Below are 56,094 nucleotides of genomic sequence, written 5' to 3' on the forward strand. Positions count from 1 at the left end.
GGCTGCGCGGTCCGTCAGGACCTGCCATGCCGGGACCGCCACAAGAGATTTGTTCGGCGCAGCGGTTGCCGCGTCCCGTTGGCGCCAGGTGTCATGGCCCTGACGCGCTGAAACAACCGGCGCATTGTCGTCAGACACCCCCATGCCCAGGGGTGTCCGTCGTGCACACCACGGCCCTTCGCCCTGGAAGCCCCGCGCTCAGGCTCCTGCCCGTGCCGTCAGCGCGGCACGCGCCCGGCCCACGAGCCACGCGGCGCCCCGGCCCGCGTCCTTCACGAGCGGTAGCCATGGGGCTGGGCGCCCGCGCAGGCGTCCAGGTCGGAGCCCCCCTGCGTCCGGCAACCGGGCAGGGGACAACGTTCCCACGGGATCCACGTCCAGGGCCCTGCTGGCGGCGGCTGCCTGCCTCCCCACCGCGAGCCTGGGCGAGCGAATCGCTTCCCCTGGACACCGCCCATGCGTATCACTGGCCTCCGTGCGTACCCCCACCGACCGATACCTCCCGCCTCGCGCCGACGCCTCCTCCTCCGTGGCGCCCCAGCGCGGGCGGGTCATCGTCATCGCGCCCACGCGCGCCGCTTGCGAGACCATCGAGCTGGCGCTCGGGCTGGAGCTGCGCACGTACCTGGCGGAGCACCACGGCGAGCGCCTCCGTGAGCTGGCCCGGAGCGGGCAGGGGTTCGGCATCGTCGCGGGCACCGGCACGGGCAAGACGCTCGCCATCCGCCCCATCGCGGAGGAACTGGTGGGCCGCAAGCCCCTGCGGGTGGCGGTGGTCAACCGCGAGCGGGAGGCCACCGCGGAGACGCCGCTCGCGGACGTGGTCATCGTCACCACCGGTATCGCGCGGCGCTGGTTCCAGGGCGGCGTCATCCGGCGCGAGGACACGCTCATCGTGGATGAAATCCACCAGACGTCCGCGGAGCTGGAGCTGTGCCTGGCGCTGGGCAAGCGCGTGGGCTGCCGCTTCATCTGGCTGTCCGCCACCGTGGATCCGGCCTTCTACTCGCGCTACCTCGACAGCGCGGACGTGCTCCAGGTGTCCTCCTTCGACCCGCGCAAGGCGGCCACGGTGGAGGTGGAGCGCCGCCAGCCCCTGTCGTTCCTCGACGACGACTTCCTGCGGGACGTGCAGCGGCGGGGGCGCGGCGTGGGCGTGTTCCTGGCCACGCGCGCAGGGGTGGAGGAGGTGGCGGCCCACGTGCGCGAGAACGAGCCGGACATCCACGCGGCGCACTACCACGGCGGCGAGCCGCTGCGCGCCATCCGCCCCTTCCTGGAGGGCACGGCGCCCCGGCCCTTCGTGCTCGCGATGACGGCGGCGGGGCAGAGCGCGCTCAACGTGCCGGGGCTGGACACGGTCGTCATCGACGACATGCGCTTCACGAACCTGGTGGAGGGTGGCCGCAACATCCTCACCCGCGTGCACCTGGGCAACAACGAGCTCCTGCAGATGGCGGGGCGCGTGCATGGGCGGGTGGAGGGCGGGCGCGTCTTCATCCTGAGCGACCGGTCGCTCCACTTCGCCTCGCTCAAGCCCACCGAGCCCGAGTTCCAGCTCGCGGGCGAGCCGGAGCGCGTGGCGCTCACCGCGGCGGCCCTGGGCGTGCGGGCGGACGAACTGGACCTGCCCGTGCCGCTGGACCGCGACGCCTATCGCCGGGCGCTCGCGAAGCTCCAGGCGCGCAACATCGTGGACGCGGACGGCCGGCTGTCCGACTACGGCCGCGCGGTGGAGGCCCTGCCCGTGGAGCGCCCCTGGGCGGAGCTCATCGTCAACGCGGAGGACGCGCTGCTGCCGTTCCTCGCGGTGTGCAGCTCGGTGGAGTCGCTGCACCGGATGACGCGCGAGGAGCGCAACCTGGAGGGCGTGCTCGTGCCCGGCAGCGACCACCTGACCGCGTACAACCTGTACGCGGAGGCCTTCCAGGAAGCGGGCACGGTGGGGGAGGTGCAGGGGCTGCCGCGCCACGTCTTCGACGCGGAGAAGCTCGCGGCCTGGACGGAGGGGCGCGGGGTGCTGGTGAAGGCCCTGGAGGACGCGGCGCTCGCGATGGCGAGCGTGTACCGGAGCGTGGGGCTGAAGCTGCCCGCGCACATGCCCCTCGCGAACACCCGCGTCTACCAGCGCTTCTGTGACCTGCTCGCGCGCTTCATGCCCTTCGACCTGGTCATCGACGAGCGCACGGCCCGGGGCGAGGTCGCGCGCGTGTCGAAGACGAGCGTGTGCGGCAACCTGGGCGCGGTGACGGGCCCGCTGCGCTACTTCGCCGACCGCAACGGCGACTCGCAGGCCGGCATCGAAGGCACCCAGCTGCCCCAGGCCCTGCTGCGCCGCTACGCCCGCCGTCACTCGGCGGCGCCCGTGTACGACGCGCGCTTCCGCTCGGTCGTGCTCGTGACGAGGGTGGACTTCTTCGGCTTCGCGCTGGAGCAGGAGGTGGAGGTGCTGCGCGCCTGGGGGCCGGAGCTCGCCAGGGCGGCCCGGCACGCGCTCGCTGAGGCGCTGGCGCGAGGCGACGCGCCCCATCCCGCGGTGGACCGTCACCGGGTCGCCATCGCGGAGGTGCGGGAGCTGTGGCGGCGCTCGGGCGGGACCACCGCGCCGCTGGAGTCGCCGGAGCTCACCGCGCTCTACGAGGCGCAGCTGGAGGGCGTGGACACGCTCGACGACTTCAAGGCGCGCCCCCTGCGGCTGGACCTGGACGCGCTCGTGCCGGCCGCGACGCGCCGGGCCCTCCTGGCGCTCCCGGACGCCGTGGAGGTGCGCGACCAGGCGGTCCCGCTCGAGTACGACGTGGAGATGCTGTCCGACGGGGCCCCCCGCGGCGTGGTGCGACTGCACCTGCCAGAGAAGCTCGCCCGGACGTTGGTGGAGGAGGAACTGCCGATGCTCGACCGCCCCCAGCGCTTCAGCGTGGCCCGGGGCCGGCGGGGCGTGCTCCAGGCCCGCTCGCTCCTCGAGCTCCAGGAGCTGCTCGACCGCCCCTGGATGCCGGACGAGATCGCCGAGGTCACACGCGAGCGCCAGCCCCAGGACCGGGAGCGCGGCGCCCCCAGCCGCGGGGGCAACCGCGGCCACCACGGCAAGGCACCCCGGAACGGAGGCCGGCGGGGCGGCGGCAGGCGGCGGCGCTGACGCGTCAGGGCAGGGCGCTCACCACGCGTGGCGGTCCATCCAGCTCCGGACCGCGCGCGCGATGTCCTCCGGCGCGTCTTCCGGCGCATGGTGCCCCGCGCGACCGAGCGGGAGAACCTCGAGGGTCCGCAGGTTGGCGCGCGCCCATTCGACGATGTGCGGCGCGTTGAGGCCGGTCTCTCCGAACGTCAGCAGGAGCGCGGGCTTCGCGGACGGCTGCGCGAGCCACGCGTCATAGCGCTCAATCACCGAGGCGACGTCCGCGGGCTCGCCATCAATGGGGATCTCCCGAGGCCACTGCAGCACCGGACGTCGCGACGCCGGGTCCGGGTACGGGGCTTGATACACGGCCCGGTCACTCTCCGAGAGGCCGTGCTGGACGCCGTTCGCGAAGGACCTCGCGAGGAACGCGTTCTCTTCGAGCACGAGCTTCTCACCGGCCCCAGGGGTCCGCAGGGCGCGGAACAGCTGCTCGCCCTGGGGTGGCCAGTCGCTCCAGTGCATGGGGCGCAGGAACGTCTCGAACACGACCACGCCCCGCACGCGCTCCGGATGCCGCCGCGCCCAATCCAAGGCCAGGACGCCGCCCCAGTCGTAGCCGACGAGCACGACGTCCCGCAGGTCGAGTTCCGCGAACCACGCATCGAGGTACTTCGCGTGGTCCGCGAACCGGTAGGCGATGTCCGGCTTGCCCGAGCTCCCCATCCCGATGAGGTCGGGCGCGAGGCACCGGCCGCGGTCGGCGAGCCCTGGAATGACGTTGCGCCACACGTGCGAGGACGTGGGGTTGCCATGCAGGAACACGATGGGCGCACCGGTCCCGGCCTGGCGGTAGGAGATGAACGAGTCCAGGACAGGAAGCCGTTGAGCCGTGGTCATGGGAGTGCTCCGGGGAGGAAGCGGCGTGGAGGTGTGGCATGCGACGAGCGCGCCCGCGACGAGACAACCGAGCAGTCTGTGCATGCACTCATGATGGGGAAGGGGGAGTCCTGGCTGGTAGTGATGGTTCGTGAGGTCTAGGCTCACCAACCGTGAGCATTTCGATCGCGGCCCTGGACCTCAACCTCCTCCTGGTGCTCCACACCGTCCTCACCGAGCGCAGCGTGGTGCGCGCGGCCGAGCGGCTCCACGTCACGCCGTCCGCCGTCAGCAACAGCCTCGCGCGTCTCCGCTCCGTGCTGGGGGACCCGCTGGTGACGCGCAAGGGCCGCGGCATTGTGCCCACGCCTCGGGCACTCGCGCTCGCCCCCGCCATCGCGCGTGGCCTGCGGGAGCTGGAGTCCGGGCTTCACGAGGCCCCGTTCGAGCCAGCCCGCTGCACGCGCACCTTCACCCTCGCCGTCGCCGATGCGGGTCAGGTCACCTGGGGACCGCGAATCGCGGCCCGGATGGCCGAGGCGCTGCCGAACGCGCGCCTCTCCGTGGTGGGCATCGCTTCGCTCGTCGCGCTCGGCGACCTGACCTCGTCCCAGGTCGACCTGCACATCGGCCTCGCCGGGCGGGGCGCGGGCCTGCACGTCGAGCCGCTGCTGGACGAGCGCACCGTCCTCGTGGCCCGCGAAGGCCACCCCGCGCTTCAGAAGCGCCTGTCACCGCGCGCGCTCGGCACGCTCCGGCACGTGGGCGTGGAGATGGTGCCGGGCAAGGGCTTCCGGGACCTCGTCGGCGCCGCCTACGCACGCGCGGACCTCCGCCGCGAGGTCGTCATCACGGTGCCTTCCTTCCTGACGGCCGCCGCCATCGTGGCCGCGACCGACCTCGTCGCGACGCTGCCGGAGTCACTCGTCGCCGCGCAGGGCGCGCGGCTGGGCGTGCGCGGCGTCAACGCGCCGTTCCCAGCGCACATCGTCAAGCTGGCTATGTGCTGGCATGACCGCACCCACGCCGACCCGGCCGCGCGCTACTTCCGCGAGCTGGTCCGGAGCGCGGTCCTGGCCGGGTGACAGGCATGGGATGCCGGCCCGGGTGTTGGCGTTGGTCAATGTGGAATGGCGGTCATTTCCCAGCGCAGCAGGGCCTGTTGCGGCACGGGCCAACGCTTCTCAGGCTTTAGCCAGAAGAGAAGGTCACAGAAACACGAAACCGAGGGGGGAACATGAGAACAACGTCGATTCGTGAACTGGGGCTGCGGTGTGGCGGATATGTGGTCGGGCTGTCGCTTGCCGTGGTGGGGTTGCCTGGAGTGGCCATCGCCCAGGCGCCTGACACGCTTCCCAATTCCTATGTCCAGCGGAACCTGGTCTCCAACGGGGCCACGGCCGCGGAGCATGCGGATCCCAACCTGGTCAACAGCTGGGGGCTTGCCTTCAACCCGTTTGGCGTCGCCTGGGTGGCCGACAACGGGACGGGGGTTTCAACGCTCTACGACGGGGATGGGAACGCGCAGTCGCTCGTGGTCACCATCCCGGTGCCCACGGGAGCCATGGCTCCCGCGAGCCCCACCGGCGTCGTGTTCAATGGCTCCGAGGGCTTCGTGGTCTCCCAGGGCAGCGCCAGTGGCCCTGCTCGCTTCATCTTCGTCACGGAGCAGGGCGCGGTGGCCGGCTGGTCTCCCAGCGCCGCCGCATCCAACGCCATCCTCACGGTGGACAACTCCGGCAAGGGCGCGATCTACAAAGGGGCCGCCCTGGCGAGCAACGGCACCGCCACCTACCTCTACGCGACCGACTTCCACAACGGGCGGGTGGATGTCTTCGACAACAAGTTCGCGCCCGCCACGCTCAGTGGGAACTTCACGGACCCGAACCTGCCTGCCGGCTTCGCGCCGTTCGGCATCCAGAACATCCACGGCGACCTCTACGTGAGCTATGCGCAGCAGGATGAGAACCGCGAGGACGACGTGCACGGCCCGGGCCTGGGCTACGTCAACGTCTTCGATGCGAACGGGCGGTTGATCCGTCGGCTGATTTCCGCGGGCAACCTGAACGCTCCGTGGGGGATGGCCGTGGCGCCCGCCAGCTTCGGGCGGTTCGCGGGGCGGCTGCTGGTGGGGAACTTCGGCGACGGCACCCTCAACGCCTATGATGTCGCGACGGGAGCCTTCGATGCCCAGCTTCAGGGCACCGACGGGAAGCCGGTCATGATTGACGGCCTGTGGGCGCTCGGCTTCGGCAATGGCGTTCAGAACCAGCCCAGCAACACGCTGTTCTTCACCGCGGGTCCGGCGGATGAGTCCCAGGGCCTCTACGGCCGCCTCGACGTGGCCACCACGGGCGCGACCCGCGTCCCGTTCCGTCCCATGCGCTGAGCCGCGAGCGGTTGGGACCGCGGAGGTCCTTGGAACGCGCCCGGGGAATCATGTCCCGGGCGCGCCTTCGGGGGCGCTCTGGCATTGCACCCGTGGCGGGCTCCATGTGATAGGCGCACCCCTCACCCTGGAGGAGTGATGCCGAAATGGATTGCCTGGCTGTCCTCGTGTCTTGCCTTGCTTGCCACGGGATGCATGCCATTGGAGGCGGAGGACGCGCGGGAGCCGGAGGCCCAGGCGCAGGCCCTGACGGGCACGGAGGCCATCGACTTCGCTTCCGCGAGCACGCTGACGAACACGGATGCGTCCGGCAAGAGCGGCGGGATGGCCGTGCTCAAGACAAACAGCTCGAACTGCACGGTGGGCGCGTACGCCGACTGCTATGCGCAGTACATCGAGTTCAGCCCCAGCTACACGGGCTTCCTGACCTTCAAGCTCTCCAGCCTGACCCAGGCCGCGCCCACCCCCGCGCAAGTCACCCAGCTCCAGGTGCTGACGAAGTACCAGGGGCCCGGGGTGGCCACGTCCTACTACCAGTGGCAGCTCTACCGGTTCACGACCTCCAGCTGGGTCACGCTCGCCAACTCCCAGGGGCGCGGTGACTGGGTGTGGACCCCGGCCCTGACGCTCAACCTGCCCGCCACGGAGGTGGCCGCGAACTTCGTCTCGAGCACCGGTGACATCCGCGCGCGCATCGTCAAGGGCGCGGGCACGGACGCAGCTCAGCTCGACAGCCTCCGGCTCCAGGTGTCCTGGGACATCGGCACGACGTGCACGGCTGAAACCGACGCGGCCTTCTGCTCGCGGCTGGGCGCGAACTGCGGGCAGGTGAGCGGCACCGACAACTGCGGCCAGGCGCGCACGGTCACCAGCTGCGGCACCTGCCAGAGCCCGGACACCTGCGGCGGTGGCGGCACCGCGAACGTCTGTGGCCAGGGTTCGGCCTGCACGGTGGCGGCTTTCCCCAGGGGCACCACCTGGATGTGGGACCTGGAGCACAACGCCATCCCCACGAACCTCAACGCGCAGGTCTACGTCGTGGATCTCTTCAACACCTCCAGCGCGAAGATCCAGGAGTACAAGACCGCCGGGAAGAAGGTCGTCTGCTACTTCAGCGCCGGCACCTACGAGGACTGGCGCGAGGACGCGAGCCAGTTCCCGCAGGACACGTACTGCACGCCCGGGGAGAACTGCGCCCAGTCCGTCCACATCCTGGGGGACTGGTGCACGAGCGGCGGCGGCTGTGAGTGGTGGTTGGATCACCGCAAGCAGGCGGTGCGGACGGTGATGACGTCACGCATGCAGTTGGCGCGGAGCAAGGGCTGCGACGCGGTGGAGCCGGACAACGTCGACGGCTACTCGCACGACGATGAGATCAGCTGCACCGACCAGGCCTGCTGGGGCCTCACGGCGTCCCACCAGCTCGACTACAACCGGTGGCTCGCCACCACCGCCCACTCGCTGTGCCTGGGCATCGCGCTCAAGAACGACGTGGATCAGGTCGCCTCGCTCGCGGACTCCTTCGACTTCGCCATCAACGAGGAGTGCCAGAAGTACAACGAGTGCGGTGCGTACAAGACCTGGTTCACGAACAAGAACAAGGCGGTCTTCAACGCCGAGTACCGCGTGGACTCGGGCGGGGACACCACCAACTGGACGAACTGCACGGGGACGGGGACGACCTGTGCCTGCGGTGAGAGCGGCTTCGTCCAGGGAGACCTGCGCACCCTGGTCTTCAGCACCGCGTCGGTGCGGTATGACAACGTCCAGTTCGCCTGCTGGTAGCGCGGGCGGGCCGGGGCGGTCTTCCCGTCCTGGCCTCCCTGAACGGGCGCGGCACGTCGGCGGCGTGCCGCGTCCCCGAGGCGCTACTTCGACGGCGACGGGTCCACATCCCCGGCGGAGACATCAATCGTCCCGTTGGCGGACCGGGTCTCCCTTCTTACCGGGCCGTCCGAGGTGCTGAAGCTGTAGTCGAAGCAATCCCCCAGCGACACGTTGGGCGGGACGTAGAACACGTAGAAGCAGACGGTATCGCCCCTCTCATCCACCGTCACGGTCTTGGAGGCGAGCCGGAGGGGAGGCTGCAGCGTCAGGTCCGGTGGCGTGAAGCCCTTGGGGAGGAACACCAGGGCGGTGAGCCCGCCGTTCAGCGGGGCCGAGCATTCCGGCACGTTGATGGGTTTCGTGCTGCTGCCGGCGGCGAAGTCGACGACGATGTCCAGCTTGAATGACATGCGGTTCTCCCAATTTGCCCCGGACGCGTCGCGGGGCGCCCGTCCCTCCCATTCAACCGTGATGCCGGGCTGAGCGCCGAGGAGGCCTGTATGACCGCGGCCGCCGCGGTCCCCTCCGGCGACATGTCGGCGGCATGCCGACCCGCTCCTCGCCGGGAGCGCTCTTCGCGTCCGTTCAGGGCTCGCGTCATACTCAGGGCCCTCTTCACGAGGTCCCCCCGCCGATGACCCGCGATGATGAGAAGGAAATCTGGCTCGCCATCGACGAGGGCCTCCTGCCGCGAGAACACGCGGAGGCCCTGCTGGAGGAGGCCCGGCGGCGCCAACGCCGCCCGCTGGAGCTGCTGCGCGAGCGGGGCGTGGTGTCCGAGGAGACGCTCCAGTCACTGCTGAAGGACGGCGCCACCCCGGCAGGGCCCCAGCCCATGGGGGGCTCCCCTGAAGACGAGACCGCCAGCCTCGACGGGCCCCCGGGCCTCCGGGCCCTGGCGCCGCGACAGGCCAGCGCCCCGGCCTTCCCCGTCCCGGGGTGGGAGCGCTACCAGTCCGTGCGGTTCCTGGGACAGGGCGGCATGGGGCGCGTGTTCCTGGCGGTGGATCCCCGGCTGCGCCGCCACGTGGCCCTCAAGTTCGTCCGGGACGACGACGAGGCCCTGACCCGCCGCTTCCTCTCCGAGGCGCGTGCCCAGGCCAAGGTGCGTCACGAACGCGTGTGCCAGGTGTACGAGGTCGGTCACGTCGACGGGAAGGTCTTCATCGCCATGCAGTACATCGACGGTCAGCCGCTGAGCGCCCTGGTGGGCTCGCTCACCGTCGAGCAGAAGGCCCTGGTGATGCGCGAGGCCGCCCTGGGGGTGCACGAGGCCCACCGCGTGGGGCTCATCCACCGGGACATCAAGCCCTCCAACATCATGGTCGAGCGCGCCGAGGACGGCCCGCCCCGGCCCTACGTGATGGACTTCGGCCTGGCGCGAGACTGGAACGAGTCCGTGACGGCCACCGGCGCGGTGCTGGGCACGCCCCACTACATGGCCCCGGAGCAGGCGCGCGGAGAGGTGAGCCGGCTCGACCGCCGCGCGGACGTCTACAGCCTGGGCGCCAGCCTCTACTTCCTCCTCACCGGGCAGGTCCCCATCCCGGGGGCCAACGGCCTGGAGGTGCTCAACAACATCCCCACCACGGAGCCGCGACCGCCGCGGCTGCTGGAGCCGGGCCTGCCGCCGGATCTGGAGGCCGTCACCCTCAAGTGCCTGGAGAAGGACCGCTCCGCCCGGTACGACTCGGCGCGCGCGCTCGCGGAGGACCTGGAGCGCTTCCTCTCCGGCGAGCCCGTGCTGGCGCGCACCGGCTACGGGTATGCCCTGCGCAAGCGGTTGCGCAAGCACCGGCTCCTGGCCTCCGTGAGCGCCGCCGCGCTGGTCGCCGTGTCGGTGGCCCTGGGCTGGGGCGCGCTGGAGCGCCGCGAGGCCGCCGAGCGCGAGCGGATTGCCCAGCGCTTCACCGAGCTGGTCGAGCACCTTGAGGCCATGGTGCGCTACTCCGCGCTCTCCCGTCTGCACGACACCCGCGAGGACCGCAAGGCCCTCCAGGCGCGCATGGCGGAGCTGGAGGCGGAGATTGCCCGCGCCGGGCCACGCGCCCTGGGCCCCGGGCACTACGCGCTGGGGCGCGGCCACCTGGCGCTAGGGGACGAACCGCGGGCCCGCGAGTTGCTCGAGTCCGCTTGGCGTCACGGCTTCCACGAGCCCCGGGCCGCGTACGCGCTCGCCCTCGTGACGGGGCGGCAGTACCAGCAGCAGCTGCTGGAGGCGCAGCGGATCCGCGATCCCCGGCTCCGCGAGGCCTCCACGCGCGACGCGGAGCGCCTGTACCGGGACCCGGCGCTCGCCTGGCTCAAGCAGAGCGAGGGCGCCCAGGTGCCGTCGGTGGAGTACGTGGCCGCGCTGGTTGCCTTCTACGAAGGCCGCTTCGACGAGGCCCTGGCCCTGCTGGAGGGGGCCCGGCTCCGGCTGCCGTGGTTCCATGAGCTGCCCATGCTGCGTGGGGACCTCCTGGAGGCCCGGGCCTTCAAGCGCTGGAACGGAGGGGACCCCGAGGGCGCGCGCACGGACTTCGAGGCCGGCCGGAAGGCCTACGCCGCTGCCGCCGCGGCGGCGGAGAGCGAGCCCGCCGTGTACCGGTCCCTGGCCCGGCTCGAGTCCGATGCGATGGTGATGGAGCTGTATGGGAAGGGGGACGTGATGCCCCCCTACCAGCGGGCCCTGGATGCGCTCTCGCGCTGTCTCACCGTGGTCCCGGAGGACGCCGCGTGCCTGGTGCGGATGACCCGCGTCCATCACCGGCTGGCCGAGCACCTGCTCACCCGGGGAGAGGACGGGACGGAGCCGCTCGCGAAGGCGATGGATACCGCGCAGCGCGCGAGGACGGTGGAGCCCACGCGTTCGGAGGCCACGCTCTACCTGGCGCGGAGCGTCTGGCTCCAGGCGCGCTACCGCATCGAGAAGGGCGAGGACCCCCGCGAGCTGCTCGCGAAGTCCGCCGCGTTGTTCGAGAGCATTCCCGCGGCGGACCGGGACCGGGGCTTCCACGGAGACTACGGCCTCGTCTTCAAGACCTGGGCGGACTACGAGGACCAGGTGGGGGCGGACTCCCAGGGCAGCCGCGACAAGGCCATCCGCGCCTACGAGGCGGCCATCGCGCTCGACGACCGCATCCCCGAGGATTGGATCAACCTGGGCAGCGCGCTCTTCACCCGCGCGTCCCTGCCGCACAACGCGGAGGCGGACGCGGATCTGGAGAAGGCCCTTCACGCGCTCGAGAAGGCCCGGGCCCTCAACCCCGAGCACATGGTGCCGTACTTCTACGCGGGCGAGGTCCACGCGCAGCGGGCCCGCCGGCGAAGGAATCGCGGTGAGGACCCACGCCCCGAGCTGGCGCTCGCCCTGGAGCAGTACCGGCGGGGGATCGCCATCAACCCGAGGATTCCCAACCTCCACAACGGGGTGGGCGGTGTGCTGATGCTCCGGGCCGATGATGCGTGGAACCGGGGCGCGGATCCGCTTCCCGTGCTGGACGAGGCGCGGGCCGCCTATGCGCAGGCCATGGCGGTCGCGCCGGGGCAGGGCTTCGCGTATGCGAACCTGGGCTCGATGCTCGTCCGACGCTGCACCTACATGCTCGCGCGAGGGGAGGATCCCCGCCCGAGCGGGCGCGAGGCGGAGCAGCCGCTGCGGCAGGGCCTGGAGCGGATGCCGGGGGCCGCCTGGCTGCGGGGATTGCTGGGCACGGTGTACGTCATCCAGGCCCGCTTCGAATTGGACCACGGGCGCGATCCCGGGGCCGAACTGACACGCGCCCTGAAGGAGCTGCGCGCCGCGCTGGAGAAGAATCCGCAAGACGCGGAGATGTGGCTCCAGCTGGGCAAGGCGAAAGCGATTGAAGTCCGCTGGAACGAGCAACGCGGGGCGCTGCGGGCCGGAGCACTGGAGGAGGTGGCGACGTCCTTCGAGAAGGCCATCACGCTCTCACCGGACGAGCCGGAGTACCGCCTGGAGGCCGGGCTCTTCTACCGCCACCAGGCGGAGCGGAAGCCGCGCGAGGGCGGGGAGGCCGGCCCGTGGCTCCAGCGAGGGCTGGAGCTGGCGGAGCAGGCCCTGAAGGCCCGTCCTGACTGGCCCGTGGCCCAGGCCCTGCGTGCCAGCTTGCGTCTGGAATGGGCAGACACCGCCAGTGCCGGGGAATCCGAACACTGGCGGCGTCTTGCATTGGAGGAGCTCGCCCAGGCGCTCCAGCGCAATCCGAACCTGGATTACGAATGGGGAGGCGTGCTCACCGCGGCGCGGCGTCCTGGCGTCGGCCCCTGAGCCGTGAACGCCAACCCCGTTCAGGGAAGTCGCGTAACGGCCTGGCGGGTCACGTCATGAACGTAGCGCGCTACGGGACGGGTGTGCCGTCGTCGTTGAAGCCATTGACGATATCGACACCGTCTTGAACCCCCGCCAGCAGCAGGAAGGGCACGGTCATGATGGAGGCTTCCTTGAAGCTGCGTGCTTCGAGCACATCAATGCTCGAGATCGCCCGCTTCTTGACCGTCCCGTCGGGCTTGTCGATGAGGTAAACGGTGTCCGCTGTCTCGTCCGTGGCGAGGAAACTCCCCTCGACGAGGGGGGCGCCCGTATTGGCGCTCGCGATGAGGGGATCCAATGTGGCCGACGAGTGGATCACCGCATTGAACACGCCATTCAGGACGTCAGCGCTTATGATCTGGCGCAGTTGCAAATTGGCGTTGATGAGGTCGTAGTAATAGACGACGTCGGAATCCGTGGGCTTGTAGAGCTTTCCGAGGAGCAGCTGACTGTCGGCACTCATGATGTGTTCCCCCTGGGGTATGGTCTGCGACTTGCGCTGCTTCATGCGGCGCTGTGAACACGGGGCGCAATACCCCGACTGTTCAGGTGCCTTCGATGGGTGTTGCCGAGCCTGAACCCTGCCGGACTTCCCTGAAGCAGGTCAGGGTTTGGAGCTGTTGCTGGAAGGGTCGATGGTCCCGTTGCCCGTCTTCGAGTCAGGCGCACGGCTGTCGGGCGTGATGCTGTGGGGGTTGCCGCTTGACATGACGTTCTCCAGTTCCTACCCGGGAGGATTCCGGGGGTGACGTCTGGCATTTCAAGCAGGATGCCAACCATGCAACCCCCTGCGTCCCATGGGCTTGTCACGCATGGAGTCTGTGAGGCCGGACTCGCGGTGAAGCAGCACGCCTCGCGACATGTCGCCGACGTGCCGCCGTCGGTTCAGGCGTCCTTCGGGACCAGCCCCAGCTCCTTGACGCGCCGGTTCAAGGCCCGTTTGGAGACCTCCAGGCGCCGCACCATCTCATCCAGGTTGCCCCCGCATGCGTGGAAGCAGAGGGTGAGCTCCTCCACGCTCAGGTCGCCGGCCAGGCGGATGCTGGAGCTGCGCTCGATGAGGTCGTAGATGGAGGAGCGGGCGACGCCCAGGTGGTGGGCGGCCTTCTTGACGTCCCAGTCGTGCGCGCGCAGGGCCGCGAGCAGCTCCTCCTCGCCCACCTCCGTGGACTTGCGGCGCGCCGCGGCCTCGGGCTCTGGAGCAGGAGCGGGAGTGGGAGCGGGGGCTCCGGGTAGGGGCGTCCGGTGCGGGGCGGTTTGAGGAAGCCGCAGCTCCTGGGCGAGGCGCGCGTCCAGCTCCAGGAAGGACTGGCCCCGGCTGCCGATGACGAGCTGCTTGGCCACGTTGCGCAGCTGGCGGATGTTCCCCGGCCAGGGATACAGCAGCAGGCGCACCGCCAGCGCCGCCGGCACCCAGGGCGGGGCGTAGGGGTCGCTCGGGGTGAGGAGGTGGGCCTCTCCCAGCGCCTCCAGCTCCTGGCGGGCGAAGTGGAGGAACAGCGGGCCGATGTCCTCCCGGCGCTCGCGCAGGGGCGGGATCCGGAGCTCGTAGCCGGCCAGCCGGTGGAGGAGCGGGGCCCGGAAACGGCCGTCGGCGATCTGCGCTTCCAGGTCCGCGTCCGTGGCGGCCACCAGGCGGACGTCCGTGGCCACGGGCCGGCTGGCCCCCACCGGGTACATCTCCCCGGTCTCCAGCACCCGGAGGAGCATGACCTGCACCTCCGGGGACGCCTCGCCCACCTCGTCGAGGAAGAGGGTGCCTCCCTGGGCGGCGCGGAAGAAGCCCTCGCGGTCGCGCTGGGCGCCGGTGAAGGCGCCCCGGACGCTGCCGAAGAGCTCCGCGGCGGCCAGCTCCTTGGGGATGGCGCCCAGGTTGACGCTGATGAACGGGCCGCCGCGCCGGCTCCGCGCATGGAGGGCCTGGGCGACCAGCTCCTTGCCCGCCCCCGTCTCGCCGCGGATGAGCACGGGCACGTCCACGTCGGCCACGCGCTCGATGTGCCGGCGCAGGCCATGGAGGGCCGCGCTCTGTCCCACCATGCCCAGGGAGGCGGGGGCGTGCGCTTCGGGCGGCGGGGCCAGGTGCAGCAGCAGCACGGTGCGCCCGGAGAACTCGAGCGGGACGCCCCGCGCGAGCTCCTCGGGGCCGAACTCGCGGCCGCCGTGGAGCGGCTCGCCCGCGCAGGTGCAGCGGCCTTCGTCTCCCGGGACGACGCGGACGCCTTCTCCCACCGGCACGAACAGGACGGGCTTGCGGCTCAGGAAGGGGTCGCCCAGCGGCAGCCCCAGCGGCTCACCCGGGCGGGTGAAGTCCGGGGCATTGCGCGAGAGCGCGACCTCCCTCCCGGCGAGGAGGCCCTGGAGCAACAGCCGCTCCCCGATGCGCGCGGCCGTGGGATGCGAGACGAGCGTCAACGCCGGGATGGGGCGCGCGGCGGAGCGCTGTCCCCGCGGCATCGATTCGGCGGCCGTGGAGACATCCGCCGTGGCGACGGGGGCCTGGGGATCGCGAGCACCGGGACGAGGCATTGGCGCGAATGTACCTCACCCACCCGGGGCTGGCATGTCGCGTGCTTATGCCTGACGTCGGAGCGCACGAGACGAAGTCAAGGCGCTCTTGAACAACCCCATACCCTTGCAAGGGTATCCTACCCGGAGAACCAATCCATGGCGACCAATTACCAGATCAGCATCAAGATGAGCGATGAGACCCTCACCGCGCTGACGGACGGCGGGTACTACCTGTATGGCTTCAAGGGCGTGAGCACCGCGATGAAGGGCGGGGCGCCGCTCGTCTGGTTCCAGTCGCAGGCGTACTCCCAGAGCACGGTCATCCAGTGGCAGGAGCAGTACCAGGCCTACACCTCCTCCAACGCCATCATCCCCAACGGTCAGATCTCCGCGAGCGCGGCGTACAACATCGACCTGAAGCAGACCCTGAATGTCACCGGCCAGAGCGGCATCGGGCAGGTCATCCAGGGCGGCACGCCGGGCGCCATCTCCATCGTCAACCAGACGACCCCGCCCAAGCAGTTCACGTGCGGTATCTCGCAGGTGCAGAGCATCGACGACGGCGCGTCCATCAGCACGCCCCTGTGCGCCTTCCCGCTCTACGGCACCGGTGCGGACGTCATGGCTCCCATCGAGCGCTGCCTCCTGATGTTCGCCACGCAGCAGATCAACACCGGCACGGTCATCTACAAGGCCTACAGCCAGGGCATCCTGGCGGATCTGACGGGGGCGCCGCAGCGGGTCATCTCGTTCGACATCAACAACGGCTGGAGCTGGGGCGGCGGCTCGTGGGCCAGCAGCGTCGCGCCCCAGACGGACCTCGTTCCGCTCCTCATCTCCAGCAGCACCGTCACCGCCATCAGCCAGAAGCTCGTGGCGTAGGCAGCGGTCCGAGCCTCGGGTCAGGCACGAGGAAGGGGTCCCATGCAGGAGCGAACTCTCATCCACATGGGGCTCCACCTCGCGGCGCTGGCCGTCCTGATGTGCGGCCCGGACGCGCTGGCGGTTCCGGCCAGCCCCTACCGGGTCACCCTCACGTTGAGCGAAGACACCGTCAGGGGGCTGGCGGAATCCGGCACCTTTCTCTATGGCTTCATGGCCGTCGGCGGCACGGATCAGGCAGCGGTGCCGCTGGTCTGGTTCCAGCTGCGTGACTATTCGCTCACCACGACCCTTTCATGGCAGGAGCAATGGCAGGCCTATGTCTCGCTTCATGCGGCCGCTCCGTCGCCCACGGTCAACGCCAGCGCCGCGTACGGCATCACGCCGGGCCAGACGCTTCAGGTCCAGACGCCCCAAGGCCTTGGGCAGGTCGTCGATGACGGAGTGCAGGGGGCCCTCTCCATCGTGAATCAAACGCAGGCGCCGCTCACCTGCGGCCTCTCCCTGAGGTCAGGGGGCGCCTCCGCTCCCATCGCGGCCTTTCCCCTCTACGGAAACGGGCTCCAGCTCCTGGTCCCCGTGAAGCGGGTGCTCTTGATGTTCTCCACGGTCCCGATCGAGCCGGGGACCCCGCTCCGGCGCTCGTGCGGCCCCGGGGTCCTGATGGATTTCAGCGACGCGCCGACGCGTGAGATCTCATTCGATCTCAATACCGGTTGGGATTTGAGAGGCAAGAGCTGGGCGCGGACGATCCCGGCCGGGTCGGACCTCGTCCCGCTGCTGATTGTCCAAACGGGCCCCCTGAGACCTCGTCAGCGCCCTGTGAAACCCGCTCCCGCCATCGTCCCTGCCCCATCCAAAAAACAATGACGCTCAATCCCCGGCCCGTCCCTCAGTACTCGACGGTCGCGGTGTAGGCGAAGTGGTCGGAGCCGTCCTTCGCCAGGCGCTGGGCGGGGCCGGTGCCGATGCCCACCTTGACGTAGATCTGATCGATGGGCACGCCATCCACGCCCGCCGTGCGCAGGTGGTTCATCCCGGGGATGTCCTGCGACAGCGCGCGGTTGAAGTCACCCACCAGGACGACGGGCAGCCCCCGGCCGAGCAGCTCCGCGACCACCTCGCGCACCACGGCGTTGTGCGTCCGCCAGCGCTCCTGGCGCTCGGGGTGCTCGCCGTTCCAGGCGCCGGAGATGTAGTGGGTGTTGATGAAGGCCAGCTTCGCGCCGGTCGTGAGGTTCTTCAGCACGACCCAGTTCACGAAGCGAGCAGGCGTCACGCCGGCCTCACCGCCGTGCGTGAGGCGCGAACCGTCACCGGTCTTCTCGAACTTGTTCTTGCGCCAGGAGATGGCGATGGAGTTGCGCGCGTCCAGGCGGTCCTCGCCGGGCCGGAAGTGGTTGTAGTTCTCCAGCGCCCCCAGCTTGTTGTGCCCCTCCGCGGTGTCCACCTCCTGCCAGCCGATGACGTCCGCGAGCGGCGTCATGTCCGCCTGCCCGTGCCACGTGTTGTGCGTCGCGACCGTGGTCGTCGTGACGGCGAGCGCCGTTGCCTCCTCCGGAGACGTGGAGGGCAGCAGCCCCAGGGAGAGCAGCAGGCTGAGAACAGCGGAGGACACGAGCTTGAACATGGTTCCCTCGAAGCGTGCGCCAGGCTCTTCCTGGAGCATCAGGGGAAACTAGCAAAATCAGCATTCCAAGAAAATAGAACTTGGAATGTTTCTGTGCGGAGGGCTGGGGCACAGCGCCTACGGGAGGATGAAGTCCTTGGGGCGCAGCGGCTCCGGCTGGGGCTCTCCCAGCGCTTCCAGCAGGTTGATCTCCGCCGTGCGGGCCATCGCGAGCAGCGGCAGGTCATTGGGAGCCTGTCCGAAGGGCTCCTCCAGCTCTTCGCTCAAGAGGTCCAGGCCGAAGAAGGTGTAGGCAATCATTGCCGTGAGCACGGGCGTGAACCAGCCCATGGACTCCGCGAGCCCGAAGGGAAGCATGAGACAGAAGAGGTACGCGGTGCGGTGCAGGAGCACCGTGTATGCGAAGGGCAGGGGCGTGAGGCGGATGCGCTCGCAGGCGGTGAAGACACTCATCATGGCGTGCACCCGTTCGTTCAGGGCACCCCAGGTGATGTCGCTGAGCCGGCCCTCCCGGAGCAGGCGGGCCAGCTCCAGCTGGTGCTCGCGCAGGAGGGCATTCGGGCGGTTTCCGCTGCTCAAGATGCGTGAGCGCTCCGACTCCTGGACATAGCGGCCAATGTCCTCACCAGCGTCGTGCCCCCGGAGGTGCGCGGCGAGTGCGTAGGGGAAGGCGATGGTGCGGTGCACCAGCCGCCGGGCCGCCTGTCGCCCGGTGAGGGGCAGCTCGGCGCGTCCGTCGTCCAGGAGCGCGATGGCCGCGTGGGCGAAGGCGCGCACCTCGATGATGAGCGCGCCCCACTGCTTCCGGCCCTCCCACCAGCGGTCGTAGCAGGCGTTGTTGCGGAACCCGAGGAAGATGGAGAGCGCGATGCCGAGCAGCGACAGGGGCGCCGGCGACGTCACGGGGAGCCGCAGGTAGCCCTGCTTGAGCGTCAGGACGACGAGGGACGCGAGCGCCGCGACGCCCAGCACGTGAGGCAGGACGCGCGGCAGGATGGTGCCGCGCACGACGAAGAGGAGCTTGAAGAAGCCAGGACGGGGACGGACGATCACGAGCGGGGTCTCGTGCACCAAATCCCGGCGGGTCGCAAGGGCTGTGCGGTGCTTCTGGACCCACCTTGCGGGAAGCCGCTGCTTGCCAGGGACGGTGAATATTTTCGCGGGCGGTGCGTGACAAGGAACGGCGGCGACGACGTCTACCGTTCCGACCGCACCCACCTGCTTCCCACCTGGAGTCCCATGAACCGCATCGTCCGTGCCGTGCTCGTCTCGTCCCTGTTCGCTTCCTCCGCCAGCTTCGCGCAGGACGCGGAGTTCAACATGCAGGTGGACGTCGATGACGCGGACATGCCCTCCGCCCGCATCAAGATGAAGACGACGACGAACGTGAATGGCGAGGAGACCACCACCGTGAAGGTGCGCGGCGGCGGCACCCGCATGGACGTCCAGATGACGGGGGGCACGATGGAGACGGAGAGCCATACGGAGACCACCCACACGGAGTCCCGGATGGGGCCCTCCCGGGCGGAGCGCCGCGAGGAGCGCCGGGCGGAGATGCCGTCCTCCGAGCCCTCGTTCCGTGACTGTGGCGTGGGGACGGACGAGGGCTGCACGACGCGGCGGGATGGACAGCTCCCGATGGATGCCAGCACCTGGCGCGGCTTCTACCAGTCGCTCAAGAGCGAGAACAACGAGATCGTCCGCCAGGAGAAGGCGGAGAAGATGCTCAAGCGGGTCTACCTGACCGCGGCGCAGTTCGGCATGGTGCTGGACCTCTTCAAGAATGAGATCACCCGCCTGGAGGTGGCGAAGGTCACCGCGCCCCACGTGGTGGATCCGCAGCACGCGCTGGGCTTCTCCTCCAAGTGGCGGAACTCCATCAGCGGCAGCGAGTACACCGACATCATCACCGAGTAGTCCGAGCGGCCTCGCTCGTCTCGGGTGCATCGCCGCTCTACACTGCCTCCCCTCCAGGAGGCTGAATGCACCCGAAGAGACTTCACCGGTTCCCCGCGCCCACGTGGCTCTCGCTGGCCGCGGGGTTCGTCCTTGCCTGCGCCGCTGGCTGTTCGAGCGATGACGCGGGCGTGGACGTCCCCAACCCGCTGACCAACCCCAAGGACGGGCCTCCCGCCGGCAATCCCAACGCGGAGGCCACGTGCAGCGTGCCCGCCGAGGCCGGGCTCGCGGACGTCTCCCGGCCCACCACCGTGGTCGGGACGGGGACGCCGGCCAGCTGTACCGGCGAGGCCTTCGTCCAGGCCGTGGCGAAGGGTGGGGTCATCACCTTCGACTGCGGTCCGGATCCGGTGACCGTCACGCTCGACAGGACGGCGAAGGTCTTCAACGACAAGGGACCGGACATCGTCATCGACGGCAAGGGGCTGGTGACGCTCAGCGGGGCAGGGAAGCACCGCATCCTGTACATGAACACCTGCGACCAGGCCCAGGTGTGGACGACCTCCCACTGCCAGGACCAGGACCATCCCCGGCTGACGCTCCAGAACCTCACGTTCGTGGATGCCAGCTCCAAGAGCGAGTCGGAGTACGACGGGGGCGGCGCGGTCTGGGTGCGCGGCGGGCGGGTGAAGGTCATCAACTCCCGCTTCTTCAACAACGTGTGCGCGGATGCCGGGCCCGACGTCGGGGGCGGCGCGCTGCGGGTGTTCGACCAGTACGACGACCTGCCTGTCTACGTGGTGAATACGACCTTCGGCGGCAAGGAGGGCTACGGCGGGGTCTGCTCCAACGGCGGCGGCATCAGCAGCATTGGCGTGTCGTGGAACATCATCAACAGCCTCTTCTCCCACAACCGGGCCATCGGCAACGGCGCGAATCCCGCCAGCCCGGGCACGCCCGGTGGGGGCAGCGGTGGGGCCATCTACAACGACGGCAACACGATGACGTTGTCGCTCTGCGGCACGCGCATCGAGCACAACGAGGTCAACGCCCACGGCAGCGCCATCTTCTTCGTGAGCAATGACCACTCGGGCGACATCCGCATCGACCGCTCGGTCATCCAGAACAACCAGGGCGGCTCCTGGTACGTGACCTATCCCCAGATCTCCAACCACGCGGACACCCCCATCCGCGTCACGAACTCCACGATTGAGTGACGGGTGGGATACCGGCGCGGCTCCATTCACGTTAGTCTTTGCCCCGCCGTGCCAGAAGACTGCCAACCCATTCCGGGAGGTCGCCGTGTTTCGTTCCGCGAAGAAGACTGGACAGGTCGTGCTCGCCGTCGCCGCGGGTTTTGTGATGTCGTTTGGTGCGACGCAGGCGGTTTCCAGCCCGGAAGCAACGCCCCTCATGAATGACTGCCAGGCCCGCTGCGAGGCGTCATGCCAGGAGATGGGCGCCCGGACCGGCATCTGTCAATACGACGGGAGCTGCGACTGCTACTACTGAGCCGTCTGGCCTGAGGGGCCGCGCGCATCGACGGCGGCCGCGGCCCGCTGAACCCGGTTGCTCAGAAGAGGTTCCGTCCGGCATGAAGCCAGCAACCATGACGGTCCCTCCACTTGCCGCCGCTGTCCTCGCCTCCCTCCTCGTCGGGTGTGCGGGAGCCACCGCGAACACCCGGGCTGCGCCAGGGAGCACGGTGGACTCCCTCTTCCGCGACTACGACGGCCCGGATCGTCCCGGCGCCAGCGTCGTCGTGATCCATGACGGGCAGGTCGTGCTCCGTCGGGCTTACGGCCTGGCCAGCCTGGAGCGCCGCGAGCCCGCCACGCCCGACAGCCACTACCGGCTCGCCTCGCTCACCAAGCAGTTCACGGCCACGGCCATCCTTCTGCTGGTCCAGGATGGCCGGCTCCGGCTCGATGACCGTGTGGTGGACGTGCTCCCCGGCTTCCCACCCGCCCTGCGGGAGGTCCGCGTCCACCACCTGCTCCAGCACACCTCGGGCCTCTGGGACTACGAGGACTTCGTCCCGGCCACGCAGCCGGTGCAGGTGAAGGACCGGGATGTGCTGGCCCTGCTCTCCGGCGTGGACCGCACGTACTTCCCGCCCGGAACAGCGGTGCGCTACAGCAACTCCGGCTACGCGGTGCTCGCGCTCCTCGTGGAGCAGGTGAGCGGAATGTCGTTCGCGCGGTTCCTGCACGAGCGTGTCTTCGTTCCGAGCGGCATGCGTTCGACCGTGGCGCACGAGGAAGGTGTCTCCCAGGTGCCCCACCGTGCCTATGGGTACGCCGTGGGCCCGAGCGGCTTCGTCCCCAGGGACCAGAGCCCCACCAGTGCCGTCCTGGGGGATGGCGGCATCTACTCGTCCGTGGTGGACCTGGTGGCGTGGGACCGGGCGCTGGATTCGGAGGCGCTGCTCCGCGCGGAAACCCGGAAGCAGGCCTGGACGCCGCCGACGCTTCACGGCACGTCCTCGCGCTACGGCTTCGGCTGGTTCGTCGATGACGACGGAGGGCGGCAGCGGCTGTCACACCACGGTGAGACGTGTGGCTTCACCAACGCCATCGTGAAGTATCCGGAGCAACGTCTCACGGTCATCGTCCTGACGAACCGCGCGGGCGGCGCACCGTGGACGCTGGCCCAGGGCGTCGCGGACCTGTGGCTGCACAGGCCCGCGAAGGACGGGCCGCCCACGAACCGCCCCTGGCCGTTCGAGACCCTGCCCAACGCGCACTGAAGGGGGGCCTTGGGCTGACTTCGGAGCCATGCGCGCATGGCTGGGGGGCTTCGTGGCATTGCCTTGTGGCGCGAGCTGCTTCAACGCCGCGGGTGCGCTCCGCTGTGAAGCAGCGCAGCGGGGCTCGGCCTCCAAGCCTTCGCCTTGAGGAGCCCCAGCCTGGGGGCGTTCAGGGACGCACTGGAGCCCAGAGGGCGCTGTGGGCCTCCGGCGCGTCCGGGGACGCTTCCGCCGTGTAGAAGTAGGCCGCGACGGTGGCTCGACCCCGTCCCTCCGGGCACGCCAGCGCGGAGGGGTGGCCATGCCAATGCGTGTCTCCATGCGCCATCACGACCAGCCGGTCGAGGACCGGAGCGATGCGGGCCTCGCAGCGGGTGAGGTCGGCACTCCACAGCTCCAGGTCTCCGCCCCAGGCCGGGTCCCAGCCCGGGTTCAGGTAGTACAGGACGGTGAGCCGCCGGGTGAGGGCACGGGTGCGATCGCGGTTGAAGTCCGCGTGAAGCGCCAGGTGGCCCCCGGGCAGCGTGAGGTGCAGCCCGGCGCCGCGGAAGTGCGGATCCGCGATGAGGCCCTTGATGCCGGTGAGGGTCTCCAGGAAGTCGAGGAACGACATGCTCGAGAACTCCGAGAGCAGGTGCCGGAGCGCCCCGTGCACCCCTTCGAACGCCTTGCGCTGGAGCTGCCCCAGCCGCGCCGCCTGTTCCGGATGATCCCGCCGCAGCCAGGAGGCCCCGGTCGCGCCCGGAAAGACGCCGGCCAGTCCCGTCGCCAGCCGCTCGCCCAGGAAGCCGTCGATGACGACGTGCGGATGGGGCCGGGCGGTGCCGTAGGTGTCACGATGCGCCAACGCGAGAGGGCGGAGCGCCGTCCGGCTGAGGAAGAAGCTCGGCCCCAGCAACGGACCTTCTTCGAGGGTTGCGACGCTCACGGGACCTCTTCGCTCGGGTTTCCGGCCGTCGATGATGGCATGCGCGCGGAGCGCACGTCTCCTCCGGCCTCACCCGGGGGCGCCGCCTTCGGTCTCGAGGAGCGCAGCGAGGAACAACGCATACGTCAGCTCGGCGACCGGCCGTCGCTCCCGCCGGGCCTGGAGGCGCAGCGCCTTGGGCAGGGAACAGGCCTTGCCCCGTTCACCGTCGCGCAGCTGGACGTAGCCACGCGGGGAGTAGCCCAGCACCTGCCAGCCCATTGCACACAGCGCCCGGCTGAGGTCGTCGGTGAGCTGGTGGTGGATGGCGCGAGCGATGGGGACGGGACGGAAGCGCTCGCTCGACCAGCCTTCCGTGTCCTCGCGCCAGCCGCGCGCGCGCAGGTAGTTCACCTTGCGCGCGAGCGACAGTCCGCCGACGTGACGCTCGAGCTTCATGGGCCCTCATGCCTCGCGCTGCCATATTCCACACACACGCCACCGCCCCCAATCCGATGGGTAGGGCAGGCCCAATTCATTACATGCGGCCTCCACCACAAAGGAGACTCACAATGGCTGACGCCACCCGATTCGCATTCACCCAGCCCAGCTCGCCTGGGGTCGAGTTCATCATCGAGTTGACGGATGACGCGACGATTGCCCATGCGCGGCGAATCCTTTCCGGAGAAGAGAAGAACGAGATTCACGTCCACGGGCGCATCATCAAGCGGACCGTTCCCTACAATCCGAAATTCTCGTTCCACCTCGACCCCATGACCATCCGTTTCTTCCAGATGGCCATCGAGGTATGCGACGCCAACATGGTCTACGTCGAGGACCATCTGGACGAAGCCGGCGGCGCGTTCCTGCCCGGTGGTCACTGGTGCCCGTGGGACTCGAGGCTGACGCGCGAACTGAAGGCGTGAGCGGCGCGCCGCGGCTTGCGCTTCTGCTAAGTCGGGACGAAACGCCCCGGAGGTCTGAAGCGCATGGCCACGAAGAGCCGAGTCCCGGAGACGATCGACGCCTACCTGGCGGACCTGGAAGACCCCAAGGTGAAGAAGACCCTGGGCGCCCTGCGGACGCAGCTCCGGAAGCTGCTCCCCAAGGCCACCGAGTCGATCAGCTACCGGATGCCCACCTTCAAGGTCGACGGGGACGCCGTGGCGGGCTTCGCGTTCTTCAAGACCCACTGCGGCTACTACCCCTTCAGCGGCAGCGTGGTGCCGGCGCTGAAGTCGGAGCTGGACGGGTACGCCACTTCGAAGAGCGGCGTCACCTTCCCGCCAGACCAGCCGCTCCCGGCGAAGCTGGTGAAGACGCTGGTGCAGGCGCGGCTCGCGGAGATCGCCACGCGCGGGAAGATGCCCGCGGCCGCGAAGAAGGGGAATGCGCAGGCCCGAGGCAAGCGGGTGGTGGGCAAGACCGCCACCGCGGGCTTCCAGGTGGGCGTGGTGCGCACGCTGCCCATGACCGCCCCTGCGCTATGGGATTGGGTCACGACCCAGCCGGAGCGCTGGCTGGGCCCGGGCGCGACGCTGACGGCTGAACCGGGCGGGCACTTCGAGGTCCCCAAGCGTCGCGGATCCCCCGGCGTGCGCGGCGAGGTCCGGGTGGTGAAGCCCGGGCAACGCCTGCGCATGACGTGGCAGCCCGACGGCTGGAAGAAGCCGGCGACCTTGCAGCTCACCCTGACGCCGAAGGCGCGGGGCGCCTCCCTCCATGTGCACATGGAGAAGCTCCCGGACGCGGAGGCTCGGGAGGCCATGCGGGAGCGCTGGTCGAAGGTCCTCTCCCAGGCCGTGGACTGAGGGCGTCTGGGATTGCAGAGGCTCAGCGCGCGCGCGCAGGCTGTACCTGCCCCGGAGCGTCCCGGCCCGTGGAGGCCGGGGCCTTCCGGGCGAAGCGCTGGCGGTAGTAGCGCGTCCACAGATTGAGCCCCACCACGCCCACCACCGTGGGCCCCAGGAAGATGGCGAGCTGCAGGCCCTCGACGCCCACGTGCCTGGCGTTCACCACCAGGGCGGCGGTGATGGTGCCGATGCCCGAGGCCACCATGGCGCCCATGTGCTGGAACCACCAGTGCATCCGCTCCTGGGGCGGCCGCATCCAGTACCAGAGCCCGGTGAGGCCGGAGAAGATGCCCACCGGCGCGAAGCCCCACAGCAGCGGCACGCCCATCCGCAAGCCGTACGCCTCGGTGAAGAGCCCCAGGCACAGGAGCAGCGCGGACAGCCCCACGTCCAGCGGGTGCTTGCTCGCCCCCGTGCGCGTCTTCGTCCGCAGCACGCGCACCCCCATGGTCGCGGAGGCCGCGCTCAGCACCGCGATGTAGACGAAGAAGAGGGACATGGGCTGCTCGCGCGGCGCCTGGAGGAAGCGCCATCCGGAGATGATCAACGCGGACAGCGCGGCGGAGATCATCGCGCCCACGTAGACCCAGCCCACGCGCCGGTGCAGGGTGCCTCCCTTGCGCGCCACCAGGGGCAGCCAGAGCGTGACGAATGCGACGACGCCCGAGGCGATGTGGAGCCAACGGGCGAGCAGGTAGAACGACATGGATGCCTCCGGCGTGCTGCGAGTCCGAAAAGCACCGTACGCGCTGTCGCGTGTGCCTCCATCTGGCGGAAGTCATACGGCCCGCATGTGACTTCCGGCACATGGCCCGTCCGCCACGGGTGTCCTAGGGTCTCCCGCCATGCCCGAGCAGTTACCCGTGGCCAGGCCCGACACCACCCATCGCCTGCTGCTCGTCGCAGGCATGCTGACCTGGGCCGTGGTCGGCTTCGCGCACCTGGAGGACCTCGCGCGCGAGCCCGCGCGGTGGACGGCCCCGGACACGCTGCTGTGGGCCGTCGCGCTCCTCGCCTTTGGCGGGGCCTTCTGGCGCCAGGCGCATGAACAAGGCAGGGGAGAGGTGCCGCTGCTCGTCGTGCAGACGGTCGCGGCGCTCGTCTGCCTCGCCACGGGGGAGAGCGGGCTGGACGGCGCGCTGCTCGCCATCACCGCCGGGCAGGTCCCGGAGATCCTCCTCCAGCGCCGGGCGCTGGCGTGGGTGGGGGCCCAGGTGGGAGGCATGTTCTTCGTGTTCGCCGTTCAGTACCCGCCCGTCCAGGCCCTGGTGCAGTCGCTCATCTACACCGGCTTCCAGGGCTTCACCTTCGGCACGGCGCTGGTGATGGTCCGCGAGGCGGAGGCCCGCCGCGAGCTGGCCCGGGTCCACGTGGAGCTGCAGGCCACCCAGGTGTTGCTCGCCAACCGCGAGCGCGAGGGAGAGCGGCTGCGCATCGCCCGCGAGCTGCACGACTCCGTGGGCCACCACCTCACCGCGCTCAGCCTCAACCTGGAGGCCGCCGCGCACACCGCGAAGGACCCCGCCTCCACCGAACACCTGCGCCGCGCCCGCGAGGCGGCCCGCACGCTGCTGTCCGAGGTGCGGGGGACGGTGACGGCGCTGCGCGATGCGCCCATGCCCCTGCTGCCGTCGCTGCGAGCGCTCGCGGAGGGCGTCCCGGGGCTCGCCGTCCACCTGGAGGTCCCCGAGGCGCTCGCCCTGGAGTCCTCCGAGGCGGCGCACTCGCTCTTCCGCTGCGTGCAGGAGGTCCTGACCAATACGCTGCGCCACGCAGGGGCCCACAACCTGTGGATCGCCATCGTGCCCACGGAGGACGGCGGGATGCGGGTACACGCACGGGATGACGGGCGCGGCGCGGCGCGGGTGACGCCGGGCTCGGGGCTCATGGGCATGCGGGAGCGGTTCACCCGGCTGGGCGGCCGCGTGGAATGGCGCTCGGCGGCGGGGCAGGGGCTGGAGCTGGAGGCATGGCTGCCGGCCACGCCGGAGCGCGGGGGGGGCACGTGAACGCCATCCGGCTGGTGCTCGCGGATGATCACGCCCTGGTGCGCCAGGGGCTGCGCAGCCTGCTGGAGCTCACGCCCGACCTGCGGGTGGTGGGGGAGGCCGCCGACGGCGAGGAGGCGCTGCGCAAGGTCGCGGAGTTCAACCCGGACGTGGTGCTGATGGACGTGCGCATGCCGCGCATGACGGGGCTGGAGGCCCTGCGCGCGCTGCGCCGCACGGATCCGGAGCGGCGCGTGGTGCTGCTCACCACCTTCGACGAGGACACCGCGCTCATCGAGGCGCTGCGCGCGGGAGTGCAGGGCTTCCTCCTCAAGGACGTGTCCCTGGAGGAGCTGGCGGAGGCCATCCGGCGCGTGGCCTCCGGACAGACGCTGCTGCCCCCCGGCATCGCGGAGCGCGTGGCGCGAGGCATGGCGGAGCTGCCCCGCGACTTCCCCCACGCGGACCTGCCGGAAGGACTCACCCGCCGCGAGGTGGAGGTGCTGCGCCTCATCGCGCGGGGGCTGAGCAACCGGGAGATCGCCGACGCGCTGGGGACGGCGGAGGGGACGGTGAAGAACCAGACCTCCAGCATCCTCTCCAAGCTGGGCGTGAGGGACCGCACGCGCGCCGTGCTCCGCGCCATGGAGCTGGGCTGTCTCTAGCGCTGCGTCCGTTCGAAGCGGAGGCCACCGAAGCCGAAGCCCGTCACCGGTCCGGTGGCATCCCCGGCTCCTCGCGAAGCCAGGGCGCCTGTTCGTGTCAGCGGGGGCGCTGCTTCAGCGGATGGCGCCGCTGTCGATGCGGGTCTTCCCGAAGATCATCAGGAAGGAGAAGTCCGCCTTCTGGCGGGTCGTGGGGTTCGACACCTCCACGCGGATCTCCCGGTCGCAGCCACCGGCCCGGTTGACCGTCGTCGTCCAACCCGGCACGGCCTCCAGCTTCTCGATGGTGCTGGTGATGCAGGAGCCGCTGGTGCCGCCCGTGGCGGGGATGAAGGTCTTGATGGTGACCGACGCGACCGAACCGGACTGCCCGTCCGGCAGCGTGTAGTTGCCGGCCGCGTACTCCGTCACGAACGTCTGGTTTCCCGCCGCGTCCGTGGTGGAGGAGATCTCACGGGAAAACTCGCCGGGCCCCAGGAGCGCGGCGGTGCGGGTGCCAACCTCCGGTGCCTCCGAGACATCCGCCCCCTCGCCACAACCGGCCAGGAGGGAAAGGGAGACAAGAAGGGGTGCAACGGACTTGAGGCACATGCGCAAGAAGGGCTCTCCAGGAATGGACCACCGCGGTGGCGCGCGGAGGCTGTCATGGGATTGAGGAGCCCATCAACAGACGCCGCGGATTCATACTCCGGAGCCGGGGAGGGGCGCACGGCCGGAGCGTGCGCACCCCACGTCGTTTGAGTTGCCATTGTCCGGCGGTCCACCCGGAGCCACGCGCCCGCGTCAGCGCGTCTTCTGCTGGTACGCCTTCACCAGCGCGTTCATGCGCCGTCCGCTCGGGTCCTCCTTGCGGGGATCGGCGACGACGAGCACCCACTTGCCCGAGACCACCGTGGAGCCGACGGCGTCGCCGACGAGCGCCCAGCCGGCCTCCTCCGCCTTCCGGGCCTGCTCCGCGCCGTCGAAGAGGCACACCGTGGCCTCCAGGCCGCTCACCTTGCCGGCCTGGCACCTGCCGCCGGGCAGCTTCTCGCCGACGTCGGTGAACCCGGAGGGCGACTCACCCGCCGCCTTCCACGCGTCCAGCACGTCGTTCGCGTTGCTGGAGCATCCCGCCAGCAGCAATGCCCCCAGCGCGAAAACCATGCGCCGCATGCTCAGTCCCGCCCCTTGTGTTTGTGCTTCTTGTGCTTGCCGTGGCCATGGTCGTGGCCATGGTGATGATCGTCATCGTCGTCGTCCCGGATGATGATGACCTCGCGGGAGGGCGGAGGCGGCCTGCCACCGACCCTCACGTCCACATCCACGTTCACGCCCACCTGGATGATGGGGCCGTGGTACTGGGGCGGCGGCGCGAAGGTCACCACCGGCCGCGGCACGTTCCAGCCGCGATAGACCGTGTTGACCCGCACGAACTTCGGGTTCTCCCGCCGGTACGCTTCGGGGTACTCGCCCGCGTAGTAGTGGACGTCCTCCTTGTCCACGAACTCCTGGCGCGGCGGCGGCTCGTAGGCATGGTAGTGCGGCCCGTCGTGGTAGCAGTACTCCACCACGTCCACGTCCACGTCGATGTCGACGAGCACGTTGAGCACCACCGGATGGTGCCCGTAGTAGGAGTGCCGGGGACCTTCGTAGCCAAAGGGCGTGGGGTCACCGATGAAGACGTAGACGTTGTCGCGCGTGCGGTAGAGCGTGTCCGCGTACAACGGCGCGGCGGAGTGCACGTGCATCGACTCGAGGTGGCACAGCCCGTCCCCGGGCTGCCCGGTGCGCGGGTGCATTCCCGCGTACCTCCACTGCTTCGCGTCGGCCGCGCTGGCGGCCACGAGCAGCAGTGCCGTGGCCAGCGGGGCCAGATTCTTGTGTGACATGGTGGGGGTCTCCCTGGAGGCGGGCATCCTCCAGCCACTCCCTGACCCGGCACCCCCGGGGGCGATCACATCCGGGCGCGTGGCCCTCATCCACGGTGTCCGCGGAGGTGCTCCACGCGCATCCCGGCGACAGCAGGCGCGAAACATTTCGGTGTCGCGACACTCAGCATCCGGTGGGGTTCGCGGCCTGCGCCATCCGCGTGGCGTCGACTAGGGTCGCGCCGCATGACCCCCCGTCTTCCCCTCGTCTTCCTCGCAGCCTTCCTCGCTGTGTCCAGCGCGGAGGCCCGGCCCTACCGCGCCATGGTGACGCGCACCGCGGCCACCACGAAGAGCGGCAACCTGGAGCTGGGCCTGCGCTACCAGGGCTTCTTCGCGCTGGACCTGGACGCGTCGCAGCCCTACCAGCAGATCTCCCCGAGCCTGCGCTTCGGCATCGTCGACAACCTGGAGGCCAACGTCTACGTGGAGCTGCTGTCGCTGGGGCTTCCTGGCGACGAGGACTTCAAGGTCGCCTTCGGTGACATCCCCCTCGGGTTGCAGTGGACGTTCCTGGAGACGCGCCAGGCGGCGCTGGCGGCCTACGGACGCATCACGCTGCCCACCGGCCCGAGCGACGAGGACGGCATCCTCCCGAGCCTGTCCGACGGCACCTGGGACTACGAGGGCACCCTCGTCGGCGAGCTGCGCGCGGGCAAGGACCTGCGCTTCATGCTCAATGGCAGCTATCTCCACCAGGGCACCCGGGACCGGGGTGCGCTGCCCGAGTTCGATGTCCCGGACGCGGTCCAGCTCGCGCTCGCGGCGACCTACAACCTGGACAACTTCACGATGCTGGGGCTGGAGGTGGTGGGCCGCCTCTACTTCGATGACGTCATCACACCCGTCTGGCGGGACAACGCCGCGCAGGTGGAGATCCTCCCCATGGTGCGCCACGAGGCGTTCCCCGGCCTGGTGCTGGAGGCCGTCGCGGGCGTGGCCGTCACCGAGGACCTGCGGGAGATCTACCAGTTCCGCGTCCTGCTCGGCGCCACCTACGAGTTCGACCTCTCCTCCGGGCCCAAGCTGCCCAAGAGCAAGCAGGACCTGCGTCCGCCGAAAGCCGCGCCCAAGCGCCGCCGTTGAATCAAGAGGACGTCTCGACTTTCGAACCTGCCCCGGCGGGCGCGGCCGGGGCTGAACACTTCGACTGTCCAGACCCGGACGGCCCGGCGCGGGGACCGGGGCGCCGGGGGCACGCGTCCGTCCTTTCCTGGAAGGGCCGCTGTTCCCTGGGGGGCATTGGGACGGTTCAGGGGCGCCCATACCCTTGCGGGCCACATCGACCTGAAGCGAGGCCCCCCGATGTCGAAACCCCGCTGCTCATGCCACTCCCGGATGTTCCATGTGCCGGTCCTGCTGCTCTCCCTGCTGCTCTGCGGCGCGTGCGAGGCCGTGGGCCGGATCGAGACCCCCGAAGTGCAGGCCCTTCCCGTGACTCCGTCCGCTACGCCCCAGGACGAGCCGCTCCCCGCGGCTCCGCCCGCCGTGCCTCCGGCCCCCGCCGGGCTTCGCTCCGTCGCATCCTGGGAGGGGATGTTCGTGCAGGCGTGGGGGCGCGAGCACATGCAGACCTTCCTGCCCTGGAGCAACTCGCGAGACAGCTGGGACTTCTACAACCTCGCCTACGGCCTGGACGCCAACACCGCGATGTACCGGGCGACCGGGAGGCGGGCGTACCTGGACCGGGCCCTGCTCTACGTCAACAACCTCGTGGCCTCCGCGCGCGTCTCCTCGACGCTCCCCAACAGCCAGTTCAGGGACGGGTACCTGGGCTGGTCCTCGGCGCTCTCGTCGCCGTCCGGGCAGGAGGTGCCGCTGTATGAGAGCTATTGCTGGCGCTACGTGACGCGCCTGCTGCGCGTCATCCGTGAGACGCCGGAGCTCTACGGCACCAGCACCTACCGCGCGCAGTACGACCGGCTGCTGGCGTTCAGCGAGAAGAACATCTTCGAGAAGTGGTTCACACGCGGGGCGAATGACCACATCTACCGCAACCGCACGCACATGGCCGCGCACTGGGCCTTCATCGCCATGGACCTGTCGATGATGACCACCGACCCGCAGCGCAGGGACCGCTACCTGGAGGTCTTCGACAACATCCACCACGGCATGCCGAACTTCCCGTCCTCCCTGCGCACGAAGATGGAGCCCAACCCGGACCACCCGACGGCGTGGTTCTGGAATGACAAGTGGGACTCGGACGCGCAGCCCGGCCAGGACGTGGCGCACGCCAACAACGTGCTGGCCTTCATCGTCGAGGCCCACGACGCGGGCATGGAGTGGACGGACGCGGACATCCGCAAGTTCGTCGCGACGCTCAACACCGTCATCTGGCCCGCGCCCAGGGCGTTCGCGGAGTATGTGGATGGCACGGGGGCAGGGGATGGCTGGTTCAACGACGGGCTGATGAAGCTCGGCCGCTACGACGTGAACCTCCAGCGTCGGCTGGAGCAGCATCGCGTCGGGCAGAACAGCCAGTTCTTCGCCAACGGCGCGCTCAACGTGCGGCTGCTGTCCGAACAGGCCTCGCAGTAGGCAGCGCGGCCTGACTCAAGAAGGGGACGCCGGTCCGCGTCGCGCGTGCCGGCGCCCCCTTCGAGCGGAACTCCTGAGGGGCTCAGCGGGCCGTGCGGGCTCCCGGGAACAGGCGGACGCCCAGGGCCGCCAGCGCGGAGACGGTCGCCAGCAGCGTCACCGCCGTCCAGCCCCACCGGGCCAGCACCAGGCTGCCGCTGGCCGCGCCAATGGACATGCCGATGAACATGGTGACGAACAGCACCGCGTTGAGCCGGCTGCGAGCGGCGGGGTCGATGCCGAAGACCAGGGTCTGGTGCGCCACGAGCGTGATCTGCGCCCCCAGGTCGAAGCCGATCGCGCTGGCGCCAATCAGCCACAGGCGGTGATTCGGCTCCAGCCACGGCGCCGCGAACATCGTGGCGAAGGAGACGACGGTCAGGCCGGCGCCCAGCCGTGTCACGACTTCAGGCCCGAAGCGATCCGCGATGCGTCCCGCCACCGGCGCGCCCAGCGCTCCGGCCGCACCCGCAAGACCGAAGGCTCCGGCGGCAGCGCTCCCCAGGTGGAACGGAGCGCCGTGCAGCATCACGGCGAGCGTGGACCAGAACGCGCTGAAGCCAATGGAGATGAGCCCCTGCGCCAGCGCCGCCCGGCGGAGGGCGCCGTGCTTGCGCCACAGGCTGGCGAGCGAGCCGAGCAGGGCGCCGTAGGACAGCGTGTTGGTGGGGCGGAAGCGGGGCAGGCCGCGCCAGGCCGCCACGCCGATGAGCGCCACGCTGGCGGCGGCGACCATGTACATGGCGCGCCAGCCGAAGTGCTCGGCGACCACGCCGCTGATGACGCGGGACAGGAGGATGCCGAGCAGCAGGCCGGTCATCACCGTGCCGACGACCTTGCCACGCTCGTGCTCGGGAGCCAGGGTCGCGGCGGCCGGAACGATGTCCTGCGCCAGGGTCGCCGTCAGGCCGACGGCGAAGCTCACGATGAGCAGCAGCTGGATGCCCGGCGCGATACCGCCCAGCAGCAGCGCCACGCTCAGCAGGGCGGCCTTGGTGAGGATGATGCGGCGCCGGTCGAAGCGGTCGCCCAGCGGCGTCAGCAGCAGGATGCCCAGCGCGTAGCCCAGCTGCGTGAGCATGGGCACCAGGCCCACCGCGGTGTCGGAGGCGCCCAGGGTGCCCCCCATCACCGCGAGCATCGGCTGGCTGTAGTAGATGGATGCCACCGACAGGCCGGCGCTCGCGGCCAGCAGCAGGCGCAGGCCGCTCGACAGGGACGGGCTGGCGGCCACGGGCTGGGACGGACGGCCCCTGGCGTCGGAGACCTTCGCGGCAAGGGGGGCGCTTCCGGCGGTTCCATGTACGGCGCGAATGAAGGACATGATGTTCACCTCGGGTGCTGCGCGACGAGGGAACAGTGCGCCAGAGGGAAGGGGCGCGGTAGACGCGTGGTCCGTACAGCGGTTATACGCTTCACGTATCACCATGCCCCGTCCCTCAAAGCAGGCCCGGTCGCGGGTTCCCGCCTCCGCCACACCCGCCAGCGCCGACCGGCTGGAGCTGATGCAGACCTTCCTCCGCATCGTCGACGCGGGGAGCCTGTCTTCCGCCGCCGCGCAGCTGGGCACCACGCAGCCGACGGTGAGCCGCCGGCTCCAGGCGCTGGAGCGCTCACTGGGGCTGCGGCTGCTGCAGCGCTCCACCCATGCGATGAAGCTCACGGAAGACGGAGCGCGCTGCTACGAACGGGCGAAGGAGTTGCTGGCCAGCTGGGAGCTGTTCGAGGCCGACCTGCGCGGCGCGAGCGACGAACCGGAGGGCACGCTGCGCGTCGTGGTGCCGCACGCGTTCGGGCAGCAGTTGCTGGTGGATCCGCTGACGGAATACCTGCGCCGCCACCCGAGGGTCTCCGTCGAATGGCTGCTGCACGACCGGGGGGTGGACTTCATCGCGGACGGCATCGACTGCGCGATCCACGTCGGCGAGGTGCAGGACCCCAGCGTGGTGGCGATCCGCGTGGCCGAGGTGCCGCGCATCGTCGTGGCCGCGCCCTCCGTGCTGGCGGGCGTGCCGGTGCCGACGCATCCGGACGAGCTGGCGAGGCTGCCCTGGCTGTCATTGCGCACGTTCTATCGCAACGAGCTCTCACTGACCCACGTGGCCACCGGCGAGGTCCAGCCCATCGTCTTCCAGCCTCGCGTGAGCACGGACAGCCTCTACGCGCTCCGCAGCGCCGCGGTGAAGGGCCTGGGCGTCTGCGTGGGCTCGGCCTGGGTGCTCCAGGAGGAACTCCAGCGGGGCCGGCTCCTGCACCTGGTGCCGCAATGGCAGGCCGCGCCTCTGCCCATGTACCTGCTCTATCCGTATGCGCGGTTTCACCCAGCGAGGTTGCGCAGGTTCGTGGCGTTGATGCGGGAGCGGATCCCCGCGGCACTGGCCGTGGCGGTGCGGAGGGGATGAACTGACGGTCGCGGGGGGAGGGGAGGGGACGAGACGCACGGGGCCCGCGGCAGTCCAGTCTCAGCTGTGCTGACGATGACCGTGGCTGTGTAACATGTTTCACGCGACAGCTGCGTTGACACTCACAGGGGGGACCTGCCCCTAAACCTCTTCAAACTTCGTTCCCGTGGCGCCAATGCGCTCAAGTGCGTCGCGGATTTCCTCTCGGACGATCAACGCGATGGGCCAGCCCCAAGCGCGGAACACCTTCGCGTCGCCTACCTGGGCGGCGTTAATCCGCATTCCCCAAATGTCTCGGTACTTTCCAACCTTCTCAGGGCGCCCGTCCTCCGGCGTCCACTTCTGAAGTTCCTCGGTGGCCTTCTCGTCAATGCACTGAATGAGTTGAGTCGCCACGAGAATGAAGAACGGCTCAGGGTGGCCCTCTATCTCCACGGGCAGCGTCTGCACTTCCTCGGGGGCTAGCTCCGTGAGCACGGAAGCCACTCGGGCGTGGACCACCGGGGCCGCGAACGCCGCTTGTGAGAAGTCGAGTGCCCTGCCGGGTACATCCATGGGGAGCTTCAAGCGTCCCAGGTCTGGAAGTTGCTGGCCCCGATAGAACATCCAGGGGTCGTCCACCTCCCGGCCTTGAGCGTCGGTGGGAGTTCCGAGCACCCACCGGCCTGGAATGGTCATGTCGTCGCTCAGGTCGAAGTAGCGCCTTACCATGTGAGCCATTGTCGTAATCCTAGGTGCCGGTGACCAGCTTATTCAGATTGGTGCCCGGAGTGGCAATCTGCTCCCCCAACCGGCTGAGTTCGGCTGTCAGCGCTTCGCGGCATTGCTGCATGGTGCGACACCCCTCCGTTGCGTCAGACAGGCGCCGGAGAATGCGTTGATGGTACGCCTGCGGGTGAGGACCCTTGTGGCCCTTGACGTGGACGATGTTCGCCGGGTCGTCCATCGACATGCCCGCCTTGTCGAAGATCCTCTGGAACTTGGGAGACCACGGACCTTCATTGTTCGTGGCCTTCCACCACTTGTTCGTGGCGATGTGGTGGTCGTGGCCCTCCGCGTCCACCGGGGCGGCAGCCGTCCCCCCCACGGCCCGTGCCGTCATGGCCACCGCATCGGGGGCGAGTGCCACCGTGACGGCCTCGCCCGTCACCGCCACCGCTCCGACTTCGCCCGCGGCGGCAAGGCGGATACCCGCGCGGTCCCCCGCCAGCGCTGCCGCATGGGCTGAACCGGGCAACGTCGGCACCTGCGAGGCGAAGCCCGCGGCCGTGTTCCCGACGGCCACCGTCGCCAGCAGCGCGAAGGCTCGCGCCGCGTTCCTGCCCATCACCTTGCCGTAGCGCTCGCCCGTATCGCGCAGTTCGTCAAACGTCGTGGCCCGGTCCGCACCCTCCACCAGCAGTTTGAAGCCCGCGATCAGCGTCCAGAAGGTGTCCACCCCGAGGTAGACAATGGCTGTCGCCGTCATCACGGCAGCCAGGCCCTTGCTCACTGGCTCGGGCACCGACCAGAGGACCAGATAGAATGTCAGCGTCCACAGCGCCGCCGAGAGCGCCGCGTGCGGGTCGGCCATGCCTTTGAAGGCATCCAGCATCTCTTCCAGGACAACACCTTGAGCCATGGCCATGGCCAGCGCATAGCGCCCGTCTCCGGTGACGATGGGGCTCTCCATCAGCAAATGCAGACAGTCGCCCTTTCGCCCGGTGCGCTCGCACCAACGCAGATATGCCCGCGTCAGTTCCACTTCCGCTGGTGGCATGTCGGAGGCCAGTGCGGCCCCCTCCAGGGGCGTCATCCGCCGAGTGCGCGGATCAAAGAGATACGTGCCGCCTCGGGCGTCCACTCCCATCAGGCGCCGCGCAGCCTGCTGGGGATTGGCCGGAAGCCTCACGCCCCGCACCAGCTTGGCCACGGCTGCTTTGAACTCGCGCCGATCCACCTCCACCGTTCCGGCTTCGTCGCGGTGAGGCGTGAAGACGACTGGCGGCCCCTGGCCTGTTTCCAACCGCACCACGCGCCCTGCGGCACAGCCTGTCAGCCAGACCAGCAGGAGCAGCGCGACAGCGCGATGTACCCTCATCAAGCCCCCCAGCGGGAAAGAGCTTCATCCTTCAGGGCGAGGCAGAACCACGACCAGAACCCTGCGGGTCGGGCCGCCCCGCGCGGCCACCTCGGGACGTGGCATCCGCAAGGTTCGCAGCGGCAGCTGATCCTCTTCAGGTAAGTCCGTGGTGGCGGTTCAAGGCGGCTCGATGCGGGTGGCTGCTTCGCCTTGTCGGACTCCGCATGCCACGCAGGGGCCCGGTGCGAAGGGGCCCTCCAGGCTGTCACCCAGGAGCGCCTGCTCGGAGGGGCACCCTCAGACCAAGGCGGGAGGCCGGAGGAGTCACGACACGCGCGTCATGACCGTTATGGAATTTCGCGGCAGGCTTTGGGGGCTTCACGGCCCTGGTGCTACCTGGCGGCGGGCACGAGTCCGTAGAGGGTGGTGACCTCCTTGGAGCGCGCGGCATGCAGCGGGTCTGCCTTGTCCTTCGCCTTGGAGTGTCGCGCCGGATTGGACTTGCTCCACGCCACCTTCACGCCGCAGCGCTCGAACTGCTCCTCGAGCCACCCGGCCGGACGCAGGCCCAGCAGCACCGCCAGGTCCGAAAGGATGAGCAATCCCTCTCCGCCCGGCGTCAGCGCGGCGGGGAGCCCTTCGAGGAAGCGCCGCAGGAACTGGCTGTCCTCGTCGAACACCGCGCGGTCCACCCGGTTCTTGGGCGGCTCGGGGATCCACGGAGGGTTGCAGACGACGAGGTCCGCCTTGCCCTCCGGGAACAGGTCCGCCTCCGCCACCTGGAAGCGCTGCGAGAGGCCGAGCCGCTCCGCGTTCTCCCTTGCGCACGCCACCGCGCGGGAGTCGCAGTCCGTGGCCTGCGCGAAGGCCGCGCCGCCCTGAAGGAGGAGGAAGGAGAGCACGCCGGTGCCGGTGCCCACGTCGAACACGCGCTTGCCCTTCACGTCCGGGACAGCCGACAGCAGCTCCACGTAGTCGGTGCGCGTGGGCAGGTAGACGCCGTAGTGCGGATGGAGCAGGCCCTTGAGCCCCGGGACCGCCAGCCCCTTGCGCCGCCACTCCGCCGCCCCGAGCATCCCGAGCAGCTGCTTGAGCGGTACGACGCTGAAGTCCGTCGTGGGCTCGCCCCACACCTGCCGGCACGCCTCCGCGACGTCCGGCGCGCGCGCCAGCTCCAGGTGGTAGCCGCGGTCCAGCGCGACGACGATGCGCGACAGCGTCGCGTGCTCCTGCTGCCGCGCGCGGCGCTCTGCCCGGAACGCCTCCAGCGGTGAGCGGGCCTGCCAGGGCTGTTCCAGCCGCCGGCCCAGCGCGCCGAGCAGCTGCTTCGCGTTGTGGAAGTCGCCGGTGTAGCGCAGGAACTCCCCCCGGCGGACGCGCTTGAGCGCGGCGTCGGCGCTGAGCCCGTCGTCCACGGGTGACAGGCGCGTGGGCGCGGGCTCGTCACTCTCCGAGTGCCAGGTGAACGCGGCGTCGGCCGGAAACTCGAAGGTCGCGGCGGCGGGGCGGCGGGGACGGTCCATGGGCCTGGGGTAGCACGTCCTGGCCCCTCCGGCCCCGCGTCTTGCGACGAATTGTTCCGGAGTCAGGACTCCCGGCACAGCCGGTCCACGAACTTCAGCATCGTCGGCAGGCGCGAGGAGCCGTGCATCCGCCGGATGTGCTCCGCGGCGGTCGCGGTCTCCATGCCGATGGCGGTGATGAGTAAGGGCTTCAGGCTCTGGCCGCGCACGATGGGCAGGGCCGGGCCGGTGGTGACATAGGGCGTCTTGGCCACGCCGATGACAGGCACCGCGCGGCAGAGCGCCTCGTACAGGTGGGCGCCCAGGCCCGGCTTGTCCTCCCCGAGCCACACGTAGCCGTCCACGACGATGGCCTCCAGCGGCTCCTGCACCCCGGCCAGCACCCGCAGCAGGTGCGGCAGCTCGCGGCGGTAGAACTGGCCGGGCTCGTAGGGCTCCGCGATGGGGCCCCGCTCCACCAGGTGCCCGGCCTCCTTGGCGTCCGTCCAGCCGCGGAAGAGGACGCACGCGGCCACGGTGACATCAGGGCGGTAGTCCACGTCCACGCAAGCGAGCATCCAGGCCTCCTCGGCGGCCCCCAGGCTACACGCGCCCGCGCTCCTCGCGGTGGACGGCGTCCACACTGTTCTCTGGACACGGGCGGCGCGCTCGGCGGACACCCCGCTGTCCGAGGTGTCCGGTGGCGTGTGGGCGGACGCGGGCGAGCCAAGGGCCGATGCGGGCATCGGCCCTCCAGGAATGGCTCAGGCGATCAGGACCTGGAGCCCCTGGAGGAGGTGCAGCGCGGCGTCGCGCGAGGGCAGCCCCGCTTCCTGGACGAGCACGGCGTCGGGCTCCTCACTCGCGACCCTGCGCTCCAGGTCGTGGAAGGCGTCGCGCCGCGCCTCATGCAATCGCTGGCGCGCGTCGGGAGCGAGGCGCTCGGTCGCCCAGGCCTCCACGGCCCAGGACAGCTCGGCGTGGCGCAGCTCATCCTCGGCGATCCGGCTCAGCGCCTCCCGCACCTGCGCGTCGCGCGCCGTGCGGGCCTGCCACCCGGCCACCAACGCGCCATAGGTCTCCCCGACGCACCCTTCCTTCGCGTTCTCCCACAGCAGGGCCTCCAGCGAGCGCGAGGAGAACGGGGCGACCTCCACCGCGGGCACCGTGGCGCCGTGTCGCCGCGCCAGCGCTCGCGCGGCGCGCGTGTGGCGGACCTCCTCCCCGGCCGAGCGTCGGGCCGCGCGGATCAGCTCGGCGGGAGCACCGTGGGCCTTCAGCTCCTCCGCGAGCCGGAGGAAGGCGGGCACGGAGGCCGCCTCCAACCAGGCCATCCGCGCGAAGTGGCTGCCCAGCGCGCAATGCGCTTCCGCTCGCGCTGCCTGGAGTCCCTCGGGCCGGCGTCCATCGGAGCCGCATCCTGCGGGCACGGTGGTGTAGCAATTCGTGTAGGGCTCCAGGGTCTCACCGCCGTCCGGATGCGTCGTGGGAACGGAGTGGGTCTGGCAGCGATGGGAGGTCAGCTTCGTGCACACCTCCAGGCAGTTGAGGTCGTTCGGGGCTCCCCCATCCGGAAGCCGGTCGTGGGTGTCGTAGCGTCCCTCGTACGCGTCATATGGGATGCAGCCTCCATCATCCTCCTCCGCGCAGCCAATGACAGACAGGACGGGAGCGGCGAACAGCAGGCGTGCCACTGTCTGTCGAAGCAGCAGGTTGCGTGGAAGCAGGCGGTCCTTGTCGTTGGCCATGTGAGTCCCCCTCGAGTGTCTGGCGACTCTACGACGGCAGACGCCATTCCTCTCATGGGTTGTGCGGTCATTGGCTTTCGGAGTCCAGGGCGCGCAGGCGCTGCGTGAGTTGCTCCGCCAGCGTGGGGACCTGGGGCTCCTCCAGGATCGTGAGGTGCGTGCCCGGCACGTGGCAGACCGAGACGCCTCCCGGGAGCCAGGCCCTCCAGCCTTCGTCCTCGGCGCGGGCGGGGTCGCTCGCGCGGACCGCGGCGCGGAAGAGCTCGGCGGGGCCTTCGTAGCGGCTGGCGGGCACGTAGCCCCGGTTGGCCTCTCCCAGCCGTTCGTGGACGGCGAAGAGACGCTCAATCTGTCCCGGCTCCAGTCCTCCCGCGGCGGGCAGGTTCCGCAGCAGCTGGATCATCCGTGACAGCAGGGCTTCGCCCTCCAGGCCTCCCAGTTGCTCCAGCTCGGGGGCCGGGACGTCCTGGACGGGGAGCCCGACCATCTTGCCGAACGCGGCCAGACGGATCAGCGGCGGCGGCTCCGGGTCCGGCTCGCCCGACGGTGCGAGGCTGTCGAGCAGCGCCAGGAACTCCACCGTCTCGCCGAGGGCCTGGAGCTGGCGCGCCAGCTCGTAGACCACCAGGCCACCGAAGGACCAGCCCGCGAGCCGGTAGGGGCCGTGGGGCTGCACGTCGCGCACCTGCTCCAGGTAGAGCCGGGCCAGGGACTCCATGGACGACGGCGGTAGCTCCCCGTCCTCCAGACCGGGCGCGAACACGCCATACACGGGCCGGTCGTTGCCCAGATGGCGCACGAGGTCCGCGTAGCTGAGCACGCCACCGCCACCGCCGTGGACGAGGAACAGCGGCCGGCGCCGCGAGTCCCCCGTGTCGAGCCGCGCCAGGTTGGGGCCCAGGGGGCGGGTTCCCTCGGAGGGGGACAGCAGCGTGGCGAGCCGCTCGACGGTGGATCCCTGGAAGAGCGCGGACAGGGGCAGCGCCCGGCCCGTGCGCTCGCGGAGGAGGGCCATCAAATGCACGGCGAGCAGCGAGTGGCCGCCCAGGTCGAAGAAGTCCGCGTCGGCGCTGACGCGCTCCAGGCGCAGCACCTCCGCGAAGGCTTGTGCGATGAGCCGCTCCAGGGGCGTGCGCGGCGCGACGTACCGGCCGTGGGACGCGGCGACGTCCGGGGCGGGCAGGGCCTTGCGGTCCACCTTGCCGTTGGCGTTGAGGGGCAGGGCCTCCAGCACGACGAAGGCGGAGGGCACCATGTAGCCGGGGAGTTGCTGCTGGAGCTGGACTCGCAGCGTCTCCGACAGGTCTCCGGACGCAGGCGTGGATGGGACGACGTAGGCCACGAGGCGCTTGTCGCCGGGCACGTCCTCGCGGGCCAGCACCAGGGCTTCCGCGACGGCGGGGAGCTGGCGCAGCGCGGCTTCGATCTCTCCGGGTTCGATGCGGAAGCCGCGCAGCTTGAGCTGGAAGTCGGTGCGGCCGAGGAAGTCGAGCGTGCCGTCCGCGCTCCAGCGGGCCTTGTCCCCGGTGCGGTAGAGGCGCTGGCCCGGCGTAGTGGCGAAGGGATGCGGGATGAAGCGCTCGGCGGTGAGGTCGGAGCGGTTCAGGTATCCCCAGGCGAGGCCGTCACCGCCGACGAAGAGCTCGCCGGGGACGCCCACGGGCACCGGGCGCAGGTGCGCGTCGAGCACGTAGGCCGTGGCATGGGAGATGGGGCGGCCAATCGACACGGGGCCGTCCACTCGCGCGTCGGGCTGGAGCGTCAGCGTGGTGGAGAAGGTCGTGTTCTCGGTGGGGCCGTAGCCGTTGACGAGGACGGAGCCCGGACTCATGCGGGAGAGGTGCTGGCGCACGCGCTCCGTGGGCAGCACGTCGCCACCCGCGAGGACCTGGCGGACCTGCGCGAGGGCTTCGCCCTGGTGCAACGTCATCTGCTCGAAGAGGGCGGCGGTGAGCCAAAGCGTCGTCACGCGGTGATGACGAAGCAGGGCCGCGAGTTCCTCGGTGGAGAGGGCATGCGGAGGCGCGAGGACGAGCTTCGCACCATGCAGCAGCGCGCCCCAGATTTCGAGGGTCGAAGCGTCGAAGGCGACGGGGGCGAACTGGAGGAAGACCTCGTCGGGTCCGAAGTCGATGAACGAACTGCCGAGCACCAGCCGGGTGACGCCCCGGTGAGGCACCAGGACACCCTTGGGCCTGCCGGTGGAGCCGGAGGTGAACATCACGTAGGCGAGGCTGTCCGGAGACATGGAGACATCCGGCGCATGCGTGGGCTGACGCGCGAGGAGGGAGGCCTCGCCGTCCAGCAGGAGGGTGCGGCCGGTGAAGGACGGCAGACGCTGCGCCAGTGAGGAGTGGGATAGGAGCAGGGGGCAGGCGCAGTCCTGCAGCAGCAGGGCGAGGCGCTCGCGGGGATGGGCCAGCTCCAGCGGGACGTAGGCGGCACCGGCCTTGAGGATGGCGAGCAGGGCGACGATGAGGTCGAAGGAGCGCTCCAGGCCCACGGCGACGGGAGTGCCCGGCGTGACGCCCAGGCCCATGAGGGCATGGGCGAGCTGGTTGGCGCGCTCATCGAGCTGCCGGTACGTGAGGTGATCCTCACCGGAGATGAGTGCCACGGCATCCGGGGTGCGCCGCGCCTGGGCCTGGAACCGTTCGGGCAGGGTGGCGTCGCGCGGGGCGTGGGTGCGCGTGTCGTTCCAGTCGAGCAGCACCTGACGCTGCTCGTCCTGGGAGAGCATGGACGCGGAAGCGAGCGGCGCCTCCGGATGGGCGACGAGGGCTTCGACGAGGGCGCTGAAGTGCCGAGCCATGCGCTGTGCGGTGGCAGGGGCGAAGAGGTCGGTGTTGTAGCCGAGCGAGCCGTCGAAGCCGTCCGGTGTCTCGAAGAGGAACAGCTCCAGCTCGGCCTTGACGCTGTGGCCTTCCACGTCCAGGGGGCGCAGGGCGAGGCCTGGCAGTTGGACGGCGGGCATGGAGGTATTCTGCAGGGAGAAGAGGGCCTGGAAGAGCGGCGGCCGCGTCAGGTCGCGCTGCGGCCTCAGGTCCTCGACGAGCCGCTCGAAGGGGACGTCCTGGTGGGCATAGGCACCCAGGGCGGCTTCGCGCACCTGCTGGAGCAGCTGGTGGAAGGACGCGCCAGAAGAAACCTGTGAGCGAAGGACGAGCGTGTTGACGAAGAAGCCGATGAGGCTCTCCGTCTCCGCGTGGGTGCGGCCCGCGATGGGTGTGCCGACGCTGATGTCCTCCTGGCCGGAGTAGCGCGAGAGGAGGACCTGGAAGGCCGCCATCAGGAGCATGAACGGAGTGACGCCGCCACTCCGGCCCAGCGACTTGAGAGCATGCGCGAGCGGCAAGGGCAGCCGCAGCGAGACGACGTCGCCGTGGAAGGACTGCACGGCGGGACGCGGGAAATCCGTGGGCAACTCCAGGGGCGCCGCGTCCGCGAGGCGCTGACGCCAGTAGGAGAGCTGGGTCTCCAGGATGTCGCCTTGCAGCCAGGAGCGCTGCCAGAGGGCGTAGTCGGCGTACTGGACGGGTAGCTCGGGCAGGGGCGAGGGCCGGCCGTCGCAGAAGGCCTGGTAGAGCGCGGCCACTTCGCGGACGAGGACGCCACGGGACCAGCCGTCGGAGACGATGTGGTGCAGGGTGAAGACGAGCACGTGCTCGGTGGGAGCGAGCTTCAGCAGCAGCGCGCGCACGAGGGGACCGGAGGCCAGGTCGAAGGGACGCTGGGCTTCGATGGACGCCAGGCGCCGGGCTTCGTCGAGGGCGGACCCGCCCAGGTGGGTGAGGTCCACCGTGGGCAGGGGCAGTTCGCTGGGGGGCGCGATGTGCTGGAAGGGCTGGCCCTGGCGAGAGGGGAAGCGGGTGCGCAGGGCTTCGTGGCGGCGCACCAGCTCGGTGAGGCTCTGGCGCAGGGCCTCGACGTGCAGCTCGCCATCCAGGCGGAGGATGGACGGGACGTTGTAGGTGGACGCACCGGGGACGAGCTGATCAATGAACCACAGGCGCTGCTGCGCGAAGGACAGCGGCAGCTCTCCCGTGCGAGGTGCCGGCACGAGCGGTGGTGCCTTCACGCCGGACGCCTGCTTCCCCGCGTCGTCGATACGACGCGCGAGGTCCGTCAGGAGCGGAGCTTCAAAGACGGCGCGCAGGGGCAGCTCTACTCCGAACGTCGCGCGCACACGGGCCACGAGCTGGGTCGCGAGCAGTGAGTGACCGCCCAGCTCGAAGAACTGGTCCTGTGAGCCCACGCGGGGAAGACGCAGCACCTCTGCCCAGAGGGAAGCGAGCAGCTCCTCCGTGGGAGTGCGAGGCGCCACGTAGTCGGAGCTCGACGCGGAGGCCTCCGGAGCGGGCAGGGCCTTGCGGTCGACCTTGCCGTTGGGGGTGAGGGGCAGGGCCTCCAGGAAGACGAAGGCGGAGGGCACCATGTACTCGGGCAGCCGCTGCTTCAGGCCTTCGCGGAGTGAGGACACGTCCGTGGAGTCCGCGACGACGTAGGCGACGAGGCGGGCCTCGCCGGGAGAGTCCTGGCGGGCCACGACGACGGCTTCGTGCACGGAGGGAAGTGCGCGGAGAACGGTGGCGACTTCACCGGGCTCCACGCGGAAGCCACGCACCTTCACCTGGAAGTCCACGCGGCCGAGGAACTCCACGCGGCCATCGGAGAGCCAGCGCACGCGGTCGCCCGTGCGGTACATGCGAGCGCCGGGCGCAGGGCTGAAGGGGTCCGGCACGTAGCGCTCGGCCGTGAGGTCAGGGCGAGCGAGGTAGCCGCGAGTCACCTGGGCGCCGCCGACGAAGAGCTCGCCCGGGACGCCGAGAGGCGTGGGGCGCAGTGAAGCGTCCAGGACGTAGAGGCGCGAGTGGGCCAAGGGCCAGCCCAGGGGCACGGAAGTCGCGGCGGGCTGTTGCGCGTGGCCGGCGAGCGCACCGCCAGTCGTCCCGGTCAGGGGCACGGCAGTCGAAGCGGGCAGCTGCACACGGCCAGCAAGGACACCGACGGTCGTTTCGGTGGGGCCGTAGTGGTTGTGCACCTCGCAGTCCGGAGCGAGTGCATGGACGGACTGAAGCAGGGCCCAGGTGGAGGACTCACCGCCGAGCACCAGACGCTTGCGAGGCAGGACGTGGCGAGGCACGGGCGCGGTGAGCAATGCGGCCAGGTGCGAGGGCACCACCTTCATGCAGTCGATGGGGTGACGCGCGAAGTAGTCGGCGAGGGCCGCGGGGCTGGAGGCGCACTCCTGGGTGAGGACGTGGAGCAGGCCACCCGTGGTGAGGGCAGGGAAGAGGACGGTGTTGCCCAGGTCGGCGACGAAGGTGGAGACGAGGGCGAAGCTTGCGCAGGACTCCAGGCCAAGGCGCTGCGTCACCGAGTCGACGTAGGTGAAAAGCTGGGAGTGCGCGACGGCGACGCCCTTGGGCCTGCCGGTGGAGCCAGAGGTGAAGAGGACGTAGGCGAGGGCGTCCGGATGCGCCTCAACCGGCGGTGCGTCGGTGTGCAGTCGGGAGAGGGCTGCCGCGTCTTCATCGAGGCGAACGACGTGCGCGGAAGAGGACTCGAAGGCGGAGGCGAAACGGGCCACCGTCACGACGACGGGCGCGGAGACTTCCTGCACCAGGGACTGCAAGCGCAACGCGGGCTGGGCCGGGTCCAGCGGCACGTAGGCACCGCCGGCCTTCCAGACACCCAGCAGGGCGACGACGGTCTCGACGGAGCGCTCCAGGCAGAGGGCAACGCAAGAGTCAGTGCCGACGCCCCGGGAGCGCAGGTGCCAGGCCAGTTGGTTGGCGCGCGCGTCCAACTCTCCATACGTAAGCGCCTGTCCATCGCACGCCACTGCGGGTGCATCCGGATGGAGGGCCGCGCGCTGTTCGAAGAGAGAGTGCACGCTGCGAGGCGGGGGAAGCGGAGCCTCGGTGGAGACGAAGTCCGTGAGAAGCAGCTCCTTCTCGGCCTCGGTCAGCAGCGGCAACTCACTGACGCGCGAGTCGGGCGAAGCGAGGGCGGCCTCCAGCAGGACGCGCAGGTGCTCCACCATGCGGGAGACGGTGGACGACTCGAACAGGTCCGTGCGGTAGCTCAGCGTGCCGGTGAGGCCGTGCGGCGTCTGAGAGAGGGACAGGGTGAGGTCGGACTTGGTGGCCTCGAAGTCGCGCGGGAGAGGCTGGAAGGACAGGCCGGAAAGACTCAACTCCGAGGCCGGCGCGTTCTGCAGCACGAGCATGACCTGGAAGAGAGGCGAGTGACTCAAGCTGCGCTGCGGTTGCAACTCCTCGACGAGCTTCTCGAAGGGCAGGTGCTGGTGCTCGTAAGCCGCCAGGGTGATGTCGCGCACCCGGGCCAGCAGCTGCCGGAACGAAGCCTCCGGCGCGACATGGGAGCGAAGCACGAGGGTGTTGATGAAGAGGCCGATGAGGCCTTCCGTCTCTCCGCGAGTACGGCCTGCGATGGGCGTACCGACGGAGACGTCCTCCTGGCCGGAGTAGCGAGACAGCAGCACCTGGAAGGCCGCCAGCAGTGCCATGAAGGGCGTGACGCCTTCACGCTGGCAGAAGTCCGTGAGCGCATCGGACAGGGGCAGGTGGACGGGCAGGGACGCACCGCGCTGGGACTGCACGGCGGGACGCGGCTTGTCCGTGGGCAGCTCCAGCAGGGCGGGCGCGCCGGTGAGCTGCTGCTTCCAGTACCCCAGCTGCGCCTCCAGCACCTCCCCCTGCAACCACGAGCGCTGCCACACGGCGTAGTCCGCGTATTGGACCGGCAGCTCCGGCAGCGGCGAGGGCCTGCCCTGGACGAAGGCCCCGTAGAGCCCCGCCACTTCTCGCACGAGCACGTCCATGGACCAGCCGTCGGAGACGATGTGGTGCATCGTCAAGAGCAGCACGTGCTCTCGCGAATCGATCCGGATCAGCGAAGCGCGCAGCAGTGGCCCGCGCGCGAGGTCGAACGGACGCACGGCCTCCGCGGCGGCCCGTCCCTGGGCTTCGGCCTCACGTTCGGCCCCGGGCAGCGCGCCCAGGTCCGCCACGCTCAGGTGGAAGTCACCAGCAGGGTGGACCTCCTGGAAGGGCTCCGCGTCACGAACCACGAACGTGGTGCGCAGGGCCTCGTGACGGTGGAGGAGCGCGCGGAAGGCCTGCTCCAGTGCCGACACGTTCAGTTCGCCCTGCACGCGCAGCGCGAACGGGATGTTGTACGTGGCGGTGCCGGGCTCCAGCTGATCAATGAACCACAGCCGCTGCTGGGCGAACGACAGCGGCAGCGGGCCCGTGCGCGGCACGGGGACCAACGGAGGCGGTGCGGGCAGCTCCACCTTCCGCTGGGCGACCAGCGATCGGTACACCTCGCGGGCACGCCGGTGTGCCTCGGCCCAGGTGAGCGTCTCTCCCTCCTGCTCCGCGGCCACGGCCTCCGGTGTGAGCCGGGCCTGGGCCTGGAGCAGCCGGTGCAGACCGGCGTCCTTCGCGGTGGCGGCGGACGGATCGCGCCACGCGTGGAACAGCAGGTGCCGCTCCCCCGCCGTGAGCAGGGGCAGCGCGGGGAGCGGATGATCCGGCCCCGCGAGCGCTCCCTCCAGCAGCACGCGCAGGTGGCCCATCATGCGCTCCGCCGTCGAGGCATCGAACAGGTCGGTGCTGTACTCCAGCAGGCCGCGCAAGCCCTGACCCCGGTCGCTGATGGACAGGACAAGGTCGAACTTCGCCGCGCGGTGCTCGATCTTGAGCGAGCCCATCCGCAGCCCGGGCCCGAGCACCTCCGGCATCGGAGCGTTCTGATACGCGAGCATCACCTGGAAGAGGGGCGCGCGGCCGGCGACGCGCTCGGGCCGCAGCGCTTCCACCAGCTTCTCGAAGGGCACGTCCTGATGGGCGTAGGCGCCCAGCGTCACGTCGCGCACCCGGGCGAGCAGCGCTCGGAAGCTGGGGACCCCGGCGAGCTCCGTGCGCAGGACCAGCGTGTTGACGAAGAAGCCGATGAGCCCCTCCAGCTCCGTGTGCGTGCGGCCGGCGATGGGCGAGCCCACGCTGATGTCCTCCTGGCCGGAGTAGCGCGAGAGCAGCACCTGGAACGCGGCCAGCACCACCATGGAAGGCGTGACGCCCTCCTGGCGGCAGAGGGCCTGGAGCGCCTCCGACAGCTCCCTCGGGAACTGGAAGGCGTGCGCGCCACCCTGGTGCGTCGGCGCGGCCGGGCGCGGGCGATCCGTGGGCAGCTCCAGCGTCCGGGGCGCGCCCTGGAGCCGGGTCCGCCACCAGCCGAGCTGCGCCTCCAGCACCTCGTCTCGCAGCCACCCGCGCTGCCAGAGGGCGAAGTCCGGGTACTGCACGGGGAGCGGTTCGAGCAGCGCGGGACGCCCCTGGACGCGGGCCGTGTACAGCGTCGTCAGTTCCTGGACGAGGACGCCCATGGACCAGCCGTCGGAGATGACGTGGTGCAGGGTGATGAGCAGCGCGTGGCTCGCCTCCTCCATCCGGACGAGGAGCACGCGCCAGAGCGGCCCTGTCGCCAGGTCGAAGGGCCGCGAGGCCTCGTGCTCGACGAGGCGCTGGAGCGCGGCTTCGCGTTCGTTGGCGGGGAGGCTGCTGACGTCCGCCCAGACCGCGGGCAGCGGAGGCTCCGGGGTAATGACCTGGACGGGCTGGTGCCCGTGCTCCTGGAGCGTCGTGCGCAGGGACTCGTGGCGCTGGAGCACGTCGCGCAGGGCACGCGTGAGCGCGGGCACGTCGAGCGGGCCCTCCAACCGCACGGCGGTGGGGAGGTTGTAGTTCGAGCTGTCGGGGTCCAGCTTCGACAGGAACCACAGGCGCTGCTGCGCGAAGGACAGGGGCGTGGGGCCCTGCGTGGTCCGCGCGCGGAGCGGCGGCACGGGCGCAGCGGGCCTCTCCAGGACCAGCGCGTCGATGCGGCGGGCCACCGCCTCCACGGTGGGGCTCGCGAAGAAGTCGGGCAGCGAGAGCTCGACGCCGAAGTGCTGACGCACGCGCGCGAGCACCTGGGTGGCGCTCAGCGAGTGGCCGCCCAGGTCGAAGAAGCTGTCCTCGGCGCCTGGTTCCTCGACGCGGAGCACGCGGCTCCAGAGCGCCGCCAGCTCGCGCTCCGTGTCAGTGCGCGGCGGACGGGTGGGGATGCGGGCCTGCGAGGCTTCGGGAGCGGGCAGGGCCTTGCGGTCCACCTTGCCACTGGGAGTCAGCGGCAGGGCCTCCAGCACCACAAAGGCGGAGGGCACCATGTACTCCGGCAGCTTCTCGTGCAGCCGCGAGCGCAGTGCGCCCACCTCCACTGCTTCACTGCCGATACCGCGCACGACGTAGGCGACGAGCCGCTTGTCACCGGCCGCGTCCTCGCGGGCCACCACCACCGCCTGACGCACGCCGGGCTGCTGCTCCAGCGCGGCTTCAATCTCTCCCAGTTCGATGCGCAGACCGCGCACCTTCACCTGGAAGTCCGCGCGGCCCATGTACTCGATGGCACCGTCCGGCAACCAGCGAGCCACGTCGCCCGTGCGGTACAGCCGCGCGCCGGGCGTGTCGCTGAAGGCATCCGGGATGAAGCGCTCGGCCGTCAGCTCCGGACGTCCCAGGTAGCCACGCCCCACCTGCACGCCGCCGATGAAGAGCTCTCCAGGTACGCCCACGGGCACGGGCTCCATGCGGGAGTCCAGCAGGCGAATCTGGGTATTGGCCACGGGCCGGCCAATGGGCACCGAGCGACGAGACTCCCCAGGCAGGCACTGGTGGAAGGTGACGTCGACGGCGGCCTCGGTGGGGCCATAGAGGTTGTGCAGTCCAGCCCATGGTAGCCGCCGCAGGCAGCGCTCTGCCAGTTCCACCGGGAGGGCCTCACCGCTGCACACCACGCGACGCAGCGACGTGCAGGACTCCAGCCCTGGCTCCTCCAGGAACACCTGGAGCATGGAGGGCACGAAGTGCAGCGTGGTGACGCCGGCCTCTGCGATGAGGCGCGCGAGGTAGGCAGGCTCCTGGTGTCCACCGGGCCTTGCGACGACGAGGCGCGCGCCCGTCATGAGGGGCCAGAAGAACTCCCAGACGGAGACGTCGAAGCTGAAGGGCGTCTTCTGCAGGACGACGTCGTGGGACTGCAGCGCGTACGCGGACTGCATCCACAGCAGGCGATTCACCACGGGGCCATGGGCATTCATGGCGCCCTTGGGACGGCCCGTGGAGCCGGAGGTGAAGATGACGTAGGCCAGACCGTCGGCGGTGGCGCGCGGCGGCGGAGCGTGCCGGGGCTGGCGCGCAATGGCCTCCCACTGCGTGTCCAGGCAGAGCACCCGGGCCTCATGGGCGGGCAGGCGCGAGAGCAGGTGCTCCTGAGCCAAAAGCACCGCAGGGCGCGCGTCCTCCAGCATCCAGGTGAGGCGCTGGGCGGGGTAGGCAGGGTCGAAGGGGACGTAGGCGCCGCCGGCCTTCAGTGTGGCGAGCAAGGCGACGACGAGCTCCAGGGAGCGCTCCAGCAGGAGGCCGACGCGGACCTCGGGCCCTACGCCCTGCGCGATGAGGGCGTGAGCGAGCTGATTGGCCCGCGCGTCCAGCTCCCGGTACGTCAGCGTGCGGCCCTCGAACTCAAGTGCCACCGCATCCGGCGTGCGCTCCACCTGCGCCTCGATGAGGCCATGCAGCGTGGCATCGCGCGGGAAGTCAGTCGCCGTCGCGTTCCAGTCCACCAGCACCTGCCGACGCTCGGCGTCCGTGAGCGGGCGGACGGTGGCGGAGTCGTCGCCCGGTTCCACCGGAGCGGGACGCGCCACTTCGCGCGCCGCGACCTCCTCCAGCGGGAGGAGGGGCACGGACAGCGCGGGGCCTTCACGCCGACGGGAAGGCGTCGGCATGCCCCTGCCTTCAAGGGCCGCGTCGATGCGCGCGGACAGCCCCTCGACGGTGGGCGCGTCGAAGAGGGCGCGCAGCGGCAGCTCCACTCCGAACGCTTCCCGGATGCGGCTGATGGCCTGGGTGGCCAGCAGCGAGTGGCCGCCCAGGTCGAAGAAGCTGTCGGTGGCTCCCACCCGGGTGACGCCCAGGAGCGGACGCCACAGGTCGGCGAGCCGCTCCTCGGTGGCTGTGCGCGGTGGGACGTGTTCGCGGCCGTCGCCGGTGAAGTCCGGCGCGGGCAGGGCCTTGCGATCCACCTTGCCGTTGGCGGTGAGCGGCAGGGCGGGCAGCGCCACGAAGGCCGCGGGCACCATGTACTCGGGCAGGTGCTGCTTCAGGTGCTCCCGCAGCGCGGACACGTCCGGCGCGTCCGCGACGACGTAGGCCACGAGGCGCTTGTCGCCCGGCACGTCCTCGCGCACCAGCACCACCGCCTCCTTCACCGCGGGGGCCGCGCGCAGCACCGCTTCGACCTCGCCTGGCTCGATGCGGAAGCCGCGCACCTTCACCTGCGCGTCGGCGCGACCGACGAACTCCAGCGTGCCCTCCTCGCGCCAGCGCACCACGTCGCCCGTGCGGTACAGCCTTGCACCGGCCTCGCCGGAGAAGGGGTCCGGCACGAAGCGCTCGGCCGTCAGCGCGGGACGCCCCGCGTAGCCGCGCGCCACGCCCACGCCTCCCAGGTACAGCTCTCCGCGCACGCCCACGGGCAACGGCTCGCCGCGCGCGTCCAGCACGTAGGCGCGCACGTTGGCCAGGGGCCTGCCGATGGCGGGCACCCGTCCGTCCGCCACGCAGTCGGTGAGCGTGGCCACCACCGTGGCCTCCGTGGGGCCGTAGGTGTTGATCAGGCGTCGCCCGGAGGCCCAGCTCGCCACCACGTCGGCTGGCAGCGCCTCGCCTCCGGAGATGACGGTGCGCAGCGCGGGCAGCCCGTCCGCGCGGGTGGCCGCCAGCGCCGCGGGCGTGAGGCTGATGACCGTCAGGGCCTCCTCTCGCAGCAACTGCTGGAGTGGTGCGCCCGGCATCAGCTTCTCCATCGGCGCCAGCACCAGCGTCGCGCCGGCGCACAGCGTGGTGAAGATCTCCTCCACCGACAGGTCGAAGCTCAGGTTGGCGAACTGGAGGACGCGGTCGCCCGGGCCAATGCCATACGCCAGCGCCTCGTGCGTGACGAGGTTGGCCACGCTCCGGTGCTCCACCAGGGTGCCCTTGGGTAGGCCGGTGCTGCCGGACGTGTAGAGCAGGTAGGCCAGGTGGCGCGAGGTGACGCCGCTGACCGGTGCGTCGGTGCGCTCACGTGAAAGGGCGTCGCGCTCAGCGTCCAGGCAGAAGGCGGACGTGCGGTGGGGCTCGGGGAAGCGGTCGCGCAGCGCGGCTTGCGTCAACAGCACCCGGGCGCCGCTGTCCTCCAACATGAAGGCGCGTCGCTCGCTCGGCAGGAGCGGATCCACCGGCACCCATGCGCCGCCGGCCTTGAGGATGCCCAGTAGGCCGATGACGACGTCCAGCGAGCGCTCCACGCTCAGGGCCACGCGCACCTCGGGGCCCACACCCCGGCGGCGCAGCGCGTGGGCGACCTGGTTGGCGCGGGCGTCCAGCTCCGCGTACGTGAGGTGCGTTCCCTCGAACGTGGCGGCGCGTGCGTCTGGCGCGCGGCGCACCTGGGCCTCGAAGAGCGAGTGCACGCAGGCCTCGGGGAAGTCCGCGCGCGTGGCGTTCCATTCCACCAGCACCTGCTGGCGCTCGGCCTCCGTCAGCAGCGGGAGCGCGGAGAGCCGGCGCTCGGGGGCGGCCACCAGGGCCTCCACCAGCACGCGCAGGTGGTGCATCAGCCGCCCGGCGGTGGACGCGTCGTAGAAGTCCTGGGCGTACTCCAGGGTCCCCGTGAAGCCTCTCTCCGTCCGGCTGAGCGCCAGCGTCAGGTCGAACTTGGCGGCGCGGCCCCGCGACGGGAGCGCGCGGAACGTCAGCCCCGGGACGGACAGCTCCGCCGGGGGCGTGTTCTGGAGGATGAACATCACCTGGAACAGCGGCGCCTGTTGCAGGTCGCGCATCGGCTGGAGCTGTTCGAAGGGCACGTGCTGGTGCGCGAAGGCGTCCAGCGCGGTGGTGCGCACGCGGGCCAGCAGCTCGCGCACGGTGGGGTCCCCATCCAGGCGGGTGCGCAGGACCAGCGTGTTGAGGAAGTAGCCGATGAGCCCTTCCAGCTCCGCGCGGTTGCGGCCCGCGACGGGCGAACCCACGCTGATGTCGTCCTGGCCGGAGTAGCGCGCCAGGAGCACCTGGAAGGCCGCCAGCAGGAACATGAAGGGCGTGACGCCCTCGCGGCGGCAGAGCGCCTCCACGGCTTCGCTCAGCGCCAGCGGCAGCTCCACGGGGAGCAGCCCCGCCCGGAGCGAGGCATGCGGCGCGCGGGGCCGGTCGGTGGGCAGCTCCAGCGTTCGAGGTGCCCCGTCCAGCTGACGCCGCCACCAGGTGAGCTGCTCCTCCAGCACGTCCCCTTGCAGCCACTGGCGCTGCCAGACGGCGTAGTCCGCGAACTGGAGCGACAGGGGCGGCAGGGACGCGGGCGTGTGGGTGGCGAAGGCGCGGTAGAACTCCACCACCTCGCGCACCATCACGGACATGGACCAGCCGTCGCAGATGATGTGGTGCAGCGTGAGGAGCAGGACGTGCTCCGCGGCATCCAGGGCCAGCAGCGACACGCGCAGCAACGGGCCCGTGGCCAGGTCGAAGGGGCTCGAGGCCTCCGCGTCGGAGCGGCGCTGGGCCTCGGCCTCGCGCGCGTCGGCGGACAGCGAGCGCAGGTCGATGGGCTCCAGCGTCAGGGGGCCGGGCGGCGCGATGACCTGGATGGGGCCCTCGGCGGTCGCGCGGAACGTGGTGCGCAGGGCTTCGTGCCGGTGCACCAGGGCTTCAAGGGCGCGGCGCAGGGCCTCGACGTCCAGCGCGCCGGACAGGCGCAGGGCCAGGGGCATGTTGAACGCCGTGCCGCCGGGGGCCAGCTGGTCGAGCAGCCACACCCGGTGCTGCGAATACGAGGCGGGCAGCGCAGCGGAGGAAGGCGCGCGCTGGAGAGGCGGAGCCGCCGCGAGCTGGCCGGACTGGAGCGCGGCGTCGATGCGCGCCGCGACCTCCGCCAGGGTCGGCCCTTCGAACAGCGCCTGGAGGGGCAGCTCGACACCGAAGGCGGCGCGCAGGCGCGAGACGAGCTGCGTGGCCAGGAGCGAGTGACCGCCCAGCTCGAAGAAGTGGTCGGTGGCGCCCACTCGCGGCACGCGAAGCACCTGGACCCAGAGCGTCGCGAGCTTCTCCTCGGTCGGTGTGCGCGGGGTGACGTAGCCGGCGGTGGAGACCGGAGCCTCCGGCATGGGCAGGGCCTTGCGGTCCACCTTGCCATTGGGCGTGAGCGGGAACGCCTCCAGCGCCATGAAGAGCGACGGCACCAGGTGCTCGGGCAGGTGCTGGCGCGAGAAGTCGCGCAGCGCGGCGGACTCCAGGACACGGCCATCCCGCAGCACCACCCACGCGACGAGCCTACCGTCGCCAGAGGCGTCGAGCCGTGCCCCGGCGACCGCCTGGAGCACGTCCGGGTACCGGACGAGAACGGCCTCCACCTCTCCGGGCTCGATGCGGAAGCCACGCACCTTCACCTGGAAGTCGGTGCGGCCCAGGAAGTCGAGCGTCCCGTCGGAGCGCCACCGCGCGAGGTCGCCCGTGCGGTACATGCGAGCGCCAGGGTCGCCGGAGAAGGCATCCGGCACGAAGCGCTCGGCGGTCAGCTCCGAGCGGGCCAGGTAGCCGCGCACCACGCCCTCACCCGCGATGAAGAGCTCGCCTGGTACGCCCACGGGCACGGGCTGGCCCCGCGGGTCCAGCACATACATCCGCGTGTTAGCGATGGGCGCGCCAATGGAGACGGTGGCGGGCGGTGCGTCGTCGGTGACGGGATGCGTGGAGGACCAGACGGTGGTCTCCGTGGGCCCGTACATGTTGCGCAGTACGGCCGAGGGCAGGGCCTCCCGCAGCTGGAGCGCGAGGGCTCCGGGCAGGGCTTCGCCGCCGACGAGCAGGTGCCGCAGGGCGCCCAGCGACGTCACGGCGTCGGGCGCCAGCACGAGCGAGCGCGCGAAGGCGGGTGTGCACTGCAGGTGGGTGATGGCGTGGCGGCGCAGGACCTGCGCGAGCGGAAGCGCGGCACCGCGCGCCGCGGCCTGTTCGTCGTGGAGGACGACCTGGAAGCCCCGCGTCAGCGTCCAGAGGAGTTCCAGGACATGGATGTCGAAGGAGATGCTGGTGACGGCGAGCCAGGTGCCCGGCGTGGACGTGCCCAGCACGGCGTCCATCGCGTCCAGGAAGTGGGAGAGGGGGCGGTGCGGCACCATGACGCCCTTGGGGCGGCCCGTGCTTCCCGACGTGTAGATGACGTAGGCCAGCGCGCCGGGCATGGCAGTGCCCGGAGCATGCGCGGCCTCGCCGTCGCGCGTCTCCTCGATGAAGACCACGTCGAGCCCGTCGTGCGGAACCGCCTCATGCAGCGACCGCTGGGTGACGAGCACGCGGGCCCTGGAGTCGCGAAGCATCCAGGCCAGCCGGTCCGCGGGGTAGCCCGGATCCAGCGGGAGGTAGGCGCCCCCTGCGTGGAGGATGGCGAGCATCGCCACGACCATGTCCGGCGCGCGGCGAGCGCACAGGGCCACGGGCTCATCCGGGCGCACGCCCAGCACCTGGAGCCGGTGCGACAGGCGCAGGACCCGCTGGTGCAGCTCGCGGTACGTGAGGCGCTCCTCCCCTGCGACGAGGGCGAGCGCGTCCGGCGTGCGGAGCGCCTGGGCCTCGAACAGGGCGGGGACGCTGGCGGCGTCGAAGGGCCGCGCGGTGTCGTTCCACGAGAAGAGCACCTGCTCGCGCTCGTCGGGAGGGAGGAGCGGCAGGTCGTGCACGCGCGTCTGGGGTGCGCGAACGGCGGCCTCCAGCAGCACGCGCAGGTGGCTGACGAGCCGGCGGATGGAGTCCTCGCGGAACAGGGCAGTGCTGTAGGTGACAGAGCCAGCCAGCCCCTGGGGCGAGTGCGTGAACACGAAGCTGAGGTCGAACTTCGCGGCCGTGGCACCGTCCTGGCCAACCGGACGCAGTGTCAGGGCATCAGCCCGTGCGCCTTCCTCCGCGCGAGGCGCGTTCTGGAGCGTGAGCATCACCTGGAAGAGAGGTGAGCGGCTCAGGTCGCGCTGGGGTTGCAGCTCCTCGACGAGTTTCTCGAAGGGAATGTCCTGGTGCGCGTAGGCCCCGAGGGTGGCCTCACGCACGCGGCCCAGCAGCTCCACGAAGGTGGGGCCGTCATCCAGGCGGGAGCGAAGGGCGAGCGTGTTGATGAAGAAGC

Annotated in this window: 35 protein-coding genes and 1 pseudogene; 17 read left to right on the plus strand and 19 right to left on the minus strand. The window is 70.5% G+C overall.

Annotated elements, in window-relative coordinates; translation table 11 throughout:
- Nucleotides 1–475 precede the first annotated feature (475 nt).
- On the plus strand, nucleotides 476–3,139 hold the full coding sequence (locus tag AABA78_RS37495) for a DEAD/DEAH box helicase (protein WP_338270309.1): 2,664 nt from the start codon (nucleotides 476–478) through the stop codon (nucleotides 3,137–3,139).
- Nucleotides 3,140–3,157: 18 nt separating this feature from the next.
- Here the strand turns inward: AABA78_RS37495 and AABA78_RS37500 are convergent, their stop codons facing one another.
- Nucleotides 3,158–4,018: a haloalkane dehalogenase gene (locus AABA78_RS37500; protein WP_338270311.1), complete on the minus strand. Its 861-nt coding sequence runs from the start codon at nucleotides 4,016–4,018 to the stop codon at nucleotides 3,158–3,160.
- A gap of 152 nt (nucleotides 4,019–4,170) precedes the next feature.
- On the opposite strand from AABA78_RS37500, the gene AABA78_RS37505 reads away from it, so the two are divergent.
- The 3 genes from AABA78_RS37505 (at nucleotide 4,171) to AABA78_RS37515 (ending at nucleotide 8,171) form a co-directional block, all read left to right on the plus strand.
- The gene (locus tag AABA78_RS37505) at nucleotides 4,171–5,082 is read left to right on the plus strand and encodes a LysR family transcriptional regulator (protein ID WP_338270313.1); all 912 of its coding nucleotides are present in this window, start codon (nucleotides 4,171–4,173) and stop codon (nucleotides 5,080–5,082) included.
- A gap of 152 nt (nucleotides 5,083–5,234) precedes the next feature.
- Entirely contained in the window at nucleotides 5,235–6,386 is a 1,152-nt protein-coding gene (locus AABA78_RS37510; protein ID WP_338270314.1) for a TIGR03118 family protein, read from the plus strand.
- Nucleotides 6,387–6,581: 195 nt separating this feature from the next.
- Nucleotides 6,582–8,171: an endo alpha-1,4 polygalactosaminidase gene (locus AABA78_RS37515; protein WP_338270315.1), complete on the plus strand. Its 1,590-nt coding sequence runs from the start codon at nucleotides 6,582–6,584 to the stop codon at nucleotides 8,169–8,171.
- Nucleotides 8,172–8,254: 83 nt separating this feature from the next.
- On the opposite strand, the gene AABA78_RS37520 is transcribed toward AABA78_RS37515, so the two are convergent.
- Complete coding sequence (locus tag AABA78_RS37520; RefSeq protein WP_338270316.1) at nucleotides 8,255–8,623, minus strand: hypothetical protein; 369 nt, start codon at nucleotides 8,621–8,623, stop codon at nucleotides 8,255–8,257.
- 224 nt (nucleotides 8,624–8,847) lie between these two features.
- Here AABA78_RS37520 and AABA78_RS37525 point away from each other — a divergent pair, with 224 nt between their 5' ends.
- Nucleotides 8,848–12,486 carry a protein kinase domain-containing protein gene (locus tag AABA78_RS37525; protein ID WP_338270317.1) on the plus strand — a complete coding sequence of 1,213 codons (3,639 nt, stop codon included), beginning with the start codon at nucleotides 8,848–8,850 and terminating at the stop codon, nucleotides 12,484–12,486.
- 70 nt (nucleotides 12,487–12,556) lie between these two features.
- Here the strand turns inward: AABA78_RS37525 and AABA78_RS37530 are convergent, their stop codons facing one another.
- Both AABA78_RS37530 and AABA78_RS37535 read right to left on the minus strand, forming a co-directional pair.
- Entirely contained in the window at nucleotides 12,557–13,036 is a 480-nt protein-coding gene (locus AABA78_RS37530) for a hypothetical protein (protein WP_338270318.1), read from the minus strand.
- A 377-nt stretch (nucleotides 13,037–13,413) separates the two neighbouring features.
- Nucleotides 13,414–15,057, minus strand: coding sequence for a sigma 54-interacting transcriptional regulator (locus tag AABA78_RS37535; RefSeq protein WP_370469506.1), 1,644 nt, complete (start codon nucleotides 15,055–15,057; stop codon nucleotides 13,414–13,416).
- 138 nt (nucleotides 15,058–15,195) lie between these two features.
- Here AABA78_RS37535 and AABA78_RS37540 point away from each other — a divergent pair, with 138 nt between their 5' ends.
- Together AABA78_RS37540 and AABA78_RS37545 are read left to right on the plus strand one after the other, a co-directional pair.
- Entirely contained in the window at nucleotides 15,196–15,921 is a 726-nt protein-coding gene (locus AABA78_RS37540) for a hypothetical protein (protein WP_338270320.1), read from the plus strand.
- A gap of 42 nt (nucleotides 15,922–15,963) precedes the next feature.
- A complete protein-coding gene (locus AABA78_RS37545; protein WP_338270321.1) occupies nucleotides 15,964–16,791 on the plus strand; it encodes a hypothetical protein in 828 nt (275 codons plus the stop codon).
- A gap of 22 nt (nucleotides 16,792–16,813) precedes the next feature.
- Here the strand turns inward: AABA78_RS37545 and AABA78_RS37550 are convergent, their stop codons facing one another.
- Complete coding sequence (locus tag AABA78_RS37550) at nucleotides 16,814–17,551, minus strand: endonuclease/exonuclease/phosphatase family protein (RefSeq protein ID WP_338270323.1); 738 nt, start codon at nucleotides 17,549–17,551, stop codon at nucleotides 16,814–16,816.
- Nucleotides 17,552–17,668: 117 nt separating this feature from the next.
- Nucleotides 17,669–18,604: a bestrophin family protein gene (locus tag AABA78_RS37555; protein WP_338270325.1), complete on the minus strand. Its 936-nt coding sequence runs from the start codon at nucleotides 18,602–18,604 to the stop codon at nucleotides 17,669–17,671.
- Nucleotides 18,605–18,790: 186 nt separating this feature from the next.
- Between AABA78_RS37555 and AABA78_RS37560 the strand changes: the two genes are divergently transcribed.
- The 3 genes from AABA78_RS37560 (at nucleotide 18,791) to AABA78_RS37570 (ending at nucleotide 22,199) form a co-directional block, all read left to right on the plus strand.
- Nucleotides 18,791–19,468: a proline and serine-rich protein 1 family protein gene (locus tag AABA78_RS37560; protein ID WP_338270326.1), complete on the plus strand. Its 678-nt coding sequence runs from the start codon at nucleotides 18,791–18,793 to the stop codon at nucleotides 19,466–19,468.
- Nucleotides 19,469–19,533: 65 nt separating this feature from the next.
- The gene (locus tag AABA78_RS37565) at nucleotides 19,534–20,667 is read left to right on the plus strand and encodes a hypothetical protein (RefSeq protein ID WP_338270327.1); all 1,134 of its coding nucleotides are present in this window, start codon (nucleotides 19,534–19,536) and stop codon (nucleotides 20,665–20,667) included.
- A 488-nt stretch (nucleotides 20,668–21,155) separates the two neighbouring features.
- Nucleotides 21,156–22,199 (plus strand): serine hydrolase domain-containing protein, encoded by a 1,044-nt coding sequence (locus tag AABA78_RS37570; RefSeq protein WP_338270328.1) that lies wholly within the window; start codon nucleotides 21,156–21,158, stop codon nucleotides 22,197–22,199.
- Between the two features lie 169 nt (nucleotides 22,200–22,368).
- Here AABA78_RS37570 and AABA78_RS37575 read toward each other — a convergent pair whose 3' ends face one another.
- Both AABA78_RS37575 and AABA78_RS37580 read right to left on the minus strand, forming a co-directional pair.
- Entirely contained in the window at nucleotides 22,369–23,127 is a 759-nt protein-coding gene (locus AABA78_RS37575; protein WP_338270330.1) for a 2OG-Fe(II) oxygenase, read from the minus strand.
- A 69-nt stretch (nucleotides 23,128–23,196) separates the two neighbouring features.
- Nucleotides 23,197–23,565 carry a hypothetical protein gene (locus AABA78_RS37580; RefSeq protein ID WP_338270331.1) on the minus strand — a complete coding sequence of 123 codons (369 nt, stop codon included), beginning with the start codon at nucleotides 23,563–23,565 and terminating at the stop codon, nucleotides 23,197–23,199.
- A gap of 113 nt (nucleotides 23,566–23,678) precedes the next feature.
- Between AABA78_RS37580 and AABA78_RS37585 the strand changes: the two genes are divergently transcribed.
- Nucleotides 23,679–24,032 (plus strand): BP74-related protein, encoded by a 354-nt coding sequence (locus AABA78_RS37585; RefSeq protein ID WP_338270332.1) that lies wholly within the window; start codon nucleotides 23,679–23,681, stop codon nucleotides 24,030–24,032.
- A 63-nt stretch (nucleotides 24,033–24,095) separates the two neighbouring features.
- A complete protein-coding gene (locus AABA78_RS37590; protein WP_338270334.1) occupies nucleotides 24,096–24,917 on the plus strand; it encodes an SRPBCC domain-containing protein in 822 nt (273 codons plus the stop codon).
- 22 nt (nucleotides 24,918–24,939) lie between these two features.
- Here the strand turns inward: AABA78_RS37590 and AABA78_RS37595 are convergent, their stop codons facing one another.
- A complete protein-coding gene (locus tag AABA78_RS37595) occupies nucleotides 24,940–25,665 on the minus strand; it encodes a DUF2306 domain-containing protein (protein ID WP_338270335.1) in 726 nt (241 codons plus the stop codon).
- Nucleotides 25,666–25,804: 139 nt separating this feature from the next.
- Here AABA78_RS37595 and AABA78_RS37600 point away from each other — a divergent pair, with 139 nt between their 5' ends.
- Both AABA78_RS37600 and AABA78_RS37605 read left to right on the plus strand, forming a co-directional pair.
- Nucleotides 25,805–26,968 carry a sensor histidine kinase gene (locus AABA78_RS37600; protein WP_338270337.1) on the plus strand — a complete coding sequence of 388 codons (1,164 nt, stop codon included), beginning with the start codon at nucleotides 25,805–25,807 and terminating at the stop codon, nucleotides 26,966–26,968.
- Nucleotides 26,965–27,612 carry a response regulator gene (locus AABA78_RS37605; protein ID WP_338270339.1) on the plus strand — a complete coding sequence of 216 codons (648 nt, stop codon included), beginning with the start codon at nucleotides 26,965–26,967 and terminating at the stop codon, nucleotides 27,610–27,612. Before AABA78_RS37600 ends, AABA78_RS37605 begins: the two co-directional genes overlap by 4 nt.
- A 114-nt stretch (nucleotides 27,613–27,726) precedes the next feature.
- Here the strand turns inward: AABA78_RS37605 and AABA78_RS37610 are convergent, their stop codons facing one another.
- The 3 genes from AABA78_RS37610 to AABA78_RS37620 all read right to left on the minus strand — a co-directional run bounded on the left by AABA78_RS37610 (nucleotide 27,727) and on the right by AABA78_RS37620 (nucleotide 29,483).
- On the minus strand, nucleotides 27,727–28,209 hold the full coding sequence (locus tag AABA78_RS37610) for a hypothetical protein (RefSeq protein WP_338270340.1): 483 nt from the start codon (nucleotides 28,207–28,209) through the stop codon (nucleotides 27,727–27,729).
- 186 nt (nucleotides 28,210–28,395) lie between these two features.
- The gene (locus AABA78_RS37615; RefSeq protein WP_338270341.1) at nucleotides 28,396–28,767 is read right to left on the minus strand and encodes a hypothetical protein; all 372 of its coding nucleotides are present in this window, start codon (nucleotides 28,765–28,767) and stop codon (nucleotides 28,396–28,398) included.
- Between the two features lie 2 nt (nucleotides 28,768–28,769).
- Complete coding sequence (locus AABA78_RS37620; protein ID WP_338270342.1) at nucleotides 28,770–29,483, minus strand: hypothetical protein; 714 nt, start codon at nucleotides 29,481–29,483, stop codon at nucleotides 28,770–28,772.
- A gap of 225 nt (nucleotides 29,484–29,708) precedes the next feature.
- Here AABA78_RS37620 and AABA78_RS37625 point away from each other — a divergent pair, with 225 nt between their 5' ends.
- Both AABA78_RS37625 and AABA78_RS37630 read left to right on the plus strand, forming a co-directional pair.
- Entirely contained in the window at nucleotides 29,709–30,608 is a 900-nt protein-coding gene (locus AABA78_RS37625) for a hypothetical protein (RefSeq protein ID WP_338270343.1), read from the plus strand.
- 252 nt (nucleotides 30,609–30,860) lie between these two features.
- Nucleotides 30,861–32,060: a hypothetical protein gene (locus AABA78_RS37630; RefSeq protein ID WP_338270344.1), complete on the plus strand. Its 1,200-nt coding sequence runs from the start codon at nucleotides 30,861–30,863 to the stop codon at nucleotides 32,058–32,060.
- 82 nt (nucleotides 32,061–32,142) lie between these two features.
- On the opposite strand, the gene AABA78_RS37635 is transcribed toward AABA78_RS37630, so the two are convergent.
- Entirely contained in the window at nucleotides 32,143–33,423 is a 1,281-nt protein-coding gene (locus tag AABA78_RS37635) for an MFS transporter (protein WP_338270345.1), read from the minus strand.
- A 103-nt stretch (nucleotides 33,424–33,526) separates the two neighbouring features.
- Here AABA78_RS37635 and AABA78_RS37640 point away from each other — a divergent pair, with 103 nt between their 5' ends.
- The gene (locus tag AABA78_RS37640; protein ID WP_338270346.1) at nucleotides 33,527–34,501 is read left to right on the plus strand and encodes a LysR family transcriptional regulator; all 975 of its coding nucleotides are present in this window, start codon (nucleotides 33,527–33,529) and stop codon (nucleotides 34,499–34,501) included.
- A gap of 141 nt (nucleotides 34,502–34,642) precedes the next feature.
- Here the strand turns inward: AABA78_RS37640 and AABA78_RS37645 are convergent, their stop codons facing one another.
- The 6 genes and pseudogenes from AABA78_RS37645 to AABA78_RS37670 form a co-directional block, all read right to left on the minus strand.
- Entirely contained in the window at nucleotides 34,643–35,212 is a 570-nt protein-coding gene (locus AABA78_RS37645; protein WP_338270353.1) for an imm11 family protein, read from the minus strand.
- A gap of 19 nt (nucleotides 35,213–35,231) precedes the next feature.
- Nucleotides 35,232–36,581: an AHH domain-containing protein gene (locus AABA78_RS37650; protein ID WP_338270347.1), complete on the minus strand. Its 1,350-nt coding sequence runs from the start codon at nucleotides 36,579–36,581 to the stop codon at nucleotides 35,232–35,234.
- A gap of 374 nt (nucleotides 36,582–36,955) precedes the next feature.
- A complete protein-coding gene (locus AABA78_RS37655; RefSeq protein ID WP_338270348.1) occupies nucleotides 36,956–38,086 on the minus strand; it encodes a 50S ribosomal protein L11 methyltransferase in 1,131 nt (376 codons plus the stop codon).
- Between the two features lie 62 nt (nucleotides 38,087–38,148).
- Nucleotides 38,149–38,643: an endonuclease V gene (locus AABA78_RS37660; RefSeq protein ID WP_338270349.1), complete on the minus strand. Its 495-nt coding sequence runs from the start codon at nucleotides 38,641–38,643 to the stop codon at nucleotides 38,149–38,151.
- A 186-nt stretch (nucleotides 38,644–38,829) separates the two neighbouring features.
- Entirely contained in the window at nucleotides 38,830–39,813 is a 984-nt protein-coding gene (locus AABA78_RS37665) for a ferritin family protein (RefSeq protein ID WP_338270350.1), read from the minus strand.
- Between the two features lie 67 nt (nucleotides 39,814–39,880).
- Nucleotides 39,881–56,080, minus strand: a pseudogene (locus AABA78_RS37670) (non-ribosomal peptide synthase/polyketide synthase); the annotation flags it as partial.
- Between the last annotated feature and the right edge of the window lie 14 nt (nucleotides 56,081–56,094).

Origin of the sequence: Corallococcus caeni (assembly GCF_036245865.1) — a bacterium.
Classification (GTDB): domain Bacteria; phylum Myxococcota; class Myxococcia; order Myxococcales; family Myxococcaceae; genus Corallococcus; species Corallococcus caeni.

Bases quoted from the DNA above. Each gene is read 5' to 3' on its own strand.
- AABA78_RS37500 (WP_338270311.1), bottom strand. From the start codon at position 4,018: ATGACCACGGCTCAACGGCTTCCTGTCCTGGACTCGTTCATCTCCTAC.
- AABA78_RS37510 (WP_338270314.1), top strand. From the start codon at position 5,235: ATGAGAACAACGTCGATTCGTGAACTGGGGCTGCGGTGTGGCGGATAT.
- AABA78_RS37515 (WP_338270315.1), top strand. From the start codon at position 6,582: ATGCCATTGGAGGCGGAGGACGCGCGGGAGCCGGAGGCCCAGGCGCAG.
- AABA78_RS37520 (WP_338270316.1), bottom strand. From the start codon at position 8,623: ATGTCATTCAAGCTGGACATCGTCGTCGACTTCGCCGCCGGCAGCAGC.
- AABA78_RS37525 (WP_338270317.1), top strand. From the start codon at position 8,848: ATGACCCGCGATGATGAGAAGGAAATCTGGCTCGCCATCGACGAGGGC.
- AABA78_RS37530 (WP_338270318.1), bottom strand. From the start codon at position 13,036: ATGAAGCAGCGCAAGTCGCAGACCATACCCCAGGGGGAACACATCATG.
- AABA78_RS37535 (WP_370469506.1), bottom strand. From the start codon at position 15,057: ATGCCTCGTCCCGGTGCTCGCGATCCCCAGGCCCCCGTCGCCACGGCG.
- AABA78_RS37540 (WP_338270320.1), top strand. From the start codon at position 15,196: ATGGCGACCAATTACCAGATCAGCATCAAGATGAGCGATGAGACCCTC.
- AABA78_RS37545 (WP_338270321.1), top strand. From the start codon at position 15,964: ATGCAGGAGCGAACTCTCATCCACATGGGGCTCCACCTCGCGGCGCTG.
- AABA78_RS37550 (WP_338270323.1), bottom strand. From the start codon at position 17,551: ATGTTCAAGCTCGTGTCCTCCGCTGTTCTCAGCCTGCTGCTCTCCCTG.
- AABA78_RS37560 (WP_338270326.1), top strand. From the start codon at position 18,791: ATGAACCGCATCGTCCGTGCCGTGCTCGTCTCGTCCCTGTTCGCTTCC.
- AABA78_RS37565 (WP_338270327.1), top strand. From the start codon at position 19,534: ATGCACCCGAAGAGACTTCACCGGTTCCCCGCGCCCACGTGGCTCTCG.
- AABA78_RS37580 (WP_338270331.1), bottom strand. From the start codon at position 23,565: ATGAAGCTCGAGCGTCACGTCGGCGGACTGTCGCTCGCGCGCAAGGTG.
- AABA78_RS37585 (WP_338270332.1), top strand. From the start codon at position 23,679: ATGGCTGACGCCACCCGATTCGCATTCACCCAGCCCAGCTCGCCTGGG.
- AABA78_RS37590 (WP_338270334.1), top strand. From the start codon at position 24,096: ATGGCCACGAAGAGCCGAGTCCCGGAGACGATCGACGCCTACCTGGCG.
- AABA78_RS37595 (WP_338270335.1), bottom strand. From the start codon at position 25,665: ATGTCGTTCTACCTGCTCGCCCGTTGGCTCCACATCGCCTCGGGCGTC.
- AABA78_RS37600 (WP_338270337.1), top strand. From the start codon at position 25,805: ATGCCCGAGCAGTTACCCGTGGCCAGGCCCGACACCACCCATCGCCTG.
- AABA78_RS37615 (WP_338270341.1), bottom strand. From the start codon at position 28,767: ATGCGGCGCATGGTTTTCGCGCTGGGGGCATTGCTGCTGGCGGGATGC.
- AABA78_RS37620 (WP_338270342.1), bottom strand. From the start codon at position 29,483: ATGTCACACAAGAATCTGGCCCCGCTGGCCACGGCACTGCTGCTCGTG.
- AABA78_RS37625 (WP_338270343.1), top strand. From the start codon at position 29,709: ATGACCCCCCGTCTTCCCCTCGTCTTCCTCGCAGCCTTCCTCGCTGTG.
- AABA78_RS37630 (WP_338270344.1), top strand. From the start codon at position 30,861: ATGTTCCATGTGCCGGTCCTGCTGCTCTCCCTGCTGCTCTGCGGCGCG.
- AABA78_RS37635 (WP_338270345.1), bottom strand. From the start codon at position 33,423: ATGTCCTTCATTCGCGCCGTACATGGAACCGCCGGAAGCGCCCCCCTT.
- AABA78_RS37640 (WP_338270346.1), top strand. From the start codon at position 33,527: ATGCCCCGTCCCTCAAAGCAGGCCCGGTCGCGGGTTCCCGCCTCCGCC.
- AABA78_RS37645 (WP_338270353.1), bottom strand. From the start codon at position 35,212: ATGGTAAGGCGCTACTTCGACCTGAGCGACGACATGACCATTCCAGGC.
- AABA78_RS37650 (WP_338270347.1), bottom strand. From the start codon at position 36,581: ATGAGGGTACATCGCGCTGTCGCGCTGCTCCTGCTGGTCTGGCTGACA.
- AABA78_RS37655 (WP_338270348.1), bottom strand. From the start codon at position 38,086: ATGGACCGTCCCCGCCGCCCCGCCGCCGCGACCTTCGAGTTTCCGGCC.
- AABA78_RS37660 (WP_338270349.1), bottom strand. From the start codon at position 38,643: ATGCTCGCTTGCGTGGACGTGGACTACCGCCCTGATGTCACCGTGGCC.
- AABA78_RS37665 (WP_338270350.1), bottom strand. From the start codon at position 39,813: ATGGCCAACGACAAGGACCGCCTGCTTCCACGCAACCTGCTGCTTCGA.